We start from the raw sequence: 56715 nt of genomic DNA on the forward strand, positions 1-56715 counted from the left end.
CGCAACATGGACATGAGCGACGCGGGCATCCCCAAGGCTCCGCCGCCCCTGCTGTTCCGCCGCTACCTGCGCCGGATGCTCCACCTCGACCTGCCGATGCACGCGGGGCTGCTCGCCGGTCTGGCGACCGCCGGCTGGTCCTTCACCAAGGCCGGATACGCGGTGAGCCTCGGGCTGTCCGCTCTCCTGCTGCTGGCACTGGCCGCGCAGGTGCGAACGGCCCGCCGGACGCCGCAGCGGGAGGAGATCATCGCCGCACTCAACCGGCAGCTGGCCGACTACCGGCCGGAGGTGGCCCTGTACTTCAGCTTCGCCGCGGTCTCCCGGGACTTCATGTACCAGGTCAACATGTGGATCGAAACCCTGGAGAACCTCGACCGCCGCCCGCTGATCATCCTGCGGGAACGTGCCTCCTTCTCCTACCTCAGCCGCACCCGCCTCCCGGTCGTGTGCGTGCCCGGGGCCGACGACCTGGCCCAACTCGACCTGCCCGACCTGAAGGTGGTGCTGTACCCGGGCAACGCGGGCAAGAACGTCCACATGCTGCGCGTCGCTGAGGCCAAGCACGTCTTCATCGGCCACGGCGACAGCGACAAGCTCGCCAGCAGCAACCGGGTCAGCAAGGTGTACGACGAGATCTGGGTGGCCGGACGCGCGGGCCGCGACCGCTACCAGCGGATCCGGCACGCCATCGACGACGCCGCGATCGTGGAGGTCGGCCGTCCCCAACTGGCTCCGATCCGACTGCACGCCGAGCACATACCCGGTCCGCTGCCCACCGTGCTGTACGCGCCGACCTGGGAAGGCTGGAGTGACGACGACTGCCACACCTCCCTGATCCCCATGGGTACGGACCTGGTCGGTGCCCTGCTCGACGAGGGCGTGCGGGTCCTGTACAAACCGCATCCGTTGACCGGCAAGCGCTCCGCCGAAGCCGCGGACGCCGACCGGACCATCCGTGAGATGCTCGATGCCGACAACCGCCGACGCCAGTCCGCCGACGCCCTGCCCGACCTCGACACCGGGCCGGAGCCGCGGATGCGGGAGATCAGGGAACGGCTCAACGAACTCGCCGGCCGCAACCGAACCGGCGACGACGCCCAGCAGACGCGCGACGCGCGGATGCCGGACCACACGGGCTCCGACGAGTGGTACGCGCTGGAAGCCGAATGGCACCACCTCTTCTGGAGCCGCACCGGCCCCTTCCGTCACCAGGTGATCACCGGTCAGCTTCCCACCCTGTACGAGTGCTTCAACCAGGCGGACATCCTCATCAGCGACGTCTCATCCGTCGTCGCCGACTTCGTCGCAAGCCTCAAGCCGTACGTCCTGACCAACGCACACGACCTGCCCGACGAGGAATTCCGCGCCGCCTACACCACTGCGGGCGGCGCCTACCTCCTCGACCGGGCCTGCACCCGACTGCCGGAGATCCTGCGGTCGGTGCGAGAGCCACGCCATGACCCGATGGCACTCGACCGGCACACGCTCAAGGAGTACGTCCTCGGCCCCGGTCAGCCCACCTCGATGGAGCGGTTCAACACCGCCGTCAACGCCCTCGCCGACACGGCCCTCCTCCACCAGCAGGAGCATGAACCGAGCGGCACGCTGTCGGGACCGGCCCTCGACGCAAACCGAGCCGACCTGAGCTGACAGGCAGGGTGATCGGCGGCTGGTTCACGGTGGCAGGCGGACCGCTGAGGCGAGGAGGCCGTGGCGGCCCTGCTGTCACGCCCGCTGATGGATCTCGGCGAGTACGACCGAGCGCGGGCGGAGTGGGATGCGGTCCAGGACCTGTGATGGAAATCTCATGATGTTTCGGGTGGGAAGCAGCTGGGCGTGCAGGTGTTGGTGCTCTCCGCTTTTTCCGGGTGCTGTGAGGCGACAGCGGTCCGGTGACCGGATAGCGGAGTGAGGTGTTGTGGGCGGAGGAGCAGTCCGATCAGGTGGCGGATCTCCGCGACGGACAGGGAATCGGATGGGTCTGGCCAAGAGCGCTTCTCCCTCTGACGGTTCCTGGGTGCGGACGGCGGTCAGTGGCCGCCGCATCCCGATCGGATGCACCTCCCCAGCGCGTCCAGCCGTCGACCAGTCGGTTTTGCGCTCCAAGGGCGCGATCGACCCGGCCGTGTACTCCAGCGCCCGGCTACGCGGCTCGGATCGGAAGGACCGCGATTCGAGCTTTTGCCCCAGGTGACAAACCGACGGATTGGTTTGATCCCAGGGTGACGGACGGCCACAAGCGCGGGCCTGCGTGGGGGGAGCCGGTCAGGGAGCGTCGACGAACGACCGGTACCAAGAGGCTGCACGGGGGAAGGCGTGGGCGAAGGCGTCGCCCGAGGAGCAGTTCAGGGTGCTCCAGAAGGTGTCGTCCCTGAACCAGTGGTCGACGGTGAGCATGCCGAGGTGATGCAGCGCGCGAGGGGAACCGGCGGCTCGTGCGTAGGCGGTCGTGACGTCCACCGACGCGCCCTCGCCGGGCTGTTCCACGTGCGCGCACACGGCCGCGAGCAGCTCCGACGCGGGAACGGGGGCCGGGTGGCTGACGTAGTGGACGCCGGGCCCGTGGTCCGGTGAGAGCGCCGCGGCGACGGCGGCGCGGCCCAGGGTGACCACGTCGATCACCGAGTGCAGGGCTTCGCAGCCCGTCACGGTCGCCGACAACTCCCGCAGGAGTCGGACCAGTCCGGGCACCATCCAGCGGTCGCCCTCGCCGTACACCAGGTGGGGTCGTAGTACCAGGCCGCCCGCGTCGAGGACGTGCCGCTCGGCGGCGGCACGGGTGCGGCTGGTGGCGGAGGCGGGGGCGACGGGGGCCTCGCCCGGCCGTACGCCGTGGAAGGGGCCCCGGCCGTGGACGGCGGCGGTGCTCATGTAGAGGATGCGGCGCACCCCGCTGCGTACCGCTTCCTCCACCAGGGCTTTCGTGCCCCGGTCGTTGACCGCCGCGAGCGATTCCGGGTCACCGCTCACGCGTGAGGCGCAGTGGACGAGTACGTCGATGCCGGTGCAACTGCCGTACAGGGAAGCGGGATCGGCGAGGTCGCCGGGTACGGTCCCGGCCGTGGTCTCGATCTCGGCCGTGGCCTCGGCGGGCGTGCGGAGGGCGCGGCGGGACAGCAGACGGACGTGGGCGTCCGGGCGTTGGTGCGCGGCCGCCGCGACCCGGCTGCCGATGAAGCCGGTGCCGCCCGTGATCAGAAGGTTCACCGTTTTCAGCGTCACAGCGGCGAACGTACCGGGGTGTGGTCCGGGGTGCGGCCGTGAGGTGCTGAGGTGAGGGTGGCGGTGAAGACGGGCTTGTCGTTCTGCCGGCCGGAGACCTGTACGGTCACCTCGCCGTTCCCGGTACCGGCGTCGGCGTCCGCCTTGTCTTCGTCCTTGTCCTTGTCGAGGACTTCGGCTTCGAGCAGGCAGGGGCTGTCCAGTTCGGCGTAGCGACTGAAGGAGGCGGCCATGTCGGTCGGCAGGAAGGACCGTCTGCCGGATGCCGCGGTCGCGGCCTGGCGGGCCGCCTCGAACAGGACCATGCCGGGAACGTGGTCGTTGGGCCGGGGGAAGAGGACCGGGTGGCCGGTGTCGACCCGCAGGAGCCAGGTGCCGGGGCGGTCGGCGGGGGCGAGGACGACGTCCTCCGCGCGGTCACGGCCGACCAGTTCGGGGGGAACGGGGGACAACAGGGGTATCGCGCTGTCCGTGGCGTCCAACTGCCGGGCCCGCAGGCGGAGGTAGGCGGACGGTGAGGTGCAGCCCGTGCTGCCGGTGCCCCGGGCGACGAGCCGTCCCGCGCGGCGGAACTCCATGGTCGTCCGCATGCTGCTCAGACCACGATCCCGGCGGCGCACCTCGGAGCAGACGACGTCGATGGTGACCGGCTCGGTGGCGTCCGCGAGTAACAGCCCGGAGGGGTCTGCGGTGACCGACAGGTCCCACATGACGAAGTGTGTGTCGAGTGGGGTGCCGAACTCGGCGTGGGCGAGGACCATCGTGGTCTGGCGCAGGGTCTCACCGATGATCATCGGGTCCTGGTGGCGATCGTCGGCCGGGCCGAAGAAGGAGTGGTCGGCGGGCCAGTGCGCGGTGACGCGGAAGGCGAGATCGGAGAGGCGTATCCAATCCGCGGGGAAGACGTCCGCCACGCGGGTGCGGTGCGCGAGCTGCTCGGTGACCCGGGTGGTGCCGGGGCCGGTGCGGGCACCGGCGGCCTGCCCGGCCACGCTTGCGGGCCCGTCCCCCTGTCCGGTCTGATCCTCCGTGGGTGTACTTGAGGGACCTGACTGCGACATGGAGAACCCCTCGAATGGACGGCCTGGATCCGGTCGACTTTCGCACTAAGATACGGACGAGCCGGTTTTTTTCAAGGGTGATCCATACCGGTGATCCATACCGTTGGAGACGAGCCCACGCGCCCGCACGGCGCCCGCGCGGCGACTTCACGGCGATCCGCGAGACCCACGGAGACCAGGAGGCACCCGATGGCGCGACAGGAGCGCGCGATCCGCACGCGGCGGACCATTCTGGCCGCGGCCGCGGCCGTCTTCGACGAACGCGGCTACACCTCCGCGACCATCGGGGAGATCCTGGACCGGGCCGGGGTGACCAAGGGCGCCCTGTACTTCCACTTCGGCTCCAAGGAGGAGCTGGCGCTCGGCATCTTCGAGGAGCAGCTGGCGGTCGCCCTGCCGCCCCAGTCGAGCAAACTCCAGGAGCTCGTCGACTCCGGTCTGGTGCTGGCCCTGCGGCTGCGGACCGATCCGCTGGTGCGGGCCAGTGTCGGACTGGCCCTGGACCAGGGGGCGTTGGGGCTGGACCGAACCCCGGCGTTCCGCATGTGGATCGACCAGACCACCCGGACCCTGGCCGAGGCGAAGGCGGGGGGCGAGCTGCTGCCGCACGTCGAAGTGACGGAGACGGCGGAGCTGTTGGTCGCGAGTTACTCGGGGGTGCAGCTCCTCTCGCAGCTGCGCTGCCAGCGGCAGGATCTGGAGCACCGGGTCGTCGTGCTGTTCCAGCACATGCTGCCGGGCATCGCGGTCCCGGCGGTGCTGGCCCGGCTGGACATCTCGGCGGACCGCGCCCAGCGGGCCCTCGCGGAGGGACGGTTGGAACCGGTTGTGGGAGACGTCGCCGAGGCGGGGTAGACGGGCACGGGCGTGGACACGTGTGGGCGTGGGCGCGGTGAGCTGAGGTCGGCGGCTGCAGCGGGAGTCACAAGGGCGCGTGTGGGTGAGGGCGTTGTCCACAGCCCCGGAGTTGTCCACAAGACCTGACGCGTTTCGTCCACCGGGTTGTACGGTCGGCACGGATGATGTCATGGCCTGCGCCGATGCCTGTGTCGACGCGGGGCCGACGGTCGTTCGTTTCGGTTGTCGATGCGTGCGCGTGGTCGAGCGTGTGCAAGGACGTACGTGTGGGCGTACGGGGGAGGCGGTTGTTGTGACCGAGATCGTTGCCGGTGGGGTCGGCACGGAAGAGGTGCCGTCGCAGGCGGGACCGGACGGCCGGGCGGCCGACGAGGTGCGGCGGCTGCCGCGCGTACGGGGCTTCGCCGCATGGCCGCCCGAGGGCTCGGCCAAGGAGGACGGCAAGGCCCTTCGCCGGCTGGTCCCCCGCAGCGCCCACGCCGGTCTCGACCTGGACCCCTCCCGCCCCGACGCGGTGAGCGCGGTCGAGGAGTCCAGCCGCGGCCGGCTGCCCGAGTTGACGCCGATACGGGTGGGCAGGATGGCGGCGACACCGTTCGCCTTCCTGCGCGGCGCGGCGGGCCTCATGGGCCACGACCTGGCCCGCACCCCCATGACGCGGATCCGCGCGCAGATATGCGGCGACGCGCACGCGGCCAACTTCGGCCTGTACGGCGACGCGCGCGGCGGACTGGTCATCGACCTGAACGACTTCGACGAGACGTTGTGGGGCCCCTGGGAGTGGGACGTCAAGCGGCTCGCCACCTCGCTGGTGCTCGCGGGACGGGAGGCCGGCGCGGACGAGGACACCTGCCGCAGGGCCGCTCGTGACGTGGTGGGCGCCTACCGTCGCACGATGCGGCTGCTGGCCAAGCTGCCGGTGCTGGACGCCTGGAACGCCATCGCCGACGAGGAACTGGTCTCCCACACCGACGCGCACGATCTGTTGGGCACCCTGGAGCGGGTCTACGCGAAGGCCCGCGCCAACACCAGCGGCCGTTTCGCGGCCAAGTCCACCGAGGTGACGGCGGACGGCGGACGCCGTTTCGTCGACGCCCCGCCGGTACTGCGGCGCGTCGACGACGCCGAGGCCGCCGCGGTGGCCTCCTCCCTGGAGGAGTACGTCGGCACCCTCCAGCCGGACCGGCTTCCGCTGCTGGCCCGGCACGCGGTGCAGGACGTGGCGTTCCGCGTCGTCGGCACGGGCAGTGTGGGCACCCGCTCGTACGTGGTGCTGCTCCTGGACCACCGGGGCGAGCCCCTGGTCCTCCAGGTGAAGGAGGCCCGCGCCTCGGCGCTGGTCCCGCACCTGCTGACGGCCGGTTTCGACGTTCCCGACGCCGACCACGAGGGCCGGCGCGTGGTCCTGGGGCAGAAGAGGATGCAGGTGGTCAGCGACAACCTGCTGGGCTGGACGACCGTCGAGGGGAGGCCCTTCCAGGTCCGGCAGTTCCGCAACCGCAAGGGCAGCGTCGACCCGACGGCCCTGGCCGCCGACCAGGTCGACGACTACGCCCGCATGACCGGCGCCCTCCTGGCCCGCGCCCACTCCCACAGCGTCGATCCCCGCCTGATCGCGGGCTACTGCGGCAAGAACGACGAGCTCGACGAGGCGATGGCCGACTTCGCGCTCCGCTACGCCGACCGCACGGAGGCCGACCACGCGGACCTGGTGGCGGCGGTGCGGTCGGGCCGGATCGCGGCGGAGACGGGGGTCTGAGCAGCGGGGCCGGCAGGGGGCAGGGCCGGATGGCCGGATGTCAGCGTTCCGTTTCCGGCGCCTCCTCGGTGGGCCCACAGATGGTCCGGCAGGTGGTCCGGCCTGCGGTTCGACGGGCCGGGCCGGTGTCGGGAGCGGGCCGGGTGGGCTCCGGGGGTGGCGGTGGTGGCCTACGCTGTGCGGGTGACGACCTCGGAGGGTGAGCAGGGTGGTGGCGGCGCCGGTGCGGAGCAGCAGCAGGTGATGGCCGAAGGCGGTGCGCAGCGGCCCGAGGCGCGACTGGAGCAGGCCGTGCGGGCCGCCGAGCAGGCGCTGATCGAGTTCGAGATCGCGGTGGACACCTTCCGCATCGAGGTCGAGAACTTCTCCCGGCTGCACGAGCAGCGGCTCGGCCCCATGTACCTGCGCCTCGAGGAACTGGACGCCCGGATCCTGGAGGCCAAGGCCGACCGCACCGGTGATCCCGAGGACCGACGGTTGGCCGAGGACGCGCGCTCCCGGTTGCTGCCGATCCCCGGTGTGGAGCAGCTGCTGAACGGCTGGATGGACGGCGACGGTCTCTTCCCGGAGGCCGCGGCCATGCTCACGGACCAGCCGGTACGGACCCCGGAGCGGGTGCGGCCCAGTGAGGAGGCCCGCAAGCTCTACCGCGACCTCGCCCGCAGGGCGCACCCGGACCTGGCGCAGGAGGAGTCGGAACGCCGCCGCCGCGAGGAGTTCATCACCCGCGTCAACGCCGCCTACGCCCGCGGCAGCGAGGCGGAGCTGCGTGAGCTCACCGAGGAATGGGCCGCGGGCCCGAAGCCGAAGGAGCAGGCCCCGAGTGCCGTCGACGAGCTCTACGCCCGGCTCGAGTGGCTCGCCCAGCGCAAGGAACTGCTCACGCTGGTCGCGAAAGAACTCGAGGAGGGTGCCGTCGGCTCGATGCTCCGGCTGGCCCCGTACGACCCGGACCGTCTCCTGGAGGAGATAGCCGAGCAGCTGCGCGCCCAGGTGAGCGAACGCGAGGCGGAGCTGGCGGCCCTGCAGGGCTGAGCCGCGGAGCGGCCGAAACCCCGGCCGCCCCGCGGGTGTGAAGTCCGGCTCGGTTGCTTCCGGTAGCGTCGGGGGCATGAGTTTTGCGACTGGGGTGCCCACGGTCGGGGTCACGGACCTCGAGGACGGCGATTTCCTGTTGGACGTCCGAGAGGACGACGAGTGGAAGTCCGGTCATGCCGAAGGGGCGCTGCACATCCCGATCAGCGAGTTCGTCGCCCGTTACGGTGAGCTGACCGAGGCGGCCCCGCAGGACGGCCGGGTGCATGTGATCTGCCGTTCCGGCGGGCGCTCCGCCCAGGTCACCATGTACCTGGTCCAGCAGGGCATCGACGCCGTGAACGTGGCGGGCGGGATGCAGATGTGGGAGTCGGCGGGGCGCTCCGTGGTCACGGATGACGGGCAACCCGGACACGTGCTGTAGTCCGGGTGCCGGAACTGGCTCCGGAAGCGGGGAACGGGCGTCAGCGGTCGAAGTCCAGCTCCACTCTCTCCGTCACCGGATGCGACTGGCAGGCCAGTACGTAGCCCGCCTCGGTCTCCTCCGACTCCAGCGCGAAGTTGCGGTTCATCCGCACCTCGCCCGAGACGAGAAAGGCACGGCAGGTTCCGCACACCCCGCCCTTGCAGGCGTAGGGGGCGTCGGAGCGGTTGCGCAGCACCGTTTCCAGCAGGGACTCGCCGTCCCGGACGGGCCAGGTGCCGCCGCGCCCGTCGAGCAGGGCGGTGACCGTGCTGTGGGCGGGGGCGGGTGCCGTGGGGGCGACCGGTGTGCCGGTGTCCACGTGGAAGATCTCTTCGTGGATGCGGGAGCGGGCCACGCCCAGGCCGCGCAGAGCTCGCTCCGCACCCTCCACCAGTCCGTACGGGCCGCACAGGAACCAGCCGTCCACCTGCTCCACGGGCAGCAGCGCCGGCAGCAGTCCGGTGAGCCGCTCCTGGTCGAGCCGCCCGGACGGCAGCCCCGCCTGCTGCTCCTCCCGTGACAGCACCGTCACCAGCTGGAGCCGCTCGGTGTAGCGGTCCTTCAGGTCGGCCACCTCTTCCAGGAACATCGTCGATGCGGCCGTGCGGTCACTGCGGATCAGGCAGAAGCGGGCATCGGGCTCGCGCCTCAGCAGGGTCGAGACGATGGACAGCACCGGTGTGATGCCGCTTCCACCGACGATCGCCGCGTACCGGCCGGGCGCGGGCCGGAGGGTGAACCGGCCCGCCGGGGTCATCACCTCCAGCTCGTCCCCGACGCCGATCTCCTTCAGGGCGTACGTCGAGAAGGCTCCGCCGTCGACCAGCCGCACCCCCACCCGCAGCGTGCCGGGCCCTTGGCCGTCGGGTGCCGGGGAGCAGATGGAGTAGGTGCGCCGGATGTCCTCGCCCTCGGCCCTGCGCCGCAGGGTGAGGTGCTGGCCCGGGGCGTGCCGGTACTGCTCGCGCAGTTCCGGGGGCACGGTGAGGGTGAGGGCGACGGAGTCGTCGGTGAGCCGCTCGACCGCGGCCACCCGGAGCCGGTGGAAGCGCGCCATCACAACTCCTTGAAGTGGTCGAACGGTTCGAGGCAGGCCAGGCACCGGCGCAGGGCCTTGCACGCCGTGGACGAGAAACGGCTGAGCAGTTCGGTGTCGGCGGAGCCGCAGTGCGGGCAACGCACCGGCTCCGGAGCGGCGGACGCCTCGTCGACCGACGCCTCGTCGGCCGACGGGTAGCCGGTCAGCGGGTCGCGGGTGCGGGGCGGCCCGAGGTCCACCGGGACCGCGCCGGACGGCGGCCGTGCACGAGGCGGGGCGATGCCGAACTCCCGCAGCTTGCGCCGCCCCTCCTCGGTGATGTCGTCGGTCGACCAGGCGGGCGCGAGCACCCTGCGGACGGTGACCTCACGCACGCCGTGTCCGCGCAGGACCCGCTCTATGTCCGCAGACATCGCCTCGACGGCCGGGCAGCCCGTGTACGTGGGGGTCAGCTCGACCTCGACGGCGTCCGTCCCGCGCGCGTGCACCGCGCGCACCACGCCCAGCTCGCGCAGGGTCAGCACGGGCAGTTCGGGGTCGGGCACCGAACCGGCCAGTTCCAGGAGTTCGGCCTCCAGCGGGGTGGTGGGCGCCGTGGTCACCATGTCGCCCCCGGGTGGCTGCGGTGCAGGTGCTGCATCTCGGCGAGCATCCGGCCGAAGGACTCGGTGTGCAGTCCCTGGCGGCCGGCACCGGCCGCCCAGGCCCCGGTGCGCGGCCCCCCGGGCACGGTGAGGGTGGCCCGGCGCAGTACCTGGGTGATCCGCTCCAGCCAGGCCGTCTCCAGGGCCGGCCAGTCGATGTCGAGGCCCTCGACCGGCTGGAACATCTCGCCGGTGTACCGCCACAGGGTGTCCACGGCCCGCTGGGTCCGGGCCCGGCTGGCGTCCGTGCCGTCGCCGAGCCGCAGGGTCCACTGCTCGGCGTGGTCGCGGTGGTAGGCGACCTCCTTGACGGCCTTGCCGGCCAGCGGCGCGAACGGTCCGTCCCCCGCGGCGAGCTCGGTGTGCAGGAGGTGCTGGTAGGTGGAGAAGTACAGCTGGCGGACGATGGTGTGGGCGAAGTCTCCGTTCGGCTGTTCCACCAGCTGGAGGTTGCGGAAGGCGCGTTCCTCGCGGAGGAACGCCAGCTCGTCCTCGTCGCCGACCGTCGACAGCAGCACCCGGGCCTGGCCCAGCAGGTCCAGCGCGATGTTGGCGAGGGCGACCTCCTCCTCCAGCACCGGGGCGTTGCCCGCCCACTCGCCCAGGCGGTGGGAGAGCACCAGGGCGTCGTCGCCGAGGGCGAGTGCGGCCGTCGTGCGGGCGGTGTCTCCCCCGGAGGCTGTCTGTGCGGGGGTGCTGGGTGGCGTCGTCACAGGTGCCGCACCCCCTCGGGGATCTCGTAGAACGTCGGGTGCCGGTAGGGCTTGTCGGCGGCGGGTTCGAAGAACGGGTCCTTCTCGTCCGGCGAGGACGCGGTGACCGCGGAGGACGGTACGACCCAGATCGAGACGCCCTCACCGCGGCGGGTGTACAGATCGCGGGCATTGCGCAGGGCGAGCTCCGCGTCCGGGGCGTGCAGGCTGCCGGCGTGGGTGTGGGAGAGCCCCCGGCGGGAGCGCACGAATACCTCCCACAGGGGCCAGTCGGTGTCGGTCATGTACGGGTCGCTCCTGTCTCGCCGTTCGCGTGCTTGGCCGCGTGGGCCGCTGCCGCCTCCCTGACCCAGGCGCCCTCCTCGTGGGCGCGCCTGCGCCGGGTCAGCCGTTCCTCGTTGCACGGGCCGTTGCCCTTGAGGACGTCCCAGAACTCGCTCCAGTCGATCGGGCCGAAGTCGTGGTGCCCCCGCTCCTCGTTCCACCGCAGGTCCGGGTCGGGGAGGGTGAGGCCGAGCGACTCGGCCTGCGGGACGCAGATGTCGACGAAGCGCTGACGCAGCTCGTCGTTGGAGTGCCGCTTGATCTTCCAGGCCATCGACTGCGCGGAGTGCTGCGACTCGTCGTCGGGCGGGCCGAACATCATCAGGGACGGCCACCACCAGCGGTCCACCGCGTCCTGGGCCATCGCGTGCTGCTCGGGGGTGCCGCGACTCAGGGCCAGCAGCAGCTCGTAGCCCTGACGCTGGTGGAAGGACTCCTCCTTGCAGATGCGCACCATGGCGCGCGCGTACGGGCCGTACGAGCAGCGGCACAGGGGCACCTGGTTGGTGATCGCGGCGCCGTCCACCAGCCAGCCGATCGCACCGACGTCGGCCCAGGTCAGCGTGGGGTAGTTGAAGATCGAGGAGTACTTCTGGCGGCCGGAGTGCAGCTTGTCCAGCAGCTCCTCGCGGCTGGTGCCGAGGGTCTCGGCGGCGCTGTAGAGGTACAGGCCGTGTCCGGCTTCGTCCTGCACCTTGGCCATCAGGATCGCCTTGCGGCGCAGCGACGGCGCGCGGGTGATCCAGTTGGCCTCCGGCTGCATGCCGATGATCTCGGAGTGCGCGTGCTGGGCGATCTGCCGGACGAGCGTGGCACGGTAGGCGTCGGGCATCCAGTCGCGCGGTTCGATCCTCTCGTCGGCGGCGACGGCCGCGTCGAAGGCACGCTCGTGTCCCGCGCTGTCGACGAGCGGATCACCGGTGCTGTCGACGGCGCCGTCCGGTGCGTCGTGGGTACGGCCGCCGACCGTGCCGCGAGCGGCTGCTGTCGCCATGAGGTCCCCCTCGACCTTGGTTCTTCTCGACCTTGGTTCTTCTCGACCTTGGTTCTTCTCGCTCTGGGTTCTTCCCGGAACACGCTCCCGACCGATCGTTCGGTTCGTGCGGTTCCATGGTGAGACGGCCGTCGCAAGGTGTCAACAGCTGTGGATGACCTCCGGGGCTGTGCCCCGGCGGCCGGTGCTGAGTACCGTTCCCGTGCGACACGGTGAAGCCGCGGAGCGGTATGCGGGCGGTACGACGGCGCCGCGACCGGGACACGGACCGGGAATGTGGGAACGGGGCGGGATGAACGCGCACGACGAGGGCTCGCACGCCCGGCAGGACCGGAGCGGGCCGGAAGGGCCGGACGGACTGGAGGAACCGAGCGGCCCCGCCCCGCCGCCCGGGCCCGCCACCGGCGTGGCCGCCCTCTCCCCGCTCCATCGGATCGCCGCCGCGGTGGCCCTCGGGGGCGTCGCGATCGTGGTCTGCGTGCACCTCGGCATGACGTTCCTGCACGTCGCGCCCGCGAACACGGTCTCCAAGGAGCACGGCACGGCGATCGAGGACTGGATCTACCCGGAGTTCGAGCAGAACTGGAAGCTGTTCGCGCCCAACCCGCTGCAGCAGAACATCTCCGTCCAGGTCCGCGCCGAGATCCTGACGGCGGACGGGGGAGTGCGGACCACCGGCTGGTACGACCTGTCCGCCCAGGACGGCCGGGCCATCGACGGCAACCTCCTGCCCAGCCACACCCAGCAGAACGAGCTGCGCCGGGCCTGGGACTTCTTCGTCGCCACGCATGACGACGACCGTCCGGTGGGCATGCGGGGCGCGCTGGCCGAGTCGTATTTGCGCCGGATCATGGTGATGAGGCTCGAACGGTCGGACGCGGCCGGGCCGGGCGACGTCGTCGACCGGATCCAGGTTCGCTCCCGCACCGTCGACGTGCCGCCGCCCCGGTGGAGCGAGGAGCAGGTCTCGACGAAGCCGGTCCACCGCACCCTGCCCTGGTGGCCGGTGCCGGAGGACGAGGCCCGGGGAGGCATCGGGTGAACCGCTTCTCCCGCATGGTCTCCGGCGCCGTCGAACGGGCCACCGACGCCGCTCTCGGCCCGCACCAGACCGCCGTGATCCGGATCGGCTTCAGCGCGACCTGGCTGCTGTTCCTGCTCCGGGAATTCCCCCATCGCCAGGAGCTGTACGGTCCCGACGGCCCGTGGGACTGGGATCTCGCCGATCAGCTGGTCGGGTCCAACGGTGCCTTCACCGCGCTGCTGTGGTCGGACGGCCAGGGCTGGTTCGAGGCCGGCTACGCGCTCGCGGTGGTGTGGAGCGCGCTGCTGCTGCTGGGCTGGCGCACCCGCACCATGTCGGTGCTGTTCATGGTGGGTGTGCTGTCGCTGCAGAACCGCAGTGTCTTCATGGGCGACGGCGGCGACAACGTCCTGCACCTGATGTCGATCTACCTCGTGTTCACCCGCTGCGGCCAGGTGTGGTCGCTGGACGCGCGGCGCGCCCGGCGCGAGGAGCGGGCACGCGCGTGTGGGGAGCGGCCGCGGGACCGGGTGGGCCCCGTGCTGTGGGGTGTGCTGGGCCTCCTGCTGCTCGTGGCGACCCTGGCCGGCCGGTTGGACGGCGACTGGTTCATACCGGCGCTGCTGTGGGCCGTCTGGGGGGTGCAGGCGCTGTGGTGGCTGGTGGGGCGTCGCGCGAGGACCCCGCAGCCGCGCATCCTGCTGGACGTCGTCGCCAACGCCGTGCACAACGGGGCCCTGCTGGTGATCATGGCCGAGGCCTGTCTGATCTACGCCACGGCCGGCTGGTACAAGGTCCAGGGCTCCCGCTGGCAGGACGGCACCGCGGTCCACTACCCGCTCCACCTGGAGTACTTCTCCCCCTGGCCGGCCCTCGGCGACCTGCTGACCGCCAGCGGCACCCTGGTGATGCTGGTGACGTACGGGACGGTCGCCGTGCAGGTCGCCTTCCCGTTCACCCTGTTCAACCGGCGGGTCAAGAACGTGTTCCTGGTGCTCATGATCACTGAGCACGCCGTGATCGCCGTCGTCCTGGGACTGCCCTTCTTCTCCCTGGCGATGATCGCGGCCGACGCCGTCTTCCTGCCGACGACGTTCCTGCGCCGCCTGGGCGACGGCTCCGCCCGCGCGTACGAGTGGGTGCGGGCCCGCGGACGGCGGCCCCCCGCGCGCGCGGGCGGTCCGTCGGTCCCGGGGCCCCGGTTCGCCGACCCGGCGACGCGGGTGGCCGGCCCGCCGGCCGCCCCCGCGCCGGGGAAAGCACCCGGTCCCCGCACGTAGGCTGCACGTCATGGCCGCCCCCGACCCTGCCTCCGGACCCGACCCCACCCCCGTGCCCGGAACCTCCGACCCCGACCGGGCCACCGGTCCCGTGACCCGCTGGCACCGGCGGAGCGGTACCGCCGTCCTGCTCGACGGCTTCCACGCCCTCAAGCACGCCGTGCGCTTCGGGGCGGAGGTCGAGGTGGCGGTCACCGCGGACCGGGCCGCCGCGCTCGCCCTCGCGGACGAGCTGGCCCCGGACGTCCGGGACGCGCTGGCGGCGCTGCTGGCCGAGGTGCCGTACGAGACGTACGCCTCGCTGGTCCCGCGCCCGCATCCCACCGCCGTCGCCGCCCTCGCCGTACGGCCCTCCCGCGCGGACAACCTGGAGAGGCTGGCGCACACCCCGCGCACCGCCCCCGTGGTGGTCCTGGACCTCCCGCGCAACCTGGGCAACGCGGGGGCCGTGATCCGGCTGGCCGCCGGTTTCGGGGCGACCGGCGTCGTCACCACCGGCACCCTTGACCCCTGGCACCCCACGGTCGTGCGTGGCGGGGCCGGGCTGCACTTCGCGACCGCCGTGGAGCGGCTGCCCGTCGACGAACTGCCCACCGGCCCGGTGTTCGCGCTCGACCCGGAGGGGGACGACATCCGGTCGCTGAAGCTGCCCGACGACGCGCTGCTCGCCTTCGGCTCGGAGCGCAGCGGGCTCTCGGCGGAACTGCGCGCGCGTGCCGACCACCTGGTGGCGCTGCCGATGCGCCCCCAGGTCTCCAGCTACAACCTCGCGACCAGTGTGGCCATGACGCTGTACCACTGGAGCGCCGCCGGGGGCGCACCCGCTTAGGGCCTGTCCGGGCGGGGCCGCGCGACTGCGGTCGCCGCACCGGTCCGTCACGCCTCCCGGCGCACCTCGATCACCCGGAAGCGGTTGGCCACGAACGCCGCGTCGGTGAGGGCCGCGTTGGCCGCCGGGTTGCCGCCGGAGCCGTGGAAGTCGGAGAACGCGGCCGTCTGGTTGACGTACACCCCGCCGGTGAGGTTGAGGGAGAGCTGGGCCGCCTCCTCCAGGCACACCTCCCGCACGGTCTCCTCGACCTCGGGGGAGGTCGTGTACGCGCCGACGGTCATCGCGCCCTTCTCGCGGACGGTGCGCCGCAGGAGCTCCGCCGCGTCCGAGGCGGAGTCGACCGCGACGGCGAAGGAGACCGGTCCGAAGCACTCGCTCATGCAGGCGGCCTCGGCGTCCGGCTTCGAGCCGTCCAGCTTCACGATCACAGGGGTGCGGACCACCGCGTCCGGGAACTCCGGATGGGTGATCTCCCGGGAGGCGAGGGCGACCTCGCCGAGACCGGCGGCGGCCTCCAGGCGGGCCTTGACGCCGGGGTTGACGATCGCGCCGAGCAGCGCGTTCGCACGCGCGTCGTCGCCGAGCAGGCCGTCGACCGCCTTCGCGAGGTCGGCGGCGACCTCGTCGAAGGACTTGGGGCCCTGGTCAGTGGTGATGCCGTCGCGCGGGATCAGCAGGTTCTGCGGGGTGGTGCACATCTGGCCGCTGTAGAGCGAGAGGGAGAACGCCAGGTTGGCGAGCATGCCCTGGTAGTCGCCGGTCGACTCCACGATCACCGTGTTGACGCCGGCCTTCTCGGTGTAAACCTGCGCCTGGCGGGCGTGGGCCTCCAGCCAGTCGCCGAACTCCGTGGAGCCGGTGTAGTCGATGATCCGGATCTCCGGGCGCGTGGCGAGCGTCTTGGCGATGCCTTCGCCGGGCCTCTCGGCGGCCAGGGCCACCAGGTTCGGGTCGAAACCGGCTTCGGTCAGCACCTGGCGCGCGGCCTGGACGGTGAGCGCGAGCGGCAGCACCGCGCGCGGGTGCGGCTTGACCAGGACCGCGTTGCCGGTGGCGAGGGAGGCGAACAGGCCGGGGTAGCCGTTCCACGTCGGGAAGGTGTTGCAGCCGATGACCAGGCCGATGCCGCGCGGGACCGGGGTGAACCGCTTGGTCAGCGTCAGCGGATCGCGCTTGCCCTGCGGCTTGGTCCACTCCGCGGTGTCGGGGGTGCGCACCTGCTCGGCGTACGCGTACGCCACCGCCTCCATGCCGCGGTCCTGCGCGTGCGGGCCGCCGGCCTGGAACGCCATCATGAACGCCTGGCCGGAGGTGTGCATGACCGCGTGGGCGAACTCCATCGTCCGGTCGCTGATCCGCTTGAGGATCTCGAGGCAGACCACCGCACGGGTCTCGGCGCCGGCGTCCCGCCAGGCCCGCATCCCGGTCCGCATGGCGGGCAGCAGCACGTCGGGGTCCGCGTGCGGGTAGCTCACGCCCAGCTCGACGCCGTAGGGGGAGGTCTCGCCGCCCACCCAGTCGTCCGTGCCGGGCTGGCCGAGGTCGAGGCGGGTGCCGAGCAGCGCGTCGAAGGCGGCCTTGCCCGCCGCCGGGTCCAGGCTGCCGTGCTCCCCGTAGGCCTTGGGGTGCTCGGGGTGAGGGGACCAGTACGCGCGGGTGCGGATCGCTTCCAGTGCCCGGTCCAGGGTGGGCCGGTGTCGGGTGATCAGCTGCTGCGCGGTGAGTTCGGCGGCCATCGGGGACCAACTCCTCGTCGAGTTCGTGGGCCGGGCCCAAGCGTGGGCGGGGGATGTCGGAACACGGGCGGTCAGGGTTAGAGTAACCGAACGATCGGTCGGGACAAGGGGTCCGCCGCATCTGTGGACCGGCTCGTGCGGGAGGATCGCGCACATGACAGCACTCGACCTCAGCAGCCCCGTGGCCGTCGTCGGCACCGGCACCATGGGCCAGGGCATCGCCCAGGTCGCACTGGTCGCGGGTCATCCCGTGCTGCTGTACGACGCCGTTCCCGGCCGGGCCCGGGAAGCGGCCGACAGGACAGTGGCCCGGCTCGACCGGCTGGTGGCCAAGGAACGGCTCACCGCCGCCGACCGGGACGCGGCCCGCGCCCGCCTGCGGCCCGTCGACGACCTCGCGGGACTCGCGGACTGCGCCCTGGTGGTCGAGGCCGTCCTGGAGCGCCTGGACGTCAAGCAGGAGTTGTTCCGCGCGCTGGAGGACGTCGTCGGCGACGACTGCCTGCTCGCCACCAACACCTCGTCCCTGTCGGTCACCGCCATCGGCGGCGCGCTGAGGGTCCCCGGGCGCTTCGTGGGCCTGCACTTCTTCAACCCGGCCCCGCTGCTGCCGCTCGTCGAGGTCGTCTCCGGCTTCGCCACCGAGGTCGCGCACGCCACGCGTGCGTACGAGACGGCCCGGGCCTGGGGCAAGACGCCGGTCGCCTGCGCCGACACCCCCGGCTTCATCGTCAACCGGGTCGCCCGGCCCTTCTACGCCGAGGCCTTCGCGGTGTACGAGTCCCAGGGGGCCGACCCGGCCACGATCGACGCGGTGCTGCGCGAGTCCGGGGGCTTCCGCATGGGCGCCTTCGAGCTGACCGACCTCATCGGGCAGGACGTCAACGAGTCCGTCACCCACTCGGTGTGGCGGGCCTTCTTCCAGGACGTGCGCTTCACGCCCTCCCTGGCCCAGCGCCGGCTGGTCGAGTCCGGCCGTCTCGGCCGCAAGAGCGGCCGGGGGTGGTACGAATACTCCGACCGCACGGACGGCGCCGGGCGTCCCGAGCCGCACACCGCGGAGCCGGCGGCGGCGCCCGCGTACGTGGTCGCCGAGGGGGATCTGGGCCCCGCCTCGGACCTGCTCGCACTGATCCGGGAGGCGGGCATCCAGGTCCGCGCGGAGGACGAGGACAACGGCACCCGCCTGGTGCTGCCCGGCGGTGGTCAGCTGGTGCTCGCGGACGGTCAGACGTCGGTGGAGTTCCGCGACGTCGTCTACTTCGATCTCGCCCTCGACTACCGCGAGGCCGGCCGGATCGCCCTGTCCCACTCCCAGGACACCTCCCCGCGGACCGTCGCCGAGGCCACCGGCCTGTTCCAGGCGCTCGGCAAGAAGGTCAGCGTCATCGGCGACGTCCCCGGCATGATCGTCGCGCGCACGGTGGCGCGGATCATCGATCTGGCGGTCGAGGCCGTGGCCAAGGGGGTGGCCACCGAGGAGGACGTCGACACCGCGATGCGGTTGGGTGTGAACTACCCCCTCGGGCCCTTCGAGTGGAGCCGCCGCCTCGGCCGCGGCTGGGCCGGCTCCCTCCTGGAGGAACTGCACGAGATCGACCCGTCCGGCCGCTACGCGCCGTCCCTCGCGCTCTACCGGTACGCGTGCGCCACAGACAAGCGGGAGGGCACCCCATGACCACTGCCAGGCGCGACACGTACACCCCGGAGACCCTGCTGTCCGTCGCCGTGCGGGTGTTCAACGAGCGGGGCTACGACGGCACCTCGATGGAGCACCTCTCCAAGGCGGCGGGCATCTCCAAGTCGTCGATCTACCACCACGTGGCGGGCAAGGAGGAACTGCTGCGGCGTGCGGTGAGCCGGGCGCTGGACGGTCTCTTCGGCATCCTCGACGAGGAGCACGCGCGCGTGGGACGTGCCGCCGAGCGGCTGGAGTACGTCGTACGGCGCATGGTCGAGGTCCTGACCGCGGAACTGCCGTACGTGACGCTGCTGCTGCGGGTGCGCGGCAACACGGACACCGAGCGGTGGGCCCTGGAGCGACGGCGCGAGTTCGACCACCGGGTGGCGGCCTTGCTGAAGGCCGCGGCGGCGGAAGGGGACGTGCGCGGCGACATAGAGGTGCGCCTGGCGACCCGGCTGGTCTTCGGCATGATCAACTCGCTCGTCGAGTGGTACCGGCCCGACGGACGCGGCACCAGCGAGCGCGAAGTGGCCGACGCGGTGGTTCAGCTGGCCTTCTCAGGGCTGCGCAGGGCGGCCTGACCGGACCGGCGTCCTGCGGCCGCCCCCGCTTCAGCCCTGCGGTTCCAGGTCCTCCTCCTCGAACACCAGCAGCGTGCGTGTGCTGAGCACCTCGGGGATCGCCTGGAGCCGGGTCAGCACCAGCTCGCGCAACGTCCGGTTGTCCGGCGTGTGCACCAGGAGCAGCACGTCGAAGTCACCGCCCACCAGGGCGATGTGGGAGGCGCCGGGGAGCCGTCTGAGCTGCTCGCGGACCGTGCGCCAGGTGTTCTGGACGATTTTCAGGGTGATGTACGCGGACGTGCCGTGACCGGCGCGTTCGTGGTCGACGCGGGCCCCGAAACCGCGGATGACGCCGTCCTCCACGAGCCGGTTGATCCGGGCGTAGGCGTTGGCGCGCGAGACGTGCACCCGTTCGGCGACCGACCGGACCGAGGCGCGGCCGTCCGCCTGGAGCATGCGCAGGATGTCCTGGTCTATGGCGTCCAGGGGGCGTGCGGGCGGCAGCGGTCCGGTGCCCCCCGGTCCTTCGGCCATTTGTTCAGACGACACGGGCCCCCGCCTCTCCGCCATGGACGTACTGCGTCCATCTCAGGCTGTGGAGAACCGTTTGTCCACAGCCTGGTACCACCCGTAGCCAAAATGTGCCGTCGACCGAACAATCGGTTGGTGAGGCGCGTCACAGACGCCGCGCCTCCACAGTCGCTCCCACGAGGAGGTGCCGTCATGACGGTCATGGAGCAGCGGGGCGCGTCCCGGCCGACCCCGCCGCCCGCCTGGCAACCCCGTACCGACCCCGCGCCGCTGCTGCCCGACGCGGAGCCGTACCGGGTGCTCGGCACCGAGGAGGCCGACCGGGCCGACCCGGAGCTGCTGCGCCGGTTGTACGCGGAACTGGTGAGGGGCCGTCGCTACAACGCGCAGGCCACCGCCCTCACCAAGCAGGGCCGTCTCGCGGTCTACCCCTCCAGCACCGGCCAGGAGGCCTGTGAGGTCGCCGCCGCGCTGGTCCTGAAGGAGCAGGACTGGCTCTTCCCGAGCTACCGCGACACGCTCGCCGTCGTCGCACGCGGAGTGGACCCCGTGCAGGCGCTCACCCTGCTGCGCGGCGACTGGCACACCGGTTACGACCCCTACGAGCACCGGGTCGCGCCGCTGAGCACCCCGCTCGCCACCCAGCTGCCGCACGCCGTCGGACTCGCGCACGCCGCCCGCCTCAAGGGCGACGACGTGGTCGCGCTGGCCATGGTCGGCGACGGTGGCACCAGCGAGGGCGACTTCCACGAGGCGCTGAACTTCGCCGCCGTGTGGCGGGCCCCGGTCGTCTTCCTCGTCCAGAACAACGGCTTCGCGATCTCCGTTCCGCTCGCCAAGCAGACCGCGGCCCCGTCGCTGGCCCACAAGGCCGTCGGCTACGGCATGCCCGGCCGACTGGTCGACGGCAACGACGCCGCCGCCGTGCACGAGGTCCTGGCCGACGCCGTGAGCCACGCGCGTGCCGGCGGCGGTCCGACCCTGGTCGAGGCGATCACCTACCGCGTGGAGGCCCACACCAACGCCGACGACGCGACCCGCTACCGCGGCGACGCCGAGGTGGAGGCCTGGAAGAAGCACGACCCCGTCGTGCTCCTGGAGCAGGAGCTGACCCGGCGCGGCCTCCTCGACGACGACCGCGCTGCCGCCGCCCGCCAGGACGCCGAAACCATGGCCGCCGACCTGCGGGAACGCATGAACCAGGACGCCGCGCTCGACCCCATGGACCTGTTCGCCCATGTGTACGCCGAGCCCACCCCCCAGCTGCTGGAGCAGCGGGAACAACTGCGGGCCGAGCTGGCGGCCGAGGCCGGGGCCGAGCCGGAAGGGACGCAGCGATGACCACCGTCGCCGCCAAGCCGGCCACCATGGCGCAGGCACTCACCCGCGCGCTGCGCGACGCCATGGCCGCGGACCCGTCCGTGCACGTCCTGGGCGAGGACGTCGGCACCCTCGGCGGTGTCTTCCGTATCACCGACGGACTCGCCGAGGAGTTCGGCGAGGACCGCTGCACGGACACCCCGCTGGCCGAGGCGGGCATCCTCGGCACGGCCGTCGGCATGGCGATGTACGGCCTGCGACCGGTCGTGGAGATGCAGTTCGACGCGTTCGCCTACCCGGCGTTCGAGCAGCTGGTGTCGCACGTCGCCAGAACGCGCAACCGCACGCGCGGCAGGATGCCCCTGCCGCTCACCATCCGCATCCCCTACGGCGGTGGCATCGGCGGCGTCGAGCACCACAGCGACTCCTCCGAGGCGTACTACATGGCGACTCCGGGGCTCCATGTTGTCACGCCCGCGACCGTCCCGGACGCCTACGGACTGCTGCGCGCCGCCATCGCCTCCGACGACCCGGTCGTCCTGCTCGAGCCCAAGCGGCTGTACTGGTCGAAGGACTCCTGGGACCCGGAGCGGCCGGCACCCGTCGAACCGTTGGGCCGTGCGGTGGTGCGGCGCTCCGGCCGGAGCGCCACGCTCATCACGTACGGGCCGTCCGTTCCCGTCTGCCTGGAGGCGGCCGAGGCGGCCCGGGCCGAGGGCTGGGACCTCGAGGTCGTCGATCTGCGCTCCCTGGTGCCGTTCGACGACGAGACGGTGTGCGCCTCGGTGCGGCGGACGGGACGCGCGGTCGTCGTCCACGAGTCGGGCGGCTTCGGCGGCCCCGGCGGGGAGATCGCGGCCCGGGTCACGGAGCGCTGCTTCCACCATCTGGAGGCACCGGTGCTGCGGGTGGCCGGGTTCGACATCCCGTATCCGCCGCCGATGCTGGAGCGCCACCACCTGCCCGGCGTGGACCGGATCCTGGACGCCGTGGGGCGTCTGCAGTGGGAGGCCGAAAGCTGATGGCACAGGTGCTGGAGTTCAAGCTCCCCGACCTCGGTGAGGGGCTCACCGGGGCGGAAATCGTGCGCTGGCTGGTCGAGGTGGGCGATGTCGTCACCGTCGACCAGCCGGTCGTCGAGGTCGAGACGGCCAAGGCGATGGTGGATGTGCCCTGCCCGTACGGGGGTGTGGTCACCGCCCGATTCGGCGAGGAGGGCACCGAACTGCCGGTGGGCTCCCCGTTGCTCACGGTGGCCGTGGGCGGACCGGACGCCGACCGGCCGCCGGGTGAGGACCGCCCGTCCGCCGCCCCGGGCGAGGGGTCCGGCAACGTCCTGGTGGGTTACGGCACCTCGGAGGCTCCGGCCCGGCGCCGCAGGGTGCGGCCGGGACAACCGGTGTCCGCCACGCCCGCCACGCGCACCGCGTCCGCGGCCGGGGCGATGGACGGTCCGGTCCCCGTGATCTCACCCCTGGTGCGCAGGCTGGCCCGGCAGAACGGTCTGGACCTGCGGGCGATGACGGGTTCCGGGCCCGAGGGGCTGATCCTGCGGGCGGACGTGGAGCACGCGCTCCGGGCCGCCGGCGCGCAGCAGGGCCGCAAGGGCCGGACGGCCGTCACCGAGCCGCACGCGCGTGCGGCGCAGGCCCACACGCCGACCGCCGGCACCGCGGTCCCGGATGTCGTCCGGGTCCCCCTCAAGGGCATCCGCGGTGCCGTGGCCGACAAGCTCTCCCGCAGCCGCACCGAGATACCGGACGCGACCTGCTGGGTGGACGCCGACGCGACCGAGCTGATGCGGGCGCGGGCCGCGATGAACGCCTCGGGCGGTCCGAAGATCTCCGTGCTCGCCCTGCTGGCCCGGATCTGCACCGCCGCGCTGGCCCGCTTCCCCGAGCTCAACTCCTCCGTGGACAGGGAGGCCGGGGAGATCGTCCGGTACGCGGCCGTGCATCTGGGCTTCGCCGCGCAGACCGAGCGGGGGCTGGTCGTCCCCGTCGTCCGGGACGCGCACACGCGGGACGCGGAGTCGCTCACGGCGGAGTTCGCCCGGCTGACCGAGGCGGCCCGGTCCGGGACGCTGACGCCCGCGGAACTCACGGGCGGCACCTTCACGTTGAACAATTACGGCGTCTTCGGTGTCGACGGCTCCACCCCGATCATCAACCACCCCGAGGCCGCCATGCTCGGCGTCGGCCGCATCGTCCCCAAGCCCTGGGTCCACGGGGGCGAGTTGGCGGTGCGACAGGTCGTGCAGCTCTCGCTCACCTTCGACCACCGGGTCTGCGACGGCGGCACGGCGGGTGGTTTCCTGCGTCACGTGGCGGACTGCGTGGAGCAACCGGCGGTGCTGCTGCGGACGCTGTGAGGTCCGACTCTCCCCGCCGTGCCCGTTCCCGGACACCGTGCCCCCGCGTTCCCCGTGATCGCGGGGGCACGCATACTCGAGGGGTGACCGAGTACGAGCTCCCGGGGGCTCCCAGTGCCGGACCCGATGCCGTGGGTGACCGAGACCGCGACCGGGATTCCGCGCCGGGCGCGGCGGTGTCGCTCGAGCCCGCCGCGTACGACGCCCTCGTGCTCGCCGGTGGCGGTGCCCGACGGCTCGGAGGCGTGGACAAGCCCGGCGTGCGGGTGGGCGGTCGGGCGTTGCTCGACCGGGTGCTCGCGGCCTGCGCCGACGCCCGCACCACCGTGGTCGTGGCCGAACCCCGTCCCACCCCCCGGCCCGTGCTCTGGGCGCGCGAGGAGCCGCCGGGCGGCGGACCGCTCGCCGCGCTCGACGCCGGGATCCGGCTCAGCACCGCGGAGTACGTCGTGCTGCTCTCCGCCGACCTGCCGTTCCTCGACGGACGCACGGTCGGTGAACTGCTGGACACCCTCCGTACGAGCCCGGCCGACGGGGTCGTACTGACCGACGCCGACGGCCGGGACCAGCCGCTCGTGGCCGCGTACCGCACGGCGGCCCTGCGCCGCGAACTCGCCGCGCTCGGCGAACGGCACGGCCGACTGGCCGGGCTGCCGCTGCGCCGACTGACCGGCTCGCTCGACCTCACCCGGATCTCCGGCCCGGTGGCGTCCTTCGACTGCGACACCTGGGACGACATCGCCGCCGCCCGAGCACGCATCAGGGAGCATGGAAACGTGTTGGATGAATGGATTACCGCAGTCAAGGACGAGCTGGGCATCGATCTGGACGTCGACACCGGCGCACTCCTCGACCTCGCCCGTGACGCCGCCCACGGCGTGACCAGGCCGGCGGCGCCGCTGACCACCTTCCTCGTCGGTTACGCGGCGGCCCGCGCGGGCGGTGACCGGGAAGCCGTGGCCGAGGCCGTCCGCAAGGCCGCGACCCTCGCCACCCGCTGGGCCGATGAGGACGCCCCCGATGCTCCCGACGCCGCCCCCGGCACGAGCCCTGACGACCGATGACCGCGCCCGACGCCCGAGCCGACGAGGACGCCGAGGACGCCGAGGACGCCGATGATCTCGATGTCGAGGAGGCCCTCGCCCTCGTGAACGAAGCTTCCGGCCGCACCCCCGGCCGTACCCCCGGTGCCCCCGGGCACGCCCCCTCCACGCACCGCCCGCGCCGCCACGGCGTCCCCTGGACCGACGCCCGCGCCGTCGCCGAGCGCGCCGGCCGCAACGGCACCGCCCGCCCCGTCGCCGGAGGCCGCGCCCCCCACCGTGCCCCGGTCTCCGTGCCGCTCGACGCCGCCCTCGGCCTCACCCTGGCCGCCCCCCTCACGGCCCTCACCGACCTGCCCTCCTTCGACACCTCGGCCATGGACGGCTGGGCGGTCTCCGGCCCGGGGCCCTGGACCGTGCGGGAGGAAGGCATCCTCGCCGGGTATGCCGCGCACGCGCCGCTCACCGACGGCGAAGCCGTCCGTATCGCCACCGGCGCCCGGGTTCCCCCGGAGACCACCGCCGTCCTCCGCAGCGAACACGGCCGCACCGACGCCAAGGGCCGCCTGCACGCCACCGTGCCCCGGGGCGGCAGCACGGCCCGGACCGGGCCCGCCACGGTGGCGCACGGTCAGGACATCCGTCCCCGCGGCCAGGAATGCCGCAGCGGTGACCAGTTGCTGTCCGTCGGCACCCTGGTGACGCCCGCCGTGCTGGGCCTCGCCGCGGCCGCCGGATACGACACGCTCAGCACGTTCCCCCGGCCCCGCGTCGAGGTCCTCGTCCTCGGCGACGAGCTGCTCACGGGGGGCCTTCCGCACGACGGGCTGATCCGGGACGCGCTCGGTCCGATGCTGCCGCCCTGGCTGCGCGCACTCGGCGCCGAGGTCGTCGCGGTCCGCCGGGTCCGCGACGACGCGCACACGCTGCACAAGGCGATCACCCGGTCCGACGCCGAGGTCGTCGTCACCACCGGCGGCACCGCCGCGGGCCCGGTCGACCACGTCCACCCGACGCTGGGCCGCATCGGGGCCGAACTCCTCGTGGACGGGGTCGAGGTGCGCCCCGGCCACCCCATGCTCCTGGCCCGTACCAAGGAGAACCAGCACCTCGTCGGCCTGCCCGGCAACCCCCTCGCCGCCGTCTCCGGACTGCTCACACTCGCCGAACCCCTGCTGCGTACCCTCGCTGCCCGCCCGGCTCCCGAGCCGTACACGATGCCGCTGCGGGACGCGGTCCACGGGCATCCGCACGACACCCGGCTCATCCCCGTCGTGCTGCGCGGGGACGTCGCCCTGCCGCTGCACTACAACGGTCCCGCCATGCTGCGCGGCATCGCGGCGGCCGACGCCCTCGCCGTCGTACCGCCGGGCGGCACGCGGCCCGGTCAGGAGACGGAACTGCTCGACCTCCCCTGGGCGTCCGGGGGAATCGGGGTGTGTTTCACGTGAAACTTCCGGGCAATGACGCCATTGCTCGCCAGGCGGACGAGCACTTGGTGACACATCGGGTGAAACTGCCGAGGAAGGTGCTCGAGCACCCGATCCGCCAGGTCACCAAACGGCTGTCCATGGCTTTGCTGATCCTCGTGGTGACGGCGTTGATCGTGTACCTCGACCGCGGCGGCTACAACGACGGCGCCGACGGCACCCTCGACTTCCTCGATGCCTTCTACTACGCGACCGTCACCCTCTCCACCACGGGATACGGCGACATCACGCCGGTCAGCGACAGTGCCCGGCTGACCAATATCCTCGTCATCACACCGTTGCGCGTGATGTTCCTGATCATCCTGGTCGGCACCACCCTCGAAGCCCTCACCGAACGCACCCGGGAGGAGTGGCGACTGAACCGCTGGAGGTCCACGTTGCGTGATCACACCGTTGTCGTCGGATTCGGCACGAAGGGCAGGTCCGCGATCCGGACCATCTGCAAGACGGGGCTCCGCAAGGAGCAGGTCGTGGTGGTCGACCCCAGCAGCAAGGCGATCGAAGCCGCCGCGGCCGACGGATACGCGGGCGTCATAGGGGACGCGACGCGCAGCGAGGTGCTGAAGCGGGCCGAGGTGTACCGGGCGAAGCAGATCATCATCGCCACACAGCGCGACGACACCGCCGTGCTGGTGACGCTGACGGCCCGACAGCTCAACCGCGGCGCGAAGATCGCGGTCGCGGTGCGCGAGGAGGAGAACGCTCCGCTGCTGAAGCAGTCCGGCGCCGACGCGGTCATCACCAGCGCCAGTGCGGCCGGTCGGCTGCTCGGGCTGTCGCTGCTCAGCCCCGCGGCCGGCGTGGTGATGGAGGACCTCATCCAGCAGGGCACGGGGCTCGACATGGTCGAACGGCCGGTCATAAAGGCCGAGGTGGGCAAGACGCCGCGAGAGGTCGACGATCTGGTGGTGAGCGTTCTGCGCGGGCACCGGTTGCTCGGCTACGACGACGCGAACGTCGGGACGCTCGAGCTGACCGACCGGCTGATCACGATCGTGCGCAGGACGCCGGCCAGGCAGGTGGCGCCCGACATGCGCCCGCTCCCCCGGGACTGACCGCAAGCCCTGCGGCCGGTGCCGGCCCCGGGGCCCGCACCGGCCGCGGAGCCCGCGTCACTTGCGGTTGTAGAGCCGCATCGTGATCGGTCCGAAGACCAGGACGAACAGGGCGGACCAGCCCAGTGACCAGGCGATCCCGGCGGCCGGCCAGTCGCCCGCCATCAGCCCGCGCACCGCGGACGCCAGGTGCGTGACGGGACTGTTGTTGACGAACGCCTGGAGCCAGCCCGGCATGGTGCGCGGGTCGACGAAGACGTTGGACAGGAAGGTGAGCGGGAAGATCACCATCATGCTGACGCCCATGACCGACTTCTCGGTGCGCAGCATCAGCCCGAACATCGTCCAGATCCACGAGAACGCGAACGCGAAGGCCACCAGCAGTGCGATCCCCGCGAGCACGCCGGCCACCCCGCCGTCCGGGCGGTAGCCGAGGATCACGCCCACGGTGAGCATCACGACCGACGCGATGGTGTAGCGCAGGGCGTCGCCGAGCAGATAGCCGACCATCGTCGACGGACGCCAGATCGGCAGGGTGCGGAACCGGTCGAACACGCCCTTCTCGATGTCCGTGTTGACCGAGACACCGGTGTACATCGTGATCATCACGACCGACATCACCAGGATGCCGGGCAGCAGGAACTGGATGTACTCCTTCGGCGAGCCGGCCAGCGCCCCGCCGAAGAGGTACGTGTACATCAGCACCATCATGATCGGGAACGCGGTGACGTCGAACAGCTGCTCCGGCACATGCTTGATCTTGAGGATCGCGCGCCAGCCGAAGGTCAGGGAGGCCGACCACGCGCTGGGCCGCGGCGGGCGCTCCTCGGCGACCAGCAGCTCGGCCAGGGAGTCGGTGCGGACCGGGGCGAGTTCGGCGCTCTCGGCGCTTTCGGTGGTCGTCGTCGCGGTACTCATGCCGCCACCTCGTCCTTCGGGGTGTGGGAGTGGTCGCCACCGGAGCTTGAGCCCGAGCCCGGCCCCTGTCCCGAGCCCGATCCGGATGCGTGTGTGTCATGGCCGGTGAGGGCGAGGAACACCTCGTCCAGGCTGGGCTGGCCGAGCGAGAAGTTGTCGACGGTGATGCCGGCCGCGGCCAGTTCGCCCAGCGCGCGGGCGGCCTGTTCGGCGGCGGTGTCGTGGTGCGCGGCCGCACCCAGGCGGGCGGTGAGCGTCACCGGGTCGGGTTCGAGCTGCACCTGTGCCTCGAGTGCCCGGCGCAGCAGGTCCGCCGCGCGGGGCCGGTGGTCCGGATCGCGCAGCCGCAGATGTACGGAACCGGCCCCGACGGACGCCTTCAGCTCGCCCTTGGTGCCCTCGGCGATCACCTTCCCGCGGTCGATGACGGCGATCCGGGACGCCAGCTGGTCGGCCTCGTCCAGGTACTGCGTGGTCAGCAGCACGGTGGTGCCCTGGGCGACCACCGCGCGCACGATGTCCCACACCTGGTTGCGGCTGCGCGGGTCCAGACCGGTCGTCGGTTCGTCGAGGAACAGCAGGTCGGGGGTGTTGAGGATGGACGCGGCGATGTCGATACGCCGCCGCATGCCCCCCGAGTAGTGCTTGACCTGCTTGGCCGCCGCCTCCGTCAGGCCGAAGGCCTCCAGGAGCTGGGCGGCACGGGTGCGGGCGGCCGGTTTGCGGTGGCCGAGGAGCCGGGCCAGCAGGATCAGGTTCTCCGCGCCGGTGAGGTCCTCGTCCACGGACGCGTACTGCCCGGTGAGGCTCACCAGGCCGCGCACCGTGTCGGCCTCGCGCACGACGTCGTGACCGAAGACATGCGCCTCCCCGCCGTCCGGTCGTAGGAGGGTGGCGAGCATTTTCACGGTGGTGGTCTTGCCGGCGCCGTTCGGTCCGAGGACGCCGTACACCGTGCCGGCCGGCACGGCGAGGTCGACCCCGTCCACGGCCCGTGTCTCACCGAAGGTCTTGACCAGGCCGGCGGTCTCGATCGCCGGGCCGGACGTCTGCGTGCTCATGCTGGGGGTCCTTCCGCATGCTTGGGCTACGCATGGAGAGACCATCACCGTCGCGCGAATTCATCGCTCTCGCACATGGTTTTCCCGAGAACCGGTCCAACGGCGGACCCGTCTCCACCCGTTGACCCGAACCGACCGGCGGATGGTGCGCGCGGGCGGCACGGGTGAAGCGGGTCAGGGAGTAGCGTCGCCCTCATGTATGCGATCACGATTCCCGAACCCGGTGGGCCCGAGGCGCTGGTGTGGGAGCAGGTCCCCGATCCCGTCCCCGGACCGGGCGAGGTGCTTGTCGAGGTGGTGGCCGGCGCCGTCAACCGCGCCGACATCATGCAGCGGCAGGGCTTCTACGACCCCCCGCCCGGCGCCTCCCCCTACCCCGGCCTGGAGTGCTCCGGACGGATCACCGCACTCGGACCCGGTGTGACCGGGTGGGCGGTCGGTGACGAGGTCTGCGCGCTGCTCGCCGGCGGCGGCTATGCCCAGCAGGTCGCCGTCCCGGTCGGACAACTGCTCCCCGTCCCCAAGGGGCTCGACGTCAAGCAGGCGGCGGCGCTCCCGGAGGTCGTCTGCACGGTCTGGTCGAACGTCTTCATGGTGGCCCACCTCCGCCCCGGCGAGACCCTGCTCGTGCACGGTGGGTCCAGCGGCATCGGCACCATGGCCATCCAGCTCGCCAAGGCCGTCGGTGCCAAGGTCGCCGTCACCGCCGGAACCAGGGAGAAGCTGGACCACTGCGCCGAACTGGGTGCCGACATCCTGATCAACTACCGCGAACAGGACTTCGTCACCGAGCTGAAGGAGGCGACCGACGGCGCGGGCGCGGACGTCATCCTCGACATCATGGGCGCCAAGTACCTGGACCGTAACGTCCAGGCCCTCGCGGTCAACGGCCGGCTCGCGATCATCGGCCTCCAGGGCGGGGCCAAGGGGGAGCTGAACATGCGCGCCCTCCTCGGCAAGCGCGCCGCGATCAGCGCGACGTCACTGCGTGCCCGGCCACTGGAGGAGAAGGCGGCGATCGTCGCGGCCGTCCGGGAACACGTGTGGCCCCTGATCGCCGACGGCCACGTCCGTCCCGTCGTCGACCGCGAGCTCCCGATGTCGGAGGCGGCCGACGCCCACCGTGTAGTGGAGGAGAGCGGCCACGTCGGCAAGGTGCTGCTGGTCGCGCCGTAGGACCGCCGGACCACCGGGTTCGTGGGTCCGGGGTTCAGCTCCGTCGGAGCCTCAGGCCCACGAACGCCAGCCCCAGCCCGAGCCCCATGAGGACCAGCCCGCTCCCCAGCGGCAGGATGCGCACCTTGGGCTCGGCGCCGGTGGAGGTGTTCGACGCGGGACTCCGCGGCGCCCCGGAGGGCACCGGGACGGCCTCCCCCGACTCCGGCGCCCGGCGGGTGCCGTCGGCGCGGCCTTCCTCGGGCACGCGCGTACCGGCTGCGGTGTCCGACGCTTCGGGCAGAACGCCGACGCCTGCCTCCTTCGGCTGCCCGGCGTGCGCGCCGTCCCCGCGGCCGGAGGACTTCGGCACCGCGTTCACACCGCCGCGCTCGGCCTCGCTTCCGCCGTCACGTCCGCCACGCGGATCCGCCTCCCCGGGTTTCCCGGATTCTTCAGGTGTCCCGGGCTCCCCGGGTTCCCTGTGAGTGCCGGTCTTCTCCGTCTCCTCGCTCCGCTCCGCCACCTCGGCCACTTCCCGCCCCGGCGGCTTCCGCCCTTCCCCCGGCCGGCTCCCGGCCCTGGAGGGCCCGGCGGAGGGCGCCAACGACGGCGAACCCGCAGACGAGAAGGGCGAGAGGGGCGAGAGGGGTGAGAGCGGTGAGAGGGGTGAGGAGGGCAAGAGGGGAGAGAAGGACGAGAGGGATGAGAGGGATGAGAGCGGTGAGAGGGGTGCGCGGAAAGGAGAGGACAAGGGCTCGCGGGACGGCACGTCCGTGCGCTCGTCCGGCGCCTCCTGGCGTCCGGTGCCCGCCCTCTCGGCCCCGAAAGCCGCAGTCGTACCGAAAGGCGCCGGGGCAGGGCCGTACGGCATCATCGCCCCCGCCCCCACTGCCACCCCGAGCACGACGCCCGCTCGCAGGGCGATTCCCGCCCCCACTACACGCAGCCATGGAGTCACGACCGTGACCTCCCGCGCCGGTCCGGTGCTCGTTCACACCGTCGGCTAGATGGGCCGGATGGACTCCCACAGGTTCCCATTCCTCCGCACACCCGGCATTACGGATACCTCCGTCAGGGGGGCCCGGAAGAGTGCGGCGGGCGTGCGAGAGAATGGCCGTATGGAGATGCCGAGGAACGAACGGTTGCCGGACAATCCGCAGGTACTGGTCGTCGGCCAGGACGGCATGGCGCTCGGTGGCGGCACCGGGGACGAGGACTCCCGCGAGGTTCCGGTGACGGAGCAGGTGGAGCAGCCCGCGAAGGTCATGCGGATCGGCAGCATGATCAAGCAGCTGCTGGAGGAGGTGCGCGCGGCTCCTCTGGACGAGGCCAGCCGGGCGCGGCTCAAGGAGATCCACGCCAGCTCGGTGAAGGAGCTGGAGGACGGGCTCGCGCCGCAGCTGGTCGAGGAGTTGGAGCGGCTCTCCCTGCCCTTCACGGACGAGGCGACCCCGAGCGACGCCGAACTGCGGATCGCGCAGGCCCAGCTGGTGGGCTGGCTGGAGGGCCTCTTCCACGGCATTCAGACCACGCTCTTCGCCCAGCAGATGGCCGCGCGTGCCCAGCTGGAGCAGATGCGCCGCGCCCTCCCGCCGGGCATGGGGGACAGCGGCCAGGAGGAACCCCCGATGGGCGGCCGCGCGGGCGGCCCGTACCTGTAGTCGCCCCGGCGCGGCACATGGACCCGCGCGGTCCATGCACCCCGCGATACCTGAACACAGCCCATGAACACAAAGGGGTCCGGCCCGAAAGCCGGGCCCCTTTCACCTGAGCCGCACCCGGGAGTACCCGGTCAGGCGGACGGCGGGTTGCCCGTGGAGACGTAGAGCTGGATCTTGGGCATGTCCTCGGGGTCGACGGCCGTGCCGGCGGCGGGGAACTGGTTCATGACCGTTCCCTCGCCGTAGGTGTTCTCGTCGACGTTGCGCACGTCCAGGTCCCAGCCGGCCTCCTGGAAGCACTGCTTGACCGACCTGATGTACTTGAACTTCAGGTTCGGGATCTCGATCTTGTCGGGGTCGTTGTACGACTCCTTCGGCTCCGTGCACTCGTCCGGGTCGATCGTCCTGGACGGATCGGGCCCCCGGTGGTCGGCCGCCTTGCCGGCGGACGCGGACGCCGACGCGGTGCTGCCCCCGTCGCCCTGGTCGTTGCCGTTCCCCCCGCCGTTGGACAGCAGGGCCGCGACCAGGCCGCCGACGGCGAGCACGGACACGACGATCGAACCGATGATCACCGGCTTGTTGTTCCTGCCGCGGCCCGAACCGTCCGGAGCCGGGTTCTGCGGCGTCAGGTTGTACGGCGGCGGGGTCGACGGCCCGCCCTGCTGCGGGGCGTACGGCGACGGGTGGGGCGTCTGGTAGCCGCCCTGCTGCGGATAGCCGTAGCCCACGGACGGCGCGGGGGCCGGAGTGCCGTACGGGTTCGGGTGCGGGGCCGGCTGGTACGGCGTCCGGACGCTGCCCTGGGCCCCTGGCCCCGACGACTGGTCGACCGGCGGGAACACCGCGGAGCCGACGCCCGAGCCGCTCTGCCCGTGGGTGCCGGGGACGATGCTCGGCGGGGCCGCCTGGAAGGACTGGCTCACCCGCAGGCACTCGCCGCGCATGGCCTCGGCGCTGGGGAAACGCTCGTTCGGATTCTTCTTCAGCGCGCGGGTGATCAGCGCGTCGACGGCCGGGGGCAGCGAGCGGTTGACCGAGGAGGCGAGCGGTGGCTCCTCCTGCACGTGCGCGTACGCGATGGCCAGCGGCGAGTCCGCGTCGAACGGGAGCCGCCCGGTGACCAGTTGGAAGAGCATGATGCCGACCGAGTACAGGTCGGAGCGCGCGTCGACGCCCCGGCCGAGCGCCTGCTCGGGCGAGAGGTACTGCGGGGTGCCGACGACCATGCCGGTCTGCGTCATCGACGTCACGCCGGACTGCATGGCGCGGGCGATGCCGAAGTCCATCACCTTGACCACGCCGCGCTTGGTCATCATCACGTTGCCCGGCTTGATGTCCCGGTGGACCAGGCCCTTCTCGTGGCTGATCTCCAGGGCGGCCAGCACGTCGGCGGTGATCTTCAACGCCTTGTCGGCGGGCATCGCGCCCTGCTGCCGTACGTCCTCGTCGAGCACGGAGCCGAGCGGACGGCCCTCGACGTACTCCATGACGATGTACGGCGTCGTCATGCCGTCCACATCGTCCTCGCCGGTGTCGAAGACCGAGACGATGTTGGTGTGCGTGAGCTTCGCCACGGCCTGGGCCTCGCGGCGGAAGCGCTCGCGGAAGGCCTGCTCCCGGCCGAGTTCCGTGTGCAAGGTCTTGATGGCGACCTGACGGTCGAGCACGCTGTCGTACGCGAGGTGGACCGAGGCCATGCCGCCCTGGCCGAGCAGGTCCCGCAGCTGGTAGCGGCCACCGGCGAGCGCCCGCCCCGCGTTCCGGCCCTGTGCGCCGTCCTGGCTCATGTTCCGCGTCCCCCGTAGCCTCTCCGGCGCTGCCGTCGGCGACCGATGCCTCGTAGGTCTGAGTAGATCGAATGCGCTATTCCCGGCCAAGTCTGCCGCAGGCCCCCGGCACGTCAAGCACGGGGCCCGTTCCGTGACGGTACGGAAAAGAAGCGTCGCGGAAGCGTTACCGAGGACGTGCGACCGAAGCACTGCCTGGTACACAGAGGTACACAGAATTTGCATGACGATACGGAGAACGGGTTTCATGGCCGGTCCGTCTCGTGCTGGTCCTGGCAACCCGTCTCGGACCGGAGGCCCCCGCAGAGGCTGTAGCGTGGCCGACGGAGACCGTGACAACACCGCGCGCACCGCGGGCAGAAACGACGGCGAGGACCGATGGCACAGCAGCAGCGCGCTCAGGGCCCGTCCGACCCCGAGGCGACTGGCGGCGGAATGTCGGACGCGCCGGACAACTGGGGTAACGGCGGGCTCATCGGCGACGGCCGTTACCGGCTGACGCACCGACTCGGCCGGGGCGGCATGGCCGAGGTGTTCGCCGCCGAGGACGTGCGTCTCGGGCGTACGGTCGCGGTCAAACTGATGCGTGCTGATCTCGCCGAGGACCCGATCGCCAAAGCACGTTTCACGCGCGAGGCGCAGTCGGTGGCGGGTCTCAACCACCATGCGATCGTCGCCGTGTACGACTCCGGTGAGGACACGGTGGGCGGCCAGGCCGTGCCGTACATCGTCATGGAGATCGTCGAGGGCCGCACGATCCGCGATCTCCTGCTCAACGCCGAGGCGCCCGGCCCCGAACAGGCGCTGATCATCGTCTCCGGCGTGCTGGAGGCGCTGGCCTACTCGCACCAGCACGGCATCGTGCACCGCGACATCAAGCCCGCCAACGTCATCATCACCAACAATGGCGCCGTGAAGGTGATGGACTTCGGCATCGCCCGCGCGATGCACGGCGCGTCCACGACGATGACGCAGACCGGCATGGTCATGGGCACCCCGCAGTACCTCTCGCCCGAGCAGGCGCTCGGCAAGCCCGTCGACCGCCGGTCCGACCTGTACGCGACCGGCTGCATGCTGTACGAACTCCTGGCGCTGCGGCCCCCGTTCACCGGTGAGACACCGCTGTCCGTGGTCTACCAGCACGTTCAGGACATCCCCACGCCCCCGTCGGAGGTCTCGGACGCCAGCCCGCCGGAGCTGGACGGGCTCGTCATGCGCTCACTCGCCAAGGAGCCGGACGACCGTTTCCAGACGGCCGAGGAGATGCGCGGGCTGGTCCAGTACGGGCTGCAGATGCTCTACGACCAGGGCGGCCACACCGGCACCTGGAACACCGGCGTGGTGGACATGCACGACGGCCGGCACACCCCGTCGGCCGGTTTCGCCGGTACGACGGCGATGCCGCACCCGGACGCCACCGGCACCGCGGCCATTCCGCAGCCGATCCTGCCCAACCGGTACGGCGGTGGGGACGACGGCGGCTTCGAGGGCGGCGGCAACCGGGGCAGCGGCCGCGGCAAGCTGTGGATCCTCGCGGTGCTCGCGGTGATCGCCATCACGGCGGGTGTCGCATTGGCGCTGAACAACGACGGCGCGGACAAGGAATCCGACCTGCCGACCAAGTCCCCGAGCTCCTCGCAGTCCAGCGAGGAGAAGGAGAAGAAGCCCAGCGAGTCGCCGAGCGACGACGCCACCGAGGAGCCGCAGGCGCCGGGCAACACGGACACCGGCACCGGCAACGGCTACGGCAACGGGTCCGGCGGCAACAACAACTGGAACCCGTCGTACCCCCAGTCCCCGACGCCGTCGGACGACCAGTCGCAGCCCGAGGACCCGACGAACGACCCGACGGACGTCCCGACCACGCCGACGGACGACCCGACGAACGAGCAGCCGCCGACCCAGACGGACCCGGACCCGGAGACGGGCGGCGCGGACGGCGGCCCGGTCAACGGCGGTACGGAGGGTGGCGGAGACGTCGGCGCCGTGACCGGCGGCTGACCGAGGGCGGGCCCGCGCCCGCCCCGCCCCGTGAGTGCCTCCGGGAGCCGTCGAGGAGGCCCCACCCCACGGCGCACCGCAGTGGGGCGCGCCCCGCCCCGCCCCGGCCGAGCGGCCGAACGGGTGGACACCGCCGCACCCACCCCGCGTGTCCCGCGCGGCGGACGCCGGTCGGCGTGCCGCTGCGCCCAGTGGGGGGCGCGTGAGGCGCGGGGAGCGGTCCACGTGAGCGCGACACCCCGCCGGATGGCCGAGCCTCGCGCACCCCTGTGAGCTGGGAATTGTCTCACTCGGTACCTGTTAGTCGCATTACATGCTCACTCTGGCGCGGGGCGCGACACTCAACCCTTCCCGAGCCCGGGGTCCCCGGGATAACGTGCCGTTGCTCCGGCCTCCTGCAAGGCTGTGACCAGCGCGCCTTCCCGGCCTTTCCGATTTACTTGGAAATCCAAGCAAAATCCCAGGTCAGGAAGGGTTTCACAGAAATGTGGCGCACTGGGTAACGTGCTTGTTGCAGGTCGCTCGCCGGGGCACCTGTCACGCCTGTTCCCGGCCGAGCGGCACCCACCCCGTGCCCGTGGTCGAGAAGAGGTGAGCCTCCCCCAGGCCTTGACGAACTGGAGGAGGACCCCAGACCTACCGGCAACCCCGGGGGTCGGACCGACGGAGGAGCACACGTGACCGTGGAGAGCACTGCCGCGCACGCACCGCGACGCAGCGCCGGAAGCAACGCCGGCGCCACCGGCACCAAACGCACCACCAGCACCACTGCCAAGAAGACCACCGCGGCCAAGAAGCCCGCCACGGCCAAGAAGGCCACCGCCGCGAAGAAGGCCGGCGGCGCGGTGAAGAGTGCCGAGCCCCACCTCGTGCAACTGCTGACGCCCGAGGGCGAGCGCGTCAAGAACGCCGAGTTCGACCAGTACGTCGAGGGCATCACCGCCGAGGACCTCCGCGGCCTGTACCGCGACATGGTGCTCACCCGCCGCTTCGACGCCGAGGCGACCTCGCTGCAGCGCCAGGGCGAGCTGGGCCTGTGGGCCTCGCTGCTGGGCCAGGAGGCGGCGCAGATCGGCTCCGGCCGGGCGCTGCGCGACGACGACTACGTCTTCCCCACCTACCGCGAACACGGCGTCGCCTGGTGCCGCGGGGTGGACCCGACCAACCTGCTCGGCATGTTCCGCGGCGTCAACAACGGCGGCTGGGACCCGAACGGCAACAACTTCCACCTGTACACGATCGTCATCGGCTCCCAGGCACTGCACGCCACGGGCTACGCGATGGGCGTCGCCAAGGACGGCGCGGACAGCGCGGTGATCGCCTACTTCGGCGACGGCGCCTCCAGCCAGGGCGACGTGGCCGAGGCGTTCACCTTCTCCGCGGTCTACAACGCCCCGGTGGTGTTCTTCTGCCAGAACAACCAGTGGGCGATCTCCGAGCCGACCGAGAAGCAGTCCCGCGTCCCGCTGTACCAGCGCGCGCAGGGCTTCGGCTTCCCGGGCGTGCGGGTGGACGGCAACGACGTGCTGGCGAGCCTCGCCGTCACCCGGTGGGCCCTGGAGCGGGCCCGCGGCGGTGAGGGGCCGACGCTGATCGAGGCGTTCACCTACCGCATGGGTGCCCACACCACCTCCGACGACCCCACCCGCTACCGTCACGACGACGAGCGGGCCGCCTGGGAGGCCAAGGACCCGATCCTGCGCCTTCGCCGCTACCTGGAGTCCGCACACCACGCGGACGAGGGATTCTTCGCGGAACTGGAGAGCGAGAGCGAGACGTTGGGCAAACGAGTGCGCGAAGTGGTCCGCGCCATGCCGGACCCGGACCACTTCGCCATCTTCGAGAACGCGTATGCGGACGGACACGCCCTCGTCGACGAGGAGCGGGCGCAGTTCGCCGCCTACCAGGCGTCGTTCGACGACGCGGACGGGGGCAAGTGACATGGCGGAGACCGTGACATCCAAGAACATGGCCCTGGCCAAGGCGATCAACGAGTCGCTGCGCCGTGCCCTGGACACCGACCCCAAGGTCCTCGTCATGGGCGAGGACGTCGGCAAGCTCGGCGGCGTGTTCCGGGTGACGGACGGGCTGCAGAAGGACTTCGGCGAGAGCCGCGTCATCGACACCCCGCTCGCCGAGTCGGGCATCGTCGGCACGGCGATCGGCCTCGCCCTGCGCGGCTACCGTCCGGTGGTCGAGATCCAGTTCGACGGTTTCGTCTTCCCGGCGTACGACCAGATCGTCACGCAGCTGGCGAAGATGCACGCCCGTTCGCTGGGCAAGGTGAAGCTCCCGGTCGTCGTGCGCATCCCCTACGGCGGCGGCATCGGCGCGGTCGAGCACCACTCCGAGTCCCCCGAGGCGCTGTTCGCCCATGTGGCGGGCCTGAAAGTGGTCTCCCCGTCCGACGCGTCGGACGCGTACTGGATGATGCAGCAGGCCATCCAGAGCGACGACCCGGTGATCTTCTTCGAGCCCAAGCGGCGCTACTGGGACAAGGCCGAGGTCAACACCGAGGCGATCCCCGGACCGCTGCACACCGCGCGCGTGGTCCGTGAGGGCACCGACCTGACGCTGGCGGCCTACGGGCCGATGGTGAAGCTCTGCCGGGAGGTCGCGGACGCCGCCGCCGAGGAGGGCCGCTCCCTGGAGGTGCTGGACCTGCGCTCGGTCTCCCCGCTCGACTTCGACTCGATCCAGGCGTCGGTGGAGAAGACCCGCCGCCTGGTCGTCGTCCACGAGGCACCGGTGTTCTTCGGTTCGGGCGCGGAGATCGCCGCGCGGATCACGGAGCGCTGCTTCTACCACCTGGAGGCCCCGGTCCTGCGGGTGGGCGGCTACCACGCCCCGTACCCGCCGGCCCGCCTGGAGGAGTCCTACCTCCCGGACCTGGACCGGGTGCTGGACGCCGTCGACCGCTCGCTGGCGTACTGAGGGAGAGGGTCGTGACGACGATGACGAACGCGTCCGTACGCGAGTTCAAGATGCCGGACGTGGGCGAGGGCCTCACCGAGGCCGAGATCCTCAAGTGGTACGTCCAGCCCGGTGACACGGTCACCGACGGCCAGGTGGTGTGCGAGGTCGAGACGGCGAAGGCGGCCGTCGAACTCCCCATCCCCTACAACGGCGTGGTCCGCGAGCTGCACTTCCCCGAGGGCACCACGGTGGACGTGGGCACGTCCATCATCGCGGTGGACGTCTCGGGCGGCGCGGCCCCGGCGGCGGAGGCGCCCGCCCCGGTCGCCGAGCCCGCTGCCGCACCGGCCGAGCAGCCGGCGAAGCCGGAAGCGGAGCCGGCGACGGGCTCGGGCCGCCAGCCCGTGCTGGTCGGCTACGGCGTGGCGACGTCCGCCACACGCCGCCGCCCCCGCAAGGCGGCGCCCGAGGTCTTCGCCCGGCAGGCGGCGGCCACGGTGGTCCAGGCGGAGCTGAACGGCCACACCCCGGCCCCGGCACCCGCCCCGGCGCCCCCCGTCGGGCAGCCGGTCGCCGACGGACGGCTGCGCCCGCTGGCCAAGCCGCCGGTGCGCAAGCTGGCGAAGGACCTCGGCGTCGACCTGGCGACGGTCACCCCGACCGGTCCGGACGGCATCATCACCCGCGAGGACGTCCACGCGGCGGTGGCCGCGACCCCGGCCCCCGAGGCCCCGGTTGCCGTCCCGGCTGCCCCGGCCCCGACTCCGGCCCCGGTGTCGTACGACACGGCGCGCGAGACCCGCGTCCCGGTCAAGGGCGTCCGCAAGGCGACGGCGGCCGCGATGGTCGGCTCGGCGTTCACGGCGCCGCACGTCACGGAGTTCGTGACGGTCGACGTGACACGCACGATGAAGCTGGTCGAGGAGCTCAAGCAGGACAAGGAGTTCACCGGCCTGCGGGTGAGCCCCCTGCTGCTGATCGCCAAGGCCCTGCTGGTCGCGATCAGGCGCAACCCCGAGGTCAACGCCTCGTGGGACGAGGCGGCCCAGGAGATCGTGGTCAAGCACTACGTCAACCTGGGCATCGCGGCGGCCACCCCGCGCGGCCTGATCGTCCCGAACATCAAGGACGCCCACGCCAAGACGCTGCCCCAGCTCGCCGAGTCCCTGGGCGAGCTGGTGTCCACGGCGCGGGAGGGCAGGACCTCCCCGTCCGCGATGCAGAACGGCACCGTGACGATCACCAACGTCGGTGTCTTCGGTGTCGACACGGGCACGCCGATCCTCAACCCCGGCGAGTCGGCGATCCTCGCCGTCGGCGCGATCAAGCTCCAGCCGTGGGTCCACAAGGGCAAGGTGAAGCCCCGTCAGGTCACCACCCTGGCCCTGAGCTTCGACCACCGCCTGGTCGACGGCGAACTCGGCTCCAAGGTCCTGGCCGACGTGGCCGCGATCCTGGAACAGCCGAAACGGTTGATCAGCTGGGCGTGACGGGAGCCGATCGGGTAGCGTCAGGGACCTGAAGGGGGCGGTCGCAACTACTTTTTGCGACCGCCCCCTTCGCCCTGTCCCAGGGCGTCTGACGCCCGATCAGGGCTCAGACCTGGTGGAGCACATACACGGGTGTCCCGTCCTCCGCGCCACCCTGTGACCGGATGCAGGCGTGCTTGCGCAGCATGCGCAGGCACTCGTTCACACGACGCACCGGCAGACCCGTGCGGGCCGCGATCGATTCGAGCGGCTCACGGAGCTCGCCCCTCTCGACGAGAACGGGAGCGATCACCACGGCCACCGCCCACACGTCCTCCGTCACGGACAGCCGCTGCCGCCAGTCGGCCAGGACCGTTTCGGTGGTGGGCGGCGCAGTGGGGTGGGCCTTGAGCGGCCGGCGTTCGAGGACGAGGGCGTCGAACCGGTCCGCGATGCGTTCCATCGCCCGGACCATGGCCTGCTGCACGGCGAGGGTCGACTGCTGCACGGCGAGCGTGCCCTGCTGTGCGGCCAGCATCTCCCTCTGCAGGGCCAGCGTCTCCTTGTGCAAAGCGATCGATTCGCGCTGCCCGTCGGCCAGCTCCTCATCCAGCTGAAGGTTGTGCGCTTCCAGCCGGACGATGGCCTCGGCGACCTGTTCCGGCATGGCGTAGGCGAGGGGAGCCCCCGGCTCGGGTGACTGCACCTCGGCCTCGTCGAGAGAGTAGGAGCCCTCGCGCTGCACGGTCTCGATGACTTCGGCGACCCATTGCTTGAAGGGGGCACAAGCCGGTTTGGTGCAGGCGTTGACGAGGAGAATGAGACCTTGGAGAGAGATGACGTGCAAGTCTCGACGCCACCCTCTACCTGCGGGAATGCTGAGACCGTAACCTCCAGTTACGGTCTCGAGCATTTCTCGGTGCTCGTCGGGAACATGGTCTGCGAGGGCCTTCCGAGAGTTGGTGTGGCCGAGTTCCTTGCAGACGTCCACCGCCGGGAACCAGTGGCTTCCGTCCGGCATCGTCAGCCTCCGCACCCGGGCGCCGGTCGCCGCGTACACGAAGTCGCTGACGTCGATCGCCTCATGCCGCTCGACGTGCTTCGGTCGTTTGCTGGGTTCGTTCATGTGAACCACCTCCGCTGCGGAACGTAGAGCGGGGCGAAGTGAATATGCCAGCCCGTTCGAGGATGTTCACGACTGCGAGCGAAGAGGGGCGAAACCGCTGTTCCGGCCGACGGGAGGGTGTATGGCGGATGGCAACGTGGGGCGGGGAAAGGGGCCCACCGGAAGGGGTGGGCCCCGCGTGCGCGGGTCGCTTACCCGGAGACGCCCTGGCTGTCCGTCCGGGTGGACAGCAGGTGTCCGAACAGTCCGCCGGCGCGGAGCCAGTCCAGTTCCAACGGGGTGTCGATGCGACAGGTGGCGACGCCGTCCCACAGCACGTGGTCGCCGCGGCGGACCCGGACGGTGGCGTTCGTCGAGGAGGCGAGGTCGTCGATGCCGAGGAGGTCGATCTCCTCGGTGCCGTCGAACAGGTCGGGGGACGGGCCGTCCCACTGGACCGGCAGGATGCCGAGGGCGACCAGGTTGGTGCGGTGGATGCGTTCGAAGCTCCGTGCCAGCACGGCGCGTACGCCGAGGAGCCGAGTGACCTTGGCCGCCCAGTCGCGTGCGGAGCCCGCTCCGTACAGGTCGCCCGCCACGACGACGAGCGGGGTGTCCCGCGAGCGGTGGTGCTCGGCCGCGATGTGGACGGGCACCGGGGGCTCGTCGGGCGCGGTACGGGTCCAGCCGCCTTCCCGGTCGGGGGCCAGGTGGTTGGACAGGCGCGGGTTCGCGAAGCCGCCCCTGATCATGACGTCGTGGTTGAGGCGGCGGGAGCTGAAGGTGCCCAGAGCCCGTTCGTCGACTCCTCGCTCGATCAGCCATCGGCCCGCGGCGGAGTCGGGCAGGATCCGTGCGACCGGCGAGATGTGGTCGGTGGTCACCGCGTCACCGAGCACCAGCAACGGACGGGCGCCCAGCAACTCTCCGCCGACCGCCGGTCCGGTCAGGTCCGCGTCGGTGAACGGGGGCCGTCGGATGCTGCCGGCTTCGCCGTCCCAGGGGTAGGTGTCGTCCCGTGGACGGTCGAGCGCCAGCCATCGCTCGGTGGTCAGGGGCCGGAGGGCTCCGCGTCCCAGCGAAGCGGCCTCATGGGCGGACAGCAGCTCGTCGATCTCACTCTCGTCCGGCCAGAGGTCGGCGAGGACGATCGGTGAGCCGTCGGCGGCATGACCGAGGGGGTCGACCTCCAGGTTCGTCCGGACGTTGCCCGCCAACGCGTAGGCCACGACCATGGCCGGCGAGGCGAGGTAGGCGTGCGCGACCTCGGGGTGGATGCGGCCGGTGAAGTTGCGGTTCCCGGAGAGGACCGCGGCCAGGGCGGTGTCCTCGGCCCGCGCCGTCGCATCGAGTGCCGGGCTCAGGGGACCGGAGTTGCCCATGCAGGTGCCGCACCCGAATCCCGCGACGTGGAAGCCGAGTTCGTCGAGGTACTTCTGCAGACCGGCCGAGGTCAGGAGGTCCGCCGCCGACCTGGAGCCCGGTGTCAGTGAGGTCTTCGTCCAGGCCGCCGACCGGAGACCCGCTTCGACCGCGTTGCGCGCCAGGAGGCCTGCGGCGAGCAGGGAGCGCGGGTTCGAGGTGTTGGTGCAGCTGGTGATCGCCGCGATGGCCACGTCGCCGTCCTGGGGCCGGCCGGCGCCACGGGATGCGGGGACCTCGGCCGGGCTGAGCGCTTCGTGGGGCCGCGCGGGGCCTGCGAGGGTGGTCGAGATCGAGTCCAGTGCGACGGTCAGCTCGGTGTCGTAGCGCGGGACCGGGACGGCCGGACTGTGCAGCAGGCCCTGTGCCTTCAAGTACTGCTCGGTCAGGTGGACCTGTTCGGGCGAACGACCGGTGGTCGCCAGGTAGGCGATGGTGCGGCGGTCGGCCGGGAACCACGCCATGGTCGCGCCGTACTCCGGAGCCATGTTGGCGACCGTCGCGCGATCGGGCACCGACAGCGAGGTGAGGCCGGGACCGTGGAATTCCACGATGGACCCCACGACGTTCAGCTCACGCAGTCGTTCGGCCAGGGTCAGGGCCAGGTCGGAGGCGAAGACACCCGGGGCGAGCCGTCCGGTGAGCTCCACACCGACGACGTGCGGCACACGGATCATGATGGCCTGACCGAGCGCGGCGGCGGTGGCCTCGATCCCTCCCACCCCCCAGCCGGTGACGCCCAGGGCATTGATCATCGTGGTGTGCGAGTCGGTTCCGACCAGTGCGTCGAGCGCGGCGATCCGCGTGCCGTCGGACTCCTCGGTGGTCACCACCGGGGCGAGGACCTCGAGGTTCAGCTGGTGGCAGATGCCCACGCCGGGAGGCACGACCCGGAGTCCGGGAAGCCGTTCCTGGGCCCACCGCAGGAATCGGTAGCGATCGTGGTGCCGCGCGTACTCCAGGTCGATGTTGCGTGGCGCCGCGGCCCCGCTCGCGTACTCGTCCACCTCCAGGGCGTGGTCGACGACCAGGTCGAGCGGCAGCACCGGCTCGAGCGCCGAGCCGTCCAGGCCGTCGGCGGCGGCCCGCTCGAGCAGGGTGATCAGGTCGGCCAGGACCGGAATGCCGGACGCGTCCTGCAGGAGGACCCGGCCGGGGAAGAACGGGACCGCCGCGGTTTCGTCCCGTCGAGTGATCGCGTGTACATGCTCGGGGCACACCTGCGGATGTCCCTGGTGGCGCAGGATGCCCTCCACCAGCGTCCTCAGCGACCAGGGCAGGTCACTGAGGGGCCCGGCGCCGTTGGCCTCGGCGGCGGCCAGACTGTAGTACTGCAGGGGAACCCCGGGTGCGCCCTCGACCGGCAGCTCCCTGAGGCACCCGAACGCGTCCGGCGCGGTGAACTGCGTGCTCATGGCGTGTCCGTGGTCTCGGTGGTCTCGGTGGTCCATGTACGTTCCGCGTGGCCGGCATAGGTCGGGAGGAGCGGCGGAGGCATCGGACCCTTGATACGGCGGCCGCTCTGGGACTCCTCCCAGCTGTGGGCCAGCACGCCGACGGACCTCGACAGGATGAAGAGTCCACGGGCGAGTTCGGGGGCGAAGCCGAGCTCGGCGTAGATCACGGCGGTGGCGCCGTCGATGTTCATCGGGACGGGGCGTTCCCGCCCGACCGACAGCTGGGCCTCCAGCTCCTGGGCCGCGGCGAGGTGATGACCGGCGACGACCCCGGCGTCGACGGCTTCCTGGACGAACTCCAGGAGCGGGTCCCGGCGCGGGTCGCGGGGGTGGAACCGGTGGCCGAAACCGGGGATGTAGGCGCGGCGTTCGCGGTGGGCGGCGACCTCGGCGGCAACGGCCTCCTGCAGGGAGACCGCGGCGGGGGAGGAGACCCCGTCAGCGCCCTCACCGCCCCCGCCGCCTCCGCTCGCGGTGACCAGTCGCTGCAGCAGTTCGACGCATTGCTGCCCGGCGCCCCCATGGACGTCCCCGAGCAGTCCGACACCGGTGGACATCGCGCCGTGCAACCCCACACCGCACGTGGCGGCCATGCGGGCCGCCGCGATGGAGGGCGCCTGGGGTCCGTGGTCCACCGCGGCCACGAGTGCCTTCTCCAGAAGGGCCGCCTGGGCGGGGGAGGGCATCGAGCCGCGGACCATGGTCCAGATGGTCTCCACGAAGCTTGCCCGGCGGATGAGGTCCTGGACCGGGTAGCCGCGGAACCGGATGACGCCGGGCTCGATGTCCGACACCTCGGTGGTCCACCAGTCGGCCACCTTGCGGGTGGTCACGGCGTCGAGTGCCGCGGCGCGTGCCGGCGTGGTCCGGTCCACGGGCTCGTTCCGGCCCGCGCCTGCGCTGTCGGTGGTGTCCGTTCGGGTTCTCATATGGCTCCCTCCTCGCGGAAGTCCTCGATCTGGTCGGCGGTGAACCCGATCTCGCGCAGGATCTCCCCGGTGTGCTCGCCGAGTGCGGGGGGCGGCGAGGAGGGTTTCACCGCCTGCCCGTCGACATGGGTCGGCAGTCCCAGGACCTGGACGGTTCCGGCCGGTGCGACGGGCATCGGCACCTCGGAGACCAGTTCCCGGTGCTCGACCTGTGCCGAGGTGAGCGTTTCGGGGACCGACATCACCGGAGCGGCCGGGACCCCCGTGTCCAGCAGGACCTCGTCCCATTCGGCGGCGGTCCTCTCCTTGAGCGAGATCTCGAGCTCGTCGCGCAGGAGTTCGCGGTTGCGCTTGCGGTCCTCGCGGGTGACGAAGCGGGGATCGGTGACGAGTTCCTCGCGATCGAGGACCGTGCACAGCGCCTCGAACTGTTCCTGCTTGTTGGCCGCGATGTTGAGCATGCCGTCAGCGGTGGCGAAACTGCCCGACGGCGCCGAGGTCATGTTCTCGTTGCCCATGGGTACGGGTTCCTGGCCGGTCACCAGGTGGTTGGAGACCACCCAGCCCATGGAGGTGATGGCCGCGTCCAGCATGGAGGTGTCGAGACGGGCGCCCTGTCCCGTCTGCCGCTGTCTGACGACGGCGGCGCACACGGCCATGGCGGCGGCGAGGCCGCCGAAGCTGTCGCAGACCGGGTAGCCGACGCGCAAAGGCGCGGACCGGGTGTCACCGGTCACGCTCATGATGCCGGAGAGGCCCTGGATCACCTGGTCGTACGCCGGGCGGCCGCGCATCGGCCCGGTGGCGCCGAAGCCGGAGACGGCACAGTAGATCAGACGGGGGTTCAGTTCCCGCAGTCGCTCCCAGCCGAAGCCGAGGCGCTCGAGGACCCCTGGACGGAAGTTCTCCAGGAGCACGTCGGCATCGGCCAGCAGTTGTTCGAACACCTTCTTGCCGCCGCCGGTCTTGAGGTTGACCGTCACGGACCGTTTCCCGGAGTTCTGGGCGAGGAAGGAGACGCCCATCCGGGCAGCGCTCAGTTCGGGATCGGCGCCGAGCTGGCGTGCCAGGTCACCGCTCCCGGGTGTCTCCACCTTGATCACGTCGGCGCCGAGCAGGGCGAGTTGATAACCGGCGAACGGTCCGGCGAGCACATTGGTCATGTCCAGGACTCGAACGCCCTGGAGCAGGTCTGCGGTCACAGGAAGGCCTCCACGGTGCCGAGCCCGACAGCGCTGATCTGCCGGGCTGCTTCGGTTGCGGCGTCGACGTACTGGGTGACTCGGTCGGCGGTGAACCGTGAGGTGGGGCCGCTCATGGAGAGCGCGGCGAGGAGACGACCGTCGGCGGCCGTGATCGGAGCCGCCACCGCGGAGGCGCCCAGTTCGCGATCGCCGTGCGTGATGGCGAAGCCGGCCTCGCGGGTGCTCGCGGCCCCGGTGCGCAGGTCCTTCGCGTCGACGCGTGCGTCCTGTTCGGACAGGGCGTCCAGCACGGTGTCCGGGCAGCCACCGAGGAGCACTCGGGCCGCGGCACCCCCGGTCATGGGGTACGGCTCACCGACTCGCACCACGCTCCGTACGGTCGTGGTGCCCTCGACCTGGGCCACGCAGATGCGGTGCAGATCCTGGCGGATGTAGATGTTCACCGTCTCGCCGCACTCGTCGCGCAGGGCCGTCATCACCTGCCGGGCCTCGGCGCCCACCTCCCACATCGCCTCGGCCAGCTTGACCCACCGCAGGAACGCGGGACCGACGCTGTAGGTCGATTCGCCGGGGCTGGTGATGATCCCCGGGGTGCTGAGCGTGCTGAGCAGACGGACGACCGTCGACTTGGGCAGACCGGTGAACTCGACGAGTTCACGCAGTGAGCGGACCCTGTGCTCGCCGTCGAAAGCTCTCAGGAGGTCGAAGGCACGAGTCACGCTGCGCACGCCGCCGTCGGCTGCGGCCGCTGAAGGCAATGTCATGTCGCCAGCATAGGTCCATCAGGTGGTTCACGTAAACCATCTAATGGATTGAACATGCATTGACGTGGCGAGTTCCCCGTGATTCCATCCGTGACACGCGCCACAGAACCGTCAGGTGATTAAAGCGAACCATCCAGTGGTCAGCGCAGACTGGCGAGGAGAACCCATGACCATCACCTCGAACCTCGAGGAACAGCACAGAACCGAAGCCGGCGATCCGAGCATGGCGCGGCGAGCCGCCGTCGCCGGCGGTGTCGGCACCGTCATCGAGTACTACGACTTCAGCGTGTACGGCTTCCTCGCGCTGACCCTGGCACCGTTGTTCTTCCCCCAGCAGGACCCGGCCACGGCGACGTTGGCGGCGCTGGCCCTGTTCGCCTCGTCCTACGTGGTGCGGCCGGTCGGCGGATGGTTCTTCGGCATCCTCGGCGACAAGCGGGGCCGGCGCTTCTCGCTCGTGGCGACCGTCCTGCTCATGTCCGCTGCCTGCGTCGCGATGGGCCTGCTGCCCACGCACACCGACATCGGTATTGCGGCGACGGTGGCGATCGTCCTGGTGCGCCTGGTGCAGGGATTCGCGGCCGGCGGCGAGATCGGCGGCGCGGCCACGTATGTCGCCGAACTCGCGCCTCCCGGACGCCGTGGCCTGTACGGCAGCTCGACCGCGATCGGGGCGACGCTCGGCTTCGCCGTGGCCGCGGCCGTGGTGGGAGCGGTCCGCCTCGGGGTGAGTCCCGAGCAGATGGCGTCCTGGGGGTGGCGGGTCCCGTTCCTGCTGTCGGCCGTCTTCGCCGTCCTGGCCATGTGGGCGCGGCTGCGCATCGAGGACAGCCCGAAGTTCAAGGAACTGGAGGAGCGTCGCGACGGAGCGGCCGTGGAGAAGCGCCCGCTGGTGTCGGTGATCCGGGACCACCCGGTCTCGGTGCTGCGCGTGCTCGGCCTCTCGATCGCCCTGAACGGAACCGTCTACATCGGGCTCACCTACTTCGGGATCTTCCTGGAGCTGAAGGGCAATGTCTCGCCCACCGCGGTGTCCTGGACCGCTGCCGCGGGCATCGCGCTCGCGGCCGTGACCTACCCGTTGCCCGGCCTGCTCTCGGACAGGTTCGACCGGAAGCCCATCCTGGTCACCGCCTACCTCGCGTTCATGGTGATCGCCTGGCCCGCGTTCCTCGTCCTGTCCGACACGAGCAGCCTGCTGGCGATCGGCCTCGTCTACTTCGTCTTCATGTTCTTCAGCGGATGGGTGCAGGTGCCCACCTGGGCGCTGGTCGCCGAACTCTTCCCGACGAAGGTCCGCTTCACCGGCATCGCGCTGGGATACAACCTGGGGGCGATCGTCGCCGGCGGAACCGCGCCGTTCATCGCCGAGAGCCTCGTGCAGGGCACCGGGTACGACACCAGCCCCGCGGGCTGGATCATCCTGGTCGCACTGATCGGCCTGCTCAGCGTCGCCTCAGTGGGACGGACCGCCTCCAAGTCGCTTCCGCACCTCTGAGGGAGAGGGGAACCCATGGGCAACACCACGGAGAACAGCCACATCGCACCGCCTGACCCCACCCTCGATCCCGAGGAGCGGATCGCCCGCTTCGTGGCCCACACGCAAGCCGCCGACATTCCCGCGGACGTGCTCGACGTCGCCCACCAGGTCCTGAGGACCGTGTGCGGTACCGCGGTCGCGGGAGCAGCGCAGGACGGGATCGCCGAACTCCGGCAGTTGGTCGTCACCCAAGGGGGGCGAGCGGAGGCCAGGTCCTTCGTCCACGGAGACCGCCTGACGGCCCAGAGCGCCGCGCTGCTCAACGGCTCCATGGCGCGTGCGCTGGACTACTGCGACACCATGGTGCCCGGACTGCACCTCGGGTCCTCGGTCGTGCCCGCGGCATTCGCCGCCGCGGAGCTGCGCGGCGGCTGCACCGGGGCCGAACTCCTGGCCGCGCTGGCCGTGGGTCTCGAGGCAGGTGTGCGGTTCAACCTCACCGAGGAGCAGTACGGCGGGCTGGATCCGACGGGCGTCGCCGGCCTGATGGGAGCCACCGCTGCCGCGGCGCGGGCCGCCGGTCTCGACGCGGAGCACACGCTGCACGCGCTGGCCCTCTCCTTCAACCGTTGTTCGGCGAGTTTCCAGAGCAATGTCGACGCGTCCCTGGCGGTGCGGCTCATCCAGGGATGGACCGCCGCCTCGGCCGTGCAGAGCGTGCAGTTCGCCCAGGCCGGACTGACCGGGCCCCGTCACTTCATCTCCGGCCCCTTCGGATACGCGCGGCTGTACGCACGGGGCGAGCGCTCCCCGGAGTCGTTCGCCGACCGGATCGGCCGTCACTACGATCTGGGGGGGATCTTCTTCAAGAAGTACCCGAGTTGCGGGCTCACCCAGGGAGTCACCGAGTCGGCCCTCCTGGCGCTGGGGGACGGCTCGGTGAACACGCGGGAGATCGAGCGGGTGGACGTCTTCCTGCCCGACTTCGCCTTCAAGCTCATCGGCAAACCCTTCGAGGCCGGTACCAACCCGCGGGTCAACGCCCAGTTCAGTGCGCAGTACTGCGCTGCGAACGCTCTGGAGCGGGGATCGTCGTCGATCGAGCACTTCGAACCCGAACGAGTCGCCGAACTGGGCGCATCCGCCATGATCTCGCGGATCCACGTGCACTTCGACCCCGCGCTCACCGGCCATTCGGCGTCGCGGTTCGAGCTGCGCACCGCCGACGGAGGCCGGTGGGTCAGAACCCTCGAGATCGGTCCGGGATATCCGGGCAACCCGCTCACTCCTGAGGATCACGCGCGGGGGTTCGACGACTGCGTGGGCTACGCGCCCTGGGGCCTGCGGTCCGAACAGGTGCGGGACCTGAAGAGAATGACCTCGGACCTCGCCGCGGTCCAGGACGTCCGTGATGTCGTGTCCGCGTTGATCAGTCCGAGCGCGGTGCCACTGGCGACCTGTGGGAGTCGTGCGGCGTGAACGAGGGAGGAGTCCGTGCGGATCGATTCCGCACGGACTCCTTGCCGTTGTGCCAGGCTCGTCGGGTCAGGCCGTATCAGGCCGTATCAGGCCGTGACGGGGCGGATCGGAGTCGGCTGGGTCCGGCGCCGTCCCCTCCGCCGGCCCACCGCCCCGGGCTGCTCGGCGCCGTCGACCGGGTATTCGGCGCGTCGGCCACGACCGAGACCTTCACACGGTCGCCCCAGGAGCGGCATGATCATCACAACGGGGAAGCGGGGCAGGCCGCATGGCCTGCCTAGACTGTTTCCCGAGCAGAAGAGACCGCGCAGCCACGGATGTGAGACAGCCGTCTCGCATCGACAAGACTCCGGGAGGCCACCCCATGAGCGACGAGCTCGATGAGTTCTTTGTCGAGGAGGTCGAGGGGGGCGACGGGGAGAAGTCCAAGACGCTGAACCTGGCCGACAACCCGACCGTCCTCCTGGTGTGGGCCGCCAACCGTTTCAACCGGAGCTTCTCCCGGCATTACCAGAACGAGTTCGGCATCAGCGCGATGGAGTGGCGGATGCTGGTGATGCTCTGCAAGGAACCGGACGTCCCGGTGACCGCCGCCAGCCCTGCCGTGGGCTACGACAAGGGCGCGGTCAGCCGGTCGCTGAGCAAGCTCGCCAAGCTCGGCCTGGCGGAGGCCAAGGTCCTCGGCAACAACCCGCGCAACCGGCTGTGGCACCTCACGCCCGCGGGGTACGAACTCCACGACCGGATCCTCAGGTCGGCTCTGGAACGCCACAAGCAGGTACTCGCCGGATTCACTCCCCAGGACGTGGAGAAGTTCAACGAGATGCTCAGGCTCTTCGGCGAGAACGCCGAGAACCTGCCGGGGTGACGGCAAGCCGGGGCCGGCGCCGTGGGAACGGCGCCGGCCCCGGCCGGAACACCGCCTCAGGCGGGACGCCGCTGATCCTCGACCACTCCGAGCGGTGTCGGCACGACGGTGCCCGTGGTGTCGAGGAGCGGGCCGATCCAGTCCGTCGCCCGGGCCTGGTAGTTGTTGATCGCGTGGGTCTGCGTCGCCATGAGGTCCGTCAGATAACGCCCGAACGGCTGGGCGTTGTAGATGCCGGTGCCGCCCGCGACGCGGTACAACTCGGTGCCGTACCGGGCCGCGCGTGCGGGGATGTGCGCGGACTGGAAGCGGAACTCCTCCAGTCGCTCGGCGCTGACCTCGGGACCTCCGCCGGCTTCGGAGATCATCGCGGCGTAGTTGGCGTACAGCCGCCCCTTCGCCTCCGAAACGAAGGAGTAGGCCTCGGCCAGCGCGAGGGCGGTGGCCGGGTCGACCCTGGGCCGGCGCTTGCCCCTGTTGAACTCCACCAGGGCGTCCGCCATGCCCTTCAGGGCGCCGAGCGCCGTCGGTGCCTGGGTGGCCCGTGAGAAGACCTGGAAGAACGGGAGCCTGAACAGCAGACCCGTGTTGAGCGCCAGGCCCGGTGCGGTTCTCCGGTGCACCTCGGTCCAGGTCAGGCTCCGGTGGTCGGGAACGAACGCGTCCTCGACCACGATGTCGTTGCTGCCGGTGGCCCGCAGGCCGGACACGTCCCAGTTGTGGACGATCTCGTAGTCCTCGCGCGGGAGCAGCAGCACGTGGCTGCCGACCGGCCCCGGTCCGGGGGTCGGTTCGCCCTCGATGTTGGCCCCGAGCAGCGCCCAGTCGCAGTAGTCGCTGCCGGAGGAGAAGGACCACCGTCCGGACAGGCGGTACCCGCCGTCCACCCGCCTGGCCGTCTGGGGTGCGTACGGCGAGCTGATCAGGGTGGTCGTGTCCGAGGACCAGACGTCGGACTGTGCGCGGGGGTCGAAGAAACCCAGGTGGAAGTGGTGGATGCCGACCACGCCCAGGACCCACCCCACCGAGGGGTCGCCCTCGGCGAGGACGGAGGTCACCTCGAAGGACTCGATGGGAGTCAGCTCGTACCCCCCGTGGGCCCGGGGCTGCAGCATCTGGAAGAAGCCGGCCCGCTGCATGTCCGCGATCGTCTCGGGCAGCAGCCGGTCCTGCCGGGCCTGCCGCGCCGCTCGCTCCTTGAGGACCGGGACCAGGTCCCGGGCCCGCCGCACCAGCGGTGAGGCGCTGAAGTCGCCCAGGAGGAACGCGTGGACGTCCCCGGTCGGTTCGGCATCGCCGGTCAACCGGTCTGGAGGCAGCGCGAGGAGCTCGGTCATGGGGCGTTCCTTTCCGCGGTCGTGCAAGGCTGCTGTGGCAGGTCCACTGTCGGGACGTGTGAGGGGCTCACCCGGGCCCGGGCCGGGTCGGCTGCTGATCGGCGGATACGTTGACCTCGCGGACCTCGCGGACCTCGCGGACCTCGCGGGCCCGGTCGCGCAGGGTGGCGTCTGCCCTCAGGAGGTGTTTGGCGACCTTCCCGGTCGGCGTGAGCGGCATGTCTTGGGTGAGGAGGACGTAGCGGGGCCGCTTGATCCGGGCCAGCCGGGCGCCGCAGAAGTCGGCGACCTCCTGCTCGGTCAGGAGGGAGTCCGCACGGGGCGTGGCGACCAGCAGGATGTCCTCGTCGCCCATTTCGGACGGCACTCCGACCGCGGCCGCCAGCACCACCTCCGGATGCTCGGCGACCACCCTGTCGAGCTCGGCTCCGGAGACGTTCTCGCCCCGCCGGCGGATGATGTCCTTCTTCCGCGCGACGAAGTAGTACCAGCCGTCCTCGTCCCGTCGCACCAGATCGCCGGTCCTGAACCAGTCGCCCTCGAAGGCGTCGGCCGTCTGCTCGGGTTCGCGGAAGTACTCCAGCATCACGATGGGCGTTCGTACCCAGAGCTCCCCGACCTCGCCGTCGGGAACGTCCGCACCGGCTTCGTCCACGATGCGGCACCGCGCCCACGGCCGTGCGGGATCAGGATGCCGGCAGAGCCTGCCCATGCTGCCCGGCCTGGCCTCCGCGTCGTACGGGGTGCTCAGGATGCCCGGGATCTCGGTCATGCCGTACCCGCCCACCAGGTGGGGCACCTCGAACCGCTCCCGGAACGCTCGCGTGCTCGCCTGCCGGATCCCGTAGATCTTGCGCAGACCGTGGCCGGGCACGTACTCGTCGCGGGGCCGGTTGAGCAGGATCGCGCTGATCGCCTCGATCATGTTGACCTGCGTCGCGCCGAGCCGCTTGACCGTGGGCCAGAAGCGCGAGGCGGAGAAGCGCGGTTCCAGCAGGAGGGTGGCACCGGCGGCGAGCGCTCCGGCCACGGAATAGAGCAGGCCGTTGACGTGGAACAGCGGAAGGATGGTGAGCACCCGGTCGTGCGGCTGCAGCCGCACCCGCTCCACGAAGCTCTCCCCGGCGGCGATCACGCTCTGCTGGCTGTGCAGGACGCCCTTCGGGAAACCGGTGGTCCCCGAGGTGTAGATCATGACGCACGGAGCCTGCCGGTCACCGCCGCTCAGCTCGATCGGCTCGGCGTCGAGGAGCCCGCCGTCGAGCCGCTGGATCCAGGCGGAGCTGTCGACGTCGTCGCGCGCGGCCTCGGCGACCGGTTCGGCGACCTCGTCGCAGAGGATCGCCCGGGCACCCGACTGGCGGAGCACGTAGGCCGCTTCCTCCACCTTGAAGTCGGGGTTGACGGGCACGAACACCGCACCCAGCCCGGCGGCGGCCAGCAGGACGAGTACGTGCCAGTCGCTGTTGCGGCCCATGACGAGCACCCGGTCCCCGGCCTCCACCCCCCTGTGCCGGAGGTGGCCGGCCAGCCGTCCCGCCGCGTCGGCGGCCTGGGCCCAGGTCCACGACCGCTCACCGCACACCAGCATCGGGCGGTCCGGATCCGCCGCGGCCCGGCCGGCCACCAGGTCGGTCAGGGTGTCATCGTGCTCCCGGTAGAGCGCGAGCACCTCGGCCGAGGTGTACCGATCTCCCGACTCATCAGTCATGCGTGGTCTCCTGGGGATCCGAGTACGGGATGCCCTCCCTGGTGAGCTGCCAGATGGTGCGGGCGGAGGGCTGGGCGAACTCCTCCACCACATGGCCGAGCAGACCGCCGGCCCGGGACACCACGGCGAGTCCGCGACCGGCCTTCAGCGGGATCCCGATCTCCAGGAACAGCGCGGCGATGGCCCCCGTGGCGTTGATGGTGAGGTGACGGCCGCCCCGGGCCGCGTCCACCTCGCGGCTCAGCCGCCGCAGCAGGTCGACGTAGCGGCCGGTGATCCCGTTCTCCTCGGCCACCCGGAGGAGGGTGACCGCGCGCGGGTCGTCGGGCTTGTGCAGGCGGTGCCCGAATCCCGGTACCGGCCGCTTGGCGCTCACGTACTCCTGCGCCACGCGCTCGCAGTAGGTGTCCGGGTCCTCGCCGCTCTCGACACCCTCCACCAGCAGTTCGGCGCAGCCCTCCATGGTCCCGGCGAACACCGGCCCGACCGACAGCAGGCCGGCGGCGATCGCCACCTGCACGTCGTCCGGCACGCTGTCGGCTGCCAGCCTGGTGATGATCGACGTGGGGGTCCACCCGTGCTCCATGAGCGTGACCAGGCAGGCGTCGAGAACCCGTGCTTCGGGCGGCGTGGGCATCCGGCCGACGGACAGGAAGTAGATCATGTCCGTGAAGCTGTGCCGGCCGATGAGGTCCTCGCACAGGTCCTTCCCGCGGACGGTGATCGAGGTCGCGTCGGAGGTCGCGATGTGGGTGCGGCTGCCGGTCACTGTGCGGTTCCTGACTCCGGTGCCGGCGCGGAGCCGACCAGTTCGTCGTGATACTCGTCGAGCGCGGGCGCCGTGGTGCCGAAGCCGGCTCGCACGCCGTTGATGCTCAGGGGCAGTCCGGTGAGCTTGAGCCGGTCGTCGGCGTTGTCCAGGACGATGTCCATGGCGTGGGTCTGGGGGTGCTCCAGCACCTGCGGGATCGAATGGATGGGTGCGCACGGCACGCCGGCGCGCTCCAGACACGCGATCCAGTCGGCGACGGTGCTGCGGCCGACGAGTTCGGAGATGAGCGGGAGCAGCGTGGCCCGGTTCTCGTTGCGCGCGGCGTTCGTGGCGAAGCGGGGGTCGCTCGCCCACTCGGGCTTCTCCAGGGCCGCGGCCAGCTTGGCGAACAGGCGGTCGTTGCCCGCGGCGATGATGAACGGGCCGTCCGCAGCCTCGAACGCGCCGTAGGGAGTCAACGAGTTGTGACCGGTACCGACCCGGGGCGGGATGGTGCCGGTCGCCCCGTAGTCCGCGATGTGCCGTCCCGCCCAGCTGACGGCCGTCTCCAGCAAGGAGGTCCTCACCTCACCGCCGACCCCCGTCGACTGGCGTTCCAGGACCGCGGCGAGCACGCCGATCACGGTCCACATGCCCGTTCCGAGGTCGACGACCGACGGGCCCACCCGGGAGGGCGGACCGCTCGGGTCGCCGTTGATGGCGATGAGACCGGAGAAGGCCTGCAGCAGCGGTTCGTAGCCGGGGCGGTTCGCCATCGGACCGGTGTGACCGAACGCTGACATCGAGCAGTAGATCAGCCGGGGGTTCACGGCCCTGAGCGTCTCGGCGTCGGCCCCGAGCTTGTTCTCGACGCCCGGGCGCAGGTTGTGGATGAAGACGTCGGCGTCGCGGATGAGGTCGAGGAAGACCTTGTAGTCGGCCTCGTCGTCCAGCGACAGCACGACGGACCGCTTGTTCCGGTTCATCATGTGGAAACTGACCGAGCTGTCGCCCACGAACGGCGGGCCCCAGCCGCGCGCGTCGTCTCCGCCGGGCTTCTCGACCTTGATGACCTCGGCGCCGAGGTCACCGAGAATCAACGAGGCGTACGGGGCGGCCAGGTTCTGGCCCATCTCGACGACCTTCAGGCCCGGAAGCATTCCGAGCGGATTACCCGCTCCCTCGTTTCCCCGAACTCCCACAGCTTTCTCCTAGCGGCTTGGGCCCGGGCACTGGAGAACCCGGCGCGAACCAATCACGTTGTTGTGGTGTCAACAACATCCTCAGGTCATCTTGTTGTGTTGTCAACAGCAATCCGGGGCGCTTCGTCGACCGCTCGGATTCCGGTACGGAATTCCGACGCGGGGAAGCGCCCCGGATGCTCGTGGCAGTGGCAGTGGCAGTGGCAGTGGCAGTGGCAGTGGCTCAGCGGTCGGCCATCGACTCCTGCGGCTCCGCGGAGCGGTCGGTGAGGAAGAAGGCCGTCACCAGACTGATCAGCGCCATTCCCATCAGGTACGGCGCGACCGCGATGACCGTGCCGAATCCCTGCGTCAGCGCCTCGGCGATCATCGGCGCGAACGCGCCACCGAGGACGGCGCCGACGGCGTAGGCGAGCGACACCCCGGAGAGCCTGATCCTGGCCGGGAACATCTCCGCGAAGAGCGCCGACTGGGGGCCGTAGGTCAGGCCCAGCGGCACCGCCAGGGTCAGCAGGGCCACGCCGACGCCCGGTCCGGTGCCCTGACTGAGCAGCCAGAACTGCGGGAGGAGCAGCACGAACAGCAGCGAGTAGCCGAACTTGTAGACGACCGGACGGCCGGAGAGGTCACTCCACCGCGCGCCGACGTAGGTGAACGCGATCCACACGGCGCTGGCCGCGAAGAGCCACATCAGCACCTGAGCGCGAGGAAGGTCATGGGCGCTGGTCACATAGGCCAGCGCGAAGCCGCCGACGATCATGTAGCCGGCGGCGATGTTGCCCACCATCGTGGCGGCGGCCTTCAGGACCTTGGTGCCGTGGGCGCTGAACAGCTCGCGCAGGGGCGTCTTCGCCTTGGCCTTCGACTCCTCGAGTTCGGTGAAGACCGGCGACTCGGCGACCTGGGACCGCACGTACTGCCCCACCACGACCAGCACGACGGAGAAGAGGAACGGCAGTCGCCAGCCCCACGCGTCGAAGGCCT

General features: G+C 71.3%; 48 protein-coding genes (2 of these 48 running past the window's edge). 25 read left to right on the forward strand and 23 right to left on the reverse strand.

Translation table 11 applies throughout. The features are described 5' to 3' along the window. Positions 1–1653: the 3' portion of a hypothetical protein gene (locus tag AB0I73_RS03595; RefSeq protein WP_363033353.1), read on the forward strand. 399 nt of this gene lie to the left of the window's left edge; the window shows 1653 of its 2052 coding nt (coding positions 400–2052); the start codon falls outside the window, past its left edge; the stop codon is at positions 1651–1653. 615 nt (positions 1654–2268) lie between these two features. Here the strand turns inward: AB0I73_RS03595 and AB0I73_RS03600 are convergent. Together AB0I73_RS03600 and AB0I73_RS03605 are read right to left on the reverse strand one after the other, a co-directional pair. Then, entirely contained in the window at positions 2269–3210 is a 942-nt protein-coding gene (locus AB0I73_RS03600; protein WP_363033355.1) for an NAD-dependent epimerase/dehydratase family protein, read from the reverse strand. 11 nt (positions 3211–3221) lie between these two features. Then, complete coding sequence (locus tag AB0I73_RS03605) at positions 3222–4217, reverse strand: ScbA/BarX family gamma-butyrolactone biosynthesis protein (RefSeq protein WP_363033357.1); 996 nt, start codon at positions 4215–4217, stop codon at positions 3222–3224. A gap of 258 nt (positions 4218–4475) precedes the next feature. Here AB0I73_RS03605 and AB0I73_RS03610 point away from each other — a divergent pair, with 258 nt between their 5' ends. The 4 genes from AB0I73_RS03610 (at position 4476) to AB0I73_RS03625 (ending at position 8362) form a co-directional block, all read left to right on the forward strand. Then, the gene (locus tag AB0I73_RS03610; RefSeq protein WP_363033359.1) at positions 4476–5141 is read left to right on the forward strand and encodes a ScbR family autoregulator-binding transcription factor; all 666 of its coding nucleotides are present in this window, start codon (positions 4476–4478) and stop codon (positions 5139–5141) included. A gap of 334 nt (positions 5142–5475) precedes the next feature. Beyond that, positions 5476–6903: a DUF2252 domain-containing protein gene (locus tag AB0I73_RS03615; RefSeq protein WP_363033562.1), complete on the forward strand. Its 1428-nt coding sequence runs from the start codon at positions 5476–5478 to the stop codon at positions 6901–6903. Between the two features lie 243 nt (positions 6904–7146). After that, complete coding sequence (locus tag AB0I73_RS03620; RefSeq protein ID WP_363033563.1) at positions 7147–7938, forward strand: hypothetical protein; 792 nt, start codon at positions 7147–7149, stop codon at positions 7936–7938. Between the two features lie 94 nt (positions 7939–8032). Continuing rightward, positions 8033–8362, forward strand: coding sequence for a rhodanese-like domain-containing protein (locus tag AB0I73_RS03625; protein WP_363033565.1), 330 nt, complete (start codon positions 8033–8035; stop codon positions 8360–8362). A 40-nt stretch (positions 8363–8402) separates the two neighbouring features. Here AB0I73_RS03625 and AB0I73_RS03630 read toward each other — a convergent pair whose 3' ends face one another. From AB0I73_RS03630 to paaA, 5 genes are read right to left on the reverse strand one after another with little or no spacing between them, the layout of a single operon-like run. Further along, complete coding sequence (locus tag AB0I73_RS03630) at positions 8403–9461, reverse strand: 2Fe-2S iron-sulfur cluster-binding protein (protein WP_363033361.1); 1059 nt, start codon at positions 9459–9461, stop codon at positions 8403–8405. Next, entirely contained in the window at positions 9461–10048 is a 588-nt protein-coding gene (gene paaD, locus AB0I73_RS03635; RefSeq protein WP_363033363.1) for a 1,2-phenylacetyl-CoA epoxidase subunit PaaD, read from the reverse strand. The genes AB0I73_RS03630 and paaD overlap by 1 nt, the downstream gene beginning before the upstream one ends. Then, positions 10042–10800, reverse strand: coding sequence for a 1,2-phenylacetyl-CoA epoxidase subunit PaaC (paaC, locus tag AB0I73_RS03640; protein WP_363033365.1), 759 nt, complete (start codon positions 10798–10800; stop codon positions 10042–10044). The genes paaD and paaC overlap by 7 nt, the downstream gene beginning before the upstream one ends. Then, positions 10797–11084 (reverse strand): 1,2-phenylacetyl-CoA epoxidase subunit PaaB, encoded by a 288-nt coding sequence (paaB, locus tag AB0I73_RS03645; RefSeq protein ID WP_055574617.1) that lies wholly within the window; start codon positions 11082–11084, stop codon positions 10797–10799. The genes paaC and paaB overlap by 4 nt, the downstream gene beginning before the upstream one ends. Further along, positions 11081–12118, reverse strand: a complete 1038-nt coding sequence (paaA, locus tag AB0I73_RS03650; protein ID WP_363033367.1) for a 1,2-phenylacetyl-CoA epoxidase subunit PaaA — start codon at positions 12116–12118, stop codon at positions 11081–11083. The genes paaB and paaA overlap by 4 nt, the downstream gene beginning before the upstream one ends. Before the next feature lie 292 nt (positions 12119–12410). Between paaA and AB0I73_RS03655 the strand changes: the two genes are divergently transcribed. The 3 genes from AB0I73_RS03655 to AB0I73_RS03665 are packed head-to-tail and all read left to right on the forward strand — an operon-like array spanning position 12411 to position 15251. Further along, complete coding sequence (locus tag AB0I73_RS03655; RefSeq protein WP_363033369.1) at positions 12411–13160, forward strand: DUF5819 family protein; 750 nt, start codon at positions 12411–12413, stop codon at positions 13158–13160. Positions 13161–13174: 14 nt separating this feature from the next. After that, a complete protein-coding gene (locus AB0I73_RS03660; RefSeq protein WP_363033567.1) occupies positions 13175–14422 on the forward strand; it encodes an HTTM domain-containing protein in 1248 nt (415 codons plus the stop codon). Positions 14423–14432: 10 nt separating this feature from the next. Then, complete coding sequence (locus AB0I73_RS03665; protein ID WP_363033371.1) at positions 14433–15251, forward strand: TrmH family RNA methyltransferase; 819 nt, start codon at positions 14433–14435, stop codon at positions 15249–15251. Positions 15252–15298: 47 nt separating this feature from the next. On the opposite strand, the gene paaN is transcribed toward AB0I73_RS03665, so the two are convergent. Further along, complete coding sequence (paaN, locus tag AB0I73_RS03670) at positions 15299–16990, reverse strand: phenylacetic acid degradation protein PaaN (protein WP_363033373.1); 1692 nt, start codon at positions 16988–16990, stop codon at positions 15299–15301. 154 nt (positions 16991–17144) lie between these two features. On the opposite strand from paaN, the gene AB0I73_RS03675 reads away from it, so the two are divergent. Together AB0I73_RS03675 and AB0I73_RS03680 are read left to right on the forward strand one after the other, a co-directional pair. Next, on the forward strand, positions 17145–18668 hold the full coding sequence (locus AB0I73_RS03675; RefSeq protein WP_363033375.1) for a 3-hydroxyacyl-CoA dehydrogenase: 1524 nt from the start codon (positions 17145–17147) through the stop codon (positions 18666–18668). Then, positions 18665–19255, forward strand: coding sequence for a TetR/AcrR family transcriptional regulator (locus tag AB0I73_RS03680; RefSeq protein ID WP_363033377.1), 591 nt, complete (start codon positions 18665–18667; stop codon positions 19253–19255). Before AB0I73_RS03675 ends, AB0I73_RS03680 begins: the two co-directional genes overlap by 4 nt. 30 nt (positions 19256–19285) lie before the next feature. On the opposite strand, the gene AB0I73_RS03685 is transcribed toward AB0I73_RS03680, so the two are convergent. Beyond that, positions 19286–19771: an Lrp/AsnC family transcriptional regulator gene (locus AB0I73_RS03685; RefSeq protein WP_363033379.1), complete on the reverse strand. Its 486-nt coding sequence runs from the start codon at positions 19769–19771 to the stop codon at positions 19286–19288. 189 nt (positions 19772–19960) lie between these two features. On the opposite strand from AB0I73_RS03685, the gene pdhA (AB0I73_RS03690) reads away from it, so the two are divergent. From pdhA (AB0I73_RS03690) to AB0I73_RS03715, 6 genes are all read left to right on the forward strand, one after another. After that, positions 19961–21109 carry a pyruvate dehydrogenase (acetyl-transferring) E1 component subunit alpha gene (gene pdhA, locus AB0I73_RS03690; protein ID WP_363033381.1) on the forward strand — a complete coding sequence of 383 codons (1149 nt, stop codon included), beginning with the start codon at positions 19961–19963 and terminating at the stop codon, positions 21107–21109. Further along, positions 21106–22110, forward strand: coding sequence for an alpha-ketoacid dehydrogenase subunit beta (locus AB0I73_RS03695; protein WP_363033383.1), 1005 nt, complete (start codon positions 21106–21108; stop codon positions 22108–22110). Before pdhA (AB0I73_RS03690) ends, AB0I73_RS03695 begins: the two co-directional genes overlap by 4 nt. Beyond that, the gene (locus tag AB0I73_RS03700) at positions 22110–23459 is read left to right on the forward strand and encodes a dihydrolipoamide acetyltransferase family protein (protein ID WP_363033385.1); all 1350 of its coding nucleotides are present in this window, start codon (positions 22110–22112) and stop codon (positions 23457–23459) included. The genes AB0I73_RS03695 and AB0I73_RS03700 overlap by 1 nt, the downstream gene beginning before the upstream one ends. Positions 23460–23635: 176 nt before the next feature. Next, positions 23636–24523, forward strand: a complete 888-nt coding sequence (locus AB0I73_RS03705; RefSeq protein WP_363033568.1) for an NTP transferase domain-containing protein — start codon at positions 23636–23638, stop codon at positions 24521–24523. Continuing rightward, positions 24520–25953 carry a molybdopterin molybdotransferase MoeA gene (locus AB0I73_RS03710; RefSeq protein ID WP_363033387.1) on the forward strand — a complete coding sequence of 478 codons (1434 nt, stop codon included), beginning with the start codon at positions 24520–24522 and terminating at the stop codon, positions 25951–25953. The genes AB0I73_RS03705 and AB0I73_RS03710 overlap by 4 nt, the downstream gene beginning before the upstream one ends. Then, positions 25950–27047, forward strand: a complete 1098-nt coding sequence (locus tag AB0I73_RS03715; RefSeq protein WP_363033389.1) for a potassium channel family protein — start codon at positions 25950–25952, stop codon at positions 27045–27047. Before AB0I73_RS03710 ends, AB0I73_RS03715 begins: the two co-directional genes overlap by 4 nt. A gap of 57 nt (positions 27048–27104) precedes the next feature. Here the strand turns inward: AB0I73_RS03715 and AB0I73_RS03720 are convergent, their stop codons facing one another. Next, positions 27105–27965, reverse strand: coding sequence for an ABC transporter permease (locus AB0I73_RS03720; protein ID WP_363033391.1), 861 nt, complete (start codon positions 27963–27965; stop codon positions 27105–27107). Continuing rightward, the gene (locus tag AB0I73_RS03725) at positions 27962–29026 is read right to left on the reverse strand and encodes an ATP-binding cassette domain-containing protein (protein ID WP_363033393.1); all 1065 of its coding nucleotides are present in this window, start codon (positions 29024–29026) and stop codon (positions 27962–27964) included. Before AB0I73_RS03725 ends, AB0I73_RS03720 begins: the two co-directional genes overlap by 4 nt. Positions 29027–29221: 195 nt before the next feature. On the opposite strand from AB0I73_RS03725, the gene AB0I73_RS03730 reads away from it, so the two are divergent. Beyond that, positions 29222–30202, forward strand: a complete 981-nt coding sequence (locus AB0I73_RS03730) for an NAD(P)H-quinone oxidoreductase (protein WP_363033395.1) — start codon at positions 29222–29224, stop codon at positions 30200–30202. 34 nt (positions 30203–30236) lie between these two features. Here the strand turns inward: AB0I73_RS03730 and AB0I73_RS03735 are convergent, their stop codons facing one another. Next, entirely contained in the window at positions 30237–30554 is a 318-nt protein-coding gene (locus tag AB0I73_RS03735; protein ID WP_363033397.1) for a hypothetical protein, read from the reverse strand. A gap of 748 nt (positions 30555–31302) precedes the next feature. Here AB0I73_RS03735 and AB0I73_RS03740 point away from each other — a divergent pair. Beyond that, positions 31303–31845 carry a bacterial proteasome activator family protein gene (locus tag AB0I73_RS03740; protein WP_363033399.1) on the forward strand — a complete coding sequence of 181 codons (543 nt, stop codon included), beginning with the start codon at positions 31303–31305 and terminating at the stop codon, positions 31843–31845. Positions 31846–31976: 131 nt separating this feature from the next. Here AB0I73_RS03740 and AB0I73_RS03745 read toward each other — a convergent pair whose 3' ends face one another. After that, a complete protein-coding gene (locus AB0I73_RS03745; protein WP_363033401.1) occupies positions 31977–33635 on the reverse strand; it encodes a protein kinase in 1659 nt (552 codons plus the stop codon). 378 nt (positions 33636–34013) lie between these two features. Here AB0I73_RS03745 and AB0I73_RS03750 point away from each other — a divergent pair, with 378 nt between their 5' ends. The 4 genes from AB0I73_RS03750 to AB0I73_RS03765 all read left to right on the forward strand — a co-directional run bounded on the left by AB0I73_RS03750 (position 34014) and on the right by AB0I73_RS03765 (position 40042). Continuing rightward, positions 34014–35636 (forward strand): protein kinase, encoded by a 1623-nt coding sequence (locus AB0I73_RS03750; protein WP_363033403.1) that lies wholly within the window; start codon positions 34014–34016, stop codon positions 35634–35636. A 677-nt stretch (positions 35637–36313) separates the two neighbouring features. Beyond that, positions 36314–37576 carry a pyruvate dehydrogenase (acetyl-transferring) E1 component subunit alpha gene (gene pdhA, locus AB0I73_RS03755; protein WP_363033405.1) on the forward strand — a complete coding sequence of 421 codons (1263 nt, stop codon included), beginning with the start codon at positions 36314–36316 and terminating at the stop codon, positions 37574–37576. A gap of 1 nt (position 37577) precedes the next feature. After that, on the forward strand, positions 37578–38570 hold the full coding sequence (locus tag AB0I73_RS03760; RefSeq protein ID WP_202274881.1) for an alpha-ketoacid dehydrogenase subunit beta: 993 nt from the start codon (positions 37578–37580) through the stop codon (positions 38568–38570). Between the two features lie 11 nt (positions 38571–38581). Then, complete coding sequence (locus tag AB0I73_RS03765; RefSeq protein WP_363033407.1) at positions 38582–40042, forward strand: dihydrolipoamide acetyltransferase family protein; 1461 nt, start codon at positions 38582–38584, stop codon at positions 40040–40042. 106 nt (positions 40043–40148) lie between these two features. Here the strand turns inward: AB0I73_RS03765 and AB0I73_RS03770 are convergent, their stop codons facing one another. The 5 genes from AB0I73_RS03770 to AB0I73_RS03790 all read right to left on the reverse strand — a co-directional run bounded on the left by AB0I73_RS03770 (position 40149) and on the right by AB0I73_RS03790 (position 46903). Further along, positions 40149–41147 (reverse strand): Bro-N domain-containing protein, encoded by a 999-nt coding sequence (locus tag AB0I73_RS03770; protein ID WP_363033409.1) that lies wholly within the window; start codon positions 41145–41147, stop codon positions 40149–40151. Positions 41148–41338: 191 nt separating this feature from the next. Next, the gene (gene acnA, locus AB0I73_RS03775) at positions 41339–43963 is read right to left on the reverse strand and encodes an aconitate hydratase AcnA (protein WP_363033411.1); all 2625 of its coding nucleotides are present in this window, start codon (positions 43961–43963) and stop codon (positions 41339–41341) included. Next, positions 43960–44934 (reverse strand): citryl-CoA lyase, encoded by a 975-nt coding sequence (locus AB0I73_RS03780; protein ID WP_363033413.1) that lies wholly within the window; start codon positions 44932–44934, stop codon positions 43960–43962. The genes acnA and AB0I73_RS03780 overlap by 4 nt, the downstream gene beginning before the upstream one ends. After that, positions 44931–46136, reverse strand: a complete 1206-nt coding sequence (locus tag AB0I73_RS03785; RefSeq protein WP_363033415.1) for a CaiB/BaiF CoA-transferase family protein — start codon at positions 46134–46136, stop codon at positions 44931–44933. The genes AB0I73_RS03780 and AB0I73_RS03785 overlap by 4 nt, the downstream gene beginning before the upstream one ends. Beyond that, positions 46133–46903 carry an IclR family transcriptional regulator gene (locus tag AB0I73_RS03790; RefSeq protein ID WP_363033417.1) on the reverse strand — a complete coding sequence of 257 codons (771 nt, stop codon included), beginning with the start codon at positions 46901–46903 and terminating at the stop codon, positions 46133–46135. Before AB0I73_RS03790 ends, AB0I73_RS03785 begins: the two co-directional genes overlap by 4 nt. A gap of 166 nt (positions 46904–47069) precedes the next feature. On the opposite strand from AB0I73_RS03790, the gene AB0I73_RS03795 reads away from it, so the two are divergent. From AB0I73_RS03795 to AB0I73_RS03805, 3 genes are all read left to right on the forward strand, one after another. After that, a complete protein-coding gene (locus AB0I73_RS03795; RefSeq protein ID WP_363033419.1) occupies positions 47070–48401 on the forward strand; it encodes an MFS transporter in 1332 nt (443 codons plus the stop codon). 15 nt (positions 48402–48416) lie between these two features. Beyond that, a complete protein-coding gene (locus AB0I73_RS03800; RefSeq protein ID WP_363033421.1) occupies positions 48417–49862 on the forward strand; it encodes an MmgE/PrpD family protein in 1446 nt (481 codons plus the stop codon). A 364-nt stretch (positions 49863–50226) separates the two neighbouring features. Beyond that, positions 50227–50730, forward strand: a complete 504-nt coding sequence (locus AB0I73_RS03805) for a MarR family winged helix-turn-helix transcriptional regulator (protein ID WP_363033423.1) — start codon at positions 50227–50229, stop codon at positions 50728–50730. A 56-nt stretch (positions 50731–50786) separates the two neighbouring features. On the opposite strand, the gene AB0I73_RS03810 is transcribed toward AB0I73_RS03805, so the two are convergent. The 5 genes from AB0I73_RS03810 to AB0I73_RS03830 form a co-directional block, all read right to left on the reverse strand. Continuing rightward, entirely contained in the window at positions 50787–52067 is a 1281-nt protein-coding gene (locus AB0I73_RS03810; RefSeq protein ID WP_363033425.1) for an acyl-CoA dehydrogenase, read from the reverse strand. 67 nt (positions 52068–52134) lie between these two features. Continuing rightward, complete coding sequence (locus tag AB0I73_RS03815) at positions 52135–53778, reverse strand: AMP-binding protein (RefSeq protein WP_363033427.1); 1644 nt, start codon at positions 53776–53778, stop codon at positions 52135–52137. Then, positions 53771–54547 (reverse strand): citryl-CoA lyase, encoded by a 777-nt coding sequence (locus AB0I73_RS03820; RefSeq protein ID WP_363033429.1) that lies wholly within the window; start codon positions 54545–54547, stop codon positions 53771–53773. Before AB0I73_RS03820 ends, AB0I73_RS03815 begins: the two co-directional genes overlap by 8 nt. Continuing rightward, positions 54544–55689, reverse strand: coding sequence for a CoA transferase (locus AB0I73_RS03825; RefSeq protein WP_363033431.1), 1146 nt, complete (start codon positions 55687–55689; stop codon positions 54544–54546). Before AB0I73_RS03825 ends, AB0I73_RS03820 begins: the two co-directional genes overlap by 4 nt. Before the next feature lie 265 nt (positions 55690–55954). Beyond that, a protein-coding gene (locus tag AB0I73_RS03830) for an MFS transporter (RefSeq protein WP_363033433.1) crosses the window boundary here: on the reverse strand, positions 55955–56715 show its 3' portion. 592 nt of this gene lie beyond the right edge of the window; only the last 761 of its 1353 coding nucleotides appear in the window; its start codon lies off the right edge, out of view; the stop codon is at positions 55955–55957.

The organism is Streptomyces sp. NPDC050388 (genome assembly GCF_040655635.1).
Classification (GTDB): domain Bacteria; phylum Actinomycetota; class Actinomycetes; order Streptomycetales; family Streptomycetaceae; genus Streptomyces.

Bases quoted from the DNA above. Each gene is read 5' to 3' on its own strand.
- AB0I73_RS03610 (WP_363033359.1), top strand. From the start codon at position 4,476: ATGGCGCGACAGGAGCGCGCGATCCGCACGCGGCGGACCATTCTGGCC.
- AB0I73_RS03620 (WP_363033563.1), top strand. From the start codon at position 7,147: ATGGCCGAAGGCGGTGCGCAGCGGCCCGAGGCGCGACTGGAGCAGGCC.
- AB0I73_RS03630 (WP_363033361.1), bottom strand. From the start codon at position 9,461: ATGGCGCGCTTCCACCGGCTCCGGGTGGCCGCGGTCGAGCGGCTCACC.
- paaD (WP_363033363.1), bottom strand. From the start codon at position 10,048: ATGGTGACCACGGCGCCCACCACCCCGCTGGAGGCCGAACTCCTGGAA.
- paaB (WP_055574617.1), bottom strand. From the start codon at position 11,084: ATGACCGACACCGACTGGCCCCTGTGGGAGGTATTCGTGCGCTCCCGC.
- paaA (WP_363033367.1), bottom strand. From the start codon at position 12,118: ATGGCGACAGCAGCCGCTCGCGGCACGGTCGGCGGCCGTACCCACGAC.
- AB0I73_RS03655 (WP_363033369.1), top strand. From the start codon at position 12,411: ATGAACGCGCACGACGAGGGCTCGCACGCCCGGCAGGACCGGAGCGGG.
- AB0I73_RS03660 (WP_363033567.1), top strand. From the start codon at position 13,175: ATGGTCTCCGGCGCCGTCGAACGGGCCACCGACGCCGCTCTCGGCCCG.
- AB0I73_RS03665 (WP_363033371.1), top strand. From the start codon at position 14,433: ATGGCCGCCCCCGACCCTGCCTCCGGACCCGACCCCACCCCCGTGCCC.
- paaN (WP_363033373.1), bottom strand. From the start codon at position 16,990: ATGGCCGCCGAACTCACCGCGCAGCAGCTGATCACCCGACACCGGCCC.
- AB0I73_RS03675 (WP_363033375.1), top strand. From the start codon at position 17,145: ATGACAGCACTCGACCTCAGCAGCCCCGTGGCCGTCGTCGGCACCGGC.
- AB0I73_RS03680 (WP_363033377.1), top strand. From the start codon at position 18,665: ATGACCACTGCCAGGCGCGACACGTACACCCCGGAGACCCTGCTGTCC.
- AB0I73_RS03685 (WP_363033379.1), bottom strand. From the start codon at position 19,771: ATGGCCGAAGGACCGGGGGGCACCGGACCGCTGCCGCCCGCACGCCCC.
- pdhA (WP_363033381.1), top strand. From the start codon at position 19,961: ATGACGGTCATGGAGCAGCGGGGCGCGTCCCGGCCGACCCCGCCGCCC.
- AB0I73_RS03695 (WP_363033383.1), top strand. From the start codon at position 21,106: ATGACCACCGTCGCCGCCAAGCCGGCCACCATGGCGCAGGCACTCACC.
- AB0I73_RS03700 (WP_363033385.1), top strand. From the start codon at position 22,110: ATGGCACAGGTGCTGGAGTTCAAGCTCCCCGACCTCGGTGAGGGGCTC.
- AB0I73_RS03710 (WP_363033387.1), top strand. From the start codon at position 24,520: ATGACCGCGCCCGACGCCCGAGCCGACGAGGACGCCGAGGACGCCGAG.
- AB0I73_RS03720 (WP_363033391.1), bottom strand. From the start codon at position 27,965: ATGAGTACCGCGACGACGACCACCGAAAGCGCCGAGAGCGCCGAACTC.
- AB0I73_RS03725 (WP_363033393.1), bottom strand. From the start codon at position 29,026: ATGAGCACGCAGACGTCCGGCCCGGCGATCGAGACCGCCGGCCTGGTC.
- AB0I73_RS03730 (WP_363033395.1), top strand. From the start codon at position 29,222: ATGTATGCGATCACGATTCCCGAACCCGGTGGGCCCGAGGCGCTGGTG.
- AB0I73_RS03740 (WP_363033399.1), top strand. From the start codon at position 31,303: ATGGAGATGCCGAGGAACGAACGGTTGCCGGACAATCCGCAGGTACTG.
- AB0I73_RS03745 (WP_363033401.1), bottom strand. From the start codon at position 33,635: ATGAGCCAGGACGGCGCACAGGGCCGGAACGCGGGGCGGGCGCTCGCC.
- AB0I73_RS03750 (WP_363033403.1), top strand. From the start codon at position 34,014: ATGGCACAGCAGCAGCGCGCTCAGGGCCCGTCCGACCCCGAGGCGACT.
- AB0I73_RS03760 (WP_202274881.1), top strand. From the start codon at position 37,578: ATGGCGGAGACCGTGACATCCAAGAACATGGCCCTGGCCAAGGCGATC.
- AB0I73_RS03770 (WP_363033409.1), bottom strand. From the start codon at position 41,147: ATGAACGAACCCAGCAAACGACCGAAGCACGTCGAGCGGCATGAGGCG.
- acnA (WP_363033411.1), bottom strand. From the start codon at position 43,963: ATGAGCACGCAGTTCACCGCGCCGGACGCGTTCGGGTGCCTCAGGGAG.
- AB0I73_RS03780 (WP_363033413.1), bottom strand. From the start codon at position 44,934: ATGAGAACCCGAACGGACACCACCGACAGCGCAGGCGCGGGCCGGAAC.
- AB0I73_RS03790 (WP_363033417.1), bottom strand. From the start codon at position 46,903: ATGACATTGCCTTCAGCGGCCGCAGCCGACGGCGGCGTGCGCAGCGTG.
- AB0I73_RS03795 (WP_363033419.1), top strand. From the start codon at position 47,070: ATGACCATCACCTCGAACCTCGAGGAACAGCACAGAACCGAAGCCGGC.
- AB0I73_RS03800 (WP_363033421.1), top strand. From the start codon at position 48,417: ATGGGCAACACCACGGAGAACAGCCACATCGCACCGCCTGACCCCACC.
- AB0I73_RS03805 (WP_363033423.1), top strand. From the start codon at position 50,227: ATGAGCGACGAGCTCGATGAGTTCTTTGTCGAGGAGGTCGAGGGGGGC.
- AB0I73_RS03810 (WP_363033425.1), bottom strand. From the start codon at position 52,067: ATGACCGAGCTCCTCGCGCTGCCTCCAGACCGGTTGACCGGCGATGCC.
- AB0I73_RS03815 (WP_363033427.1), bottom strand. From the start codon at position 53,778: ATGACTGATGAGTCGGGAGATCGGTACACCTCGGCCGAGGTGCTCGCG.
- AB0I73_RS03825 (WP_363033431.1), bottom strand. From the start codon at position 55,689: ATGCTTCCGGGCCTGAAGGTCGTCGAGATGGGCCAGAACCTGGCCGCC.